Origin of the sequence: Pseudomonas lini (assembly GCF_964063345.1) — a bacterium.
Lineage (GTDB): Bacteria > Pseudomonadota > Gammaproteobacteria > Pseudomonadales > Pseudomonadaceae > Aquipseudomonas > Aquipseudomonas lini_B.
This window is the reverse complement of sequence record NZ_OZ061318.1, coordinates 1888625-1945855: the sequence shown is the minus strand read 5'-3', so window position 1 is coordinate 1945855 and position 57231 is coordinate 1888625. Positions and strand designations below refer to the sequence as shown.

Annotated in this window: 50 protein-coding genes and 1 pseudogene (1 of these 51 running past the window's edge); 17 read left to right on the top strand and 34 right to left on the bottom strand. The window is 58.5% G+C overall.

Features of this window, described 5'->3' with window-relative positions; all coding sequences use genetic code 11:
- Positions 1-928: the 3' portion of a glycosyltransferase family 39 protein gene (locus AB3226_RS08725; RefSeq protein WP_367375772.1), read on the top strand. The gene continues 644 nt to the left of window position 1, outside the view; only the last 928 of its 1572 coding nucleotides appear in the window; its start codon lies beyond the left edge, outside the window; its stop codon occupies positions 926-928.
- Here the strand turns inward: AB3226_RS08725 and AB3226_RS08720 are convergent.
- The 6 genes from AB3226_RS08720 to AB3226_RS08695 form a co-directional block, all read right to left on the bottom strand.
- A complete protein-coding gene (locus AB3226_RS08720; protein ID WP_367372784.1) occupies positions 876-1160 on the bottom strand; it encodes a putative quinol monooxygenase in 285 nt (94 codons plus the stop codon). The two genes, AB3226_RS08725 and AB3226_RS08720, sit on opposite strands and share 53 nt — an antisense overlap.
- Positions 1161-1292: 132 nt before the next feature.
- Positions 1293-2699, bottom strand: coding sequence for an ATP-binding protein (locus AB3226_RS08715; protein WP_367372783.1), 1407 nt, complete (start codon positions 2697-2699; stop codon positions 1293-1295).
- The gene (locus AB3226_RS08710) at positions 2696-4504 is read right to left on the bottom strand and encodes a DAHL domain-containing protein (protein ID WP_367372782.1); all 1809 of its coding nucleotides are present in this window, start codon (positions 4502-4504) and stop codon (positions 2696-2698) included. Before AB3226_RS08710 ends, AB3226_RS08715 begins: the two co-directional genes overlap by 4 nt.
- Entirely contained in the window at positions 4501-5460 is a 960-nt protein-coding gene (locus tag AB3226_RS08705) for a cytochrome-c peroxidase (RefSeq protein WP_367372781.1), read from the bottom strand. The genes AB3226_RS08710 and AB3226_RS08705 overlap by 4 nt, the downstream gene beginning before the upstream one ends.
- 45 nt (positions 5461-5505) lie before the next feature.
- Positions 5506-7380 carry a putative bifunctional diguanylate cyclase/phosphodiesterase gene (locus AB3226_RS08700; RefSeq protein ID WP_367372780.1) on the bottom strand — a complete coding sequence of 625 codons (1875 nt, stop codon included), beginning with the start codon at positions 7378-7380 and terminating at the stop codon, positions 5506-5508.
- Positions 7377-9683 (bottom strand): EAL domain-containing protein, encoded by a 2307-nt coding sequence (locus AB3226_RS08695; RefSeq protein ID WP_367372779.1) that lies wholly within the window; start codon positions 9681-9683, stop codon positions 7377-7379. Before AB3226_RS08695 ends, AB3226_RS08700 begins: the two co-directional genes overlap by 4 nt.
- A gap of 259 nt (positions 9684-9942) precedes the next feature.
- On the opposite strand from AB3226_RS08695, the gene AB3226_RS08690 reads away from it, so the two are divergent.
- The 4 genes from AB3226_RS08690 to AB3226_RS08675 all read left to right on the top strand — a co-directional run bounded on the left by AB3226_RS08690 (position 9943) and on the right by AB3226_RS08675 (position 13123).
- Positions 9943-11301 carry an HD domain-containing phosphohydrolase gene (locus AB3226_RS08690; RefSeq protein ID WP_367372778.1) on the top strand — a complete coding sequence of 453 codons (1359 nt, stop codon included), beginning with the start codon at positions 9943-9945 and terminating at the stop codon, positions 11299-11301.
- Positions 11302-11508: 207 nt separating this feature from the next.
- Positions 11509-11943, top strand: coding sequence for an NUDIX domain-containing protein (locus AB3226_RS08685; protein WP_367372777.1), 435 nt, complete (start codon positions 11509-11511; stop codon positions 11941-11943).
- A 23-nt stretch (positions 11944-11966) separates the two neighbouring features.
- A complete protein-coding gene (locus AB3226_RS08680) occupies positions 11967-12605 on the top strand; it encodes a LysE family translocator (protein ID WP_008012224.1) in 639 nt (212 codons plus the stop codon).
- A 2-nt stretch (positions 12606-12607) separates the two neighbouring features.
- Positions 12608-13123: an N-acetyltransferase family protein gene (locus AB3226_RS08675; RefSeq protein WP_367372776.1), complete on the top strand. Its 516-nt coding sequence runs from the start codon at positions 12608-12610 to the stop codon at positions 13121-13123.
- Between the two features lie 333 nt (positions 13124-13456).
- Here the strand turns inward: AB3226_RS08675 and metR are convergent, their stop codons facing one another.
- Positions 13457-14374, bottom strand: coding sequence for a transcriptional regulator MetR (gene metR / locus AB3226_RS08670; RefSeq protein WP_007898547.1), 918 nt, complete (start codon positions 14372-14374; stop codon positions 13457-13459).
- Between the two features lie 108 nt (positions 14375-14482).
- On the opposite strand from metR, the gene metE reads away from it, so the two are divergent.
- On the top strand, positions 14483-16795 hold the full coding sequence (gene metE, locus AB3226_RS08665; RefSeq protein WP_367372775.1) for a 5-methyltetrahydropteroyltriglutamate--homocysteine S-methyltransferase: 2313 nt from the start codon (positions 14483-14485) through the stop codon (positions 16793-16795).
- 42 nt (positions 16796-16837) lie between these two features.
- Here metE and AB3226_RS08660 read toward each other — a convergent pair whose 3' ends face one another.
- Complete coding sequence (locus AB3226_RS08660; RefSeq protein WP_367372774.1) at positions 16838-22027, bottom strand: dermonecrotic toxin domain-containing protein; 5190 nt, start codon at positions 22025-22027, stop codon at positions 16838-16840.
- A gap of 205 nt (positions 22028-22232) precedes the next feature.
- Here AB3226_RS08660 and AB3226_RS08655 point away from each other — a divergent pair, with 205 nt between their 5' ends.
- Entirely contained in the window at positions 22233-23267 is a 1035-nt protein-coding gene (locus AB3226_RS08655; RefSeq protein ID WP_367372773.1) for an alpha/beta fold hydrolase, read from the top strand.
- A gap of 196 nt (positions 23268-23463) precedes the next feature.
- On the opposite strand, the gene AB3226_RS08650 is transcribed toward AB3226_RS08655, so the two are convergent.
- Complete coding sequence (locus AB3226_RS08650; RefSeq protein ID WP_367372772.1) at positions 23464-23820, bottom strand: DUF6124 family protein; 357 nt, start codon at positions 23818-23820, stop codon at positions 23464-23466.
- Positions 23821-24382: 562 nt separating this feature from the next.
- Between AB3226_RS08650 and AB3226_RS08645 the strand changes: the two genes are divergently transcribed.
- On the top strand, positions 24383-25048 hold the full coding sequence (locus tag AB3226_RS08645; RefSeq protein WP_367372771.1) for a DsbA family oxidoreductase: 666 nt from the start codon (positions 24383-24385) through the stop codon (positions 25046-25048).
- A gap of 188 nt (positions 25049-25236) precedes the next feature.
- Here AB3226_RS08645 and AB3226_RS08640 read toward each other — a convergent pair whose 3' ends face one another.
- The 11 genes from AB3226_RS08640 to AB3226_RS08590 all read right to left on the bottom strand — a co-directional run bounded on the left by AB3226_RS08640 (position 25237) and on the right by AB3226_RS08590 (position 37710).
- Entirely contained in the window at positions 25237-25566 is a 330-nt protein-coding gene (locus tag AB3226_RS08640; RefSeq protein WP_185047110.1) for a GlpM family protein, read from the bottom strand.
- Positions 25567-25574: 8 nt separating this feature from the next.
- Complete coding sequence (locus tag AB3226_RS08635; protein WP_367372770.1) at positions 25575-26903, bottom strand: sigma-54-dependent transcriptional regulator; 1329 nt, start codon at positions 26901-26903, stop codon at positions 25575-25577.
- The gene (locus AB3226_RS08630; protein WP_367372769.1) at positions 26900-28801 is read right to left on the bottom strand and encodes an ATP-binding protein; all 1902 of its coding nucleotides are present in this window, start codon (positions 28799-28801) and stop codon (positions 26900-26902) included. The genes AB3226_RS08635 and AB3226_RS08630 overlap by 4 nt, the downstream gene beginning before the upstream one ends.
- A 163-nt stretch (positions 28802-28964) precedes the next feature.
- Complete coding sequence (locus AB3226_RS08625) at positions 28965-29699, bottom strand: amino acid ABC transporter ATP-binding protein (RefSeq protein ID WP_038981857.1); 735 nt, start codon at positions 29697-29699, stop codon at positions 28965-28967.
- Complete coding sequence (locus AB3226_RS08620; RefSeq protein ID WP_367372768.1) at positions 29696-30367, bottom strand: amino acid ABC transporter permease; 672 nt, start codon at positions 30365-30367, stop codon at positions 29696-29698. Before AB3226_RS08620 ends, AB3226_RS08625 begins: the two co-directional genes overlap by 4 nt.
- Positions 30367-31113, bottom strand: a complete 747-nt coding sequence (locus tag AB3226_RS08615) for an amino acid ABC transporter permease (protein WP_030128211.1) — start codon at positions 31111-31113, stop codon at positions 30367-30369. Before AB3226_RS08615 ends, AB3226_RS08620 begins: the two co-directional genes overlap by 1 nt.
- Before the next feature lie 193 nt (positions 31114-31306).
- Complete coding sequence (locus AB3226_RS08610; protein ID WP_367372767.1) at positions 31307-32221, bottom strand: glutamate/aspartate ABC transporter substrate-binding protein; 915 nt, start codon at positions 32219-32221, stop codon at positions 31307-31309.
- 444 nt (positions 32222-32665) lie between these two features.
- Positions 32666-34204: a glycerol-3-phosphate dehydrogenase gene (gene glpD / locus AB3226_RS08605; protein ID WP_367372766.1), complete on the bottom strand. Its 1539-nt coding sequence runs from the start codon at positions 34202-34204 to the stop codon at positions 32666-32668.
- A 234-nt stretch (positions 34205-34438) separates the two neighbouring features.
- Positions 34439-35194 (bottom strand): DeoR/GlpR family transcriptional regulator, encoded by a 756-nt coding sequence (locus AB3226_RS08600; RefSeq protein WP_007898523.1) that lies wholly within the window; start codon positions 35192-35194, stop codon positions 34439-34441.
- A gap of 83 nt (positions 35195-35277) precedes the next feature.
- Entirely contained in the window at positions 35278-36783 is a 1506-nt protein-coding gene (gene glpK, locus AB3226_RS08595) for a glycerol kinase GlpK (RefSeq protein WP_367372765.1), read from the bottom strand.
- Between the two features lie 75 nt (positions 36784-36858).
- Positions 36859-37710: an MIP/aquaporin family protein gene (locus AB3226_RS08590; protein WP_367372764.1), complete on the bottom strand. Its 852-nt coding sequence runs from the start codon at positions 37708-37710 to the stop codon at positions 36859-36861.
- Positions 37711-38081: 371 nt separating this feature from the next.
- Here AB3226_RS08590 and ybaK point away from each other — a divergent pair, with 371 nt between their 5' ends.
- Positions 38082-38552 (top strand): Cys-tRNA(Pro) deacylase, encoded by a 471-nt coding sequence (ybaK, locus tag AB3226_RS08585; RefSeq protein ID WP_367372763.1) that lies wholly within the window; start codon positions 38082-38084, stop codon positions 38550-38552.
- A gap of 27 nt (positions 38553-38579) precedes the next feature.
- Positions 38580-38681 (top strand): annotated as a pseudogene (locus AB3226_RS08580) (isomerase); the annotation flags it as partial.
- 113 nt (positions 38682-38794) lie between these two features.
- Here the strand turns inward: AB3226_RS08580 and AB3226_RS08575 are convergent.
- Positions 38795-39904, bottom strand: coding sequence for an ABC transporter ATP-binding protein (locus tag AB3226_RS08575; RefSeq protein WP_367372762.1), 1110 nt, complete (start codon positions 39902-39904; stop codon positions 38795-38797).
- Positions 39901-40821: an ornithine carbamoyltransferase gene (gene argF / locus AB3226_RS08570; RefSeq protein ID WP_258622800.1), complete on the bottom strand. Its 921-nt coding sequence runs from the start codon at positions 40819-40821 to the stop codon at positions 39901-39903. The genes AB3226_RS08575 and argF overlap by 4 nt, the downstream gene beginning before the upstream one ends.
- 406 nt (positions 40822-41227) lie before the next feature.
- Between argF and AB3226_RS08565 the strand changes: the two genes are divergently transcribed.
- From AB3226_RS08565 to grxD, 3 genes are all read left to right on the top strand, one after another.
- Positions 41228-41518 carry a hypothetical protein gene (locus AB3226_RS08565; protein ID WP_367372761.1) on the top strand — a complete coding sequence of 97 codons (291 nt, stop codon included), beginning with the start codon at positions 41228-41230 and terminating at the stop codon, positions 41516-41518.
- Between the two features lie 134 nt (positions 41519-41652).
- Entirely contained in the window at positions 41653-43761 is a 2109-nt protein-coding gene (locus tag AB3226_RS08560; protein WP_367372760.1) for a molybdopterin oxidoreductase family protein, read from the top strand.
- A 97-nt stretch (positions 43762-43858) separates the two neighbouring features.
- Complete coding sequence (gene grxD / locus AB3226_RS08555; RefSeq protein WP_258699311.1) at positions 43859-44200, top strand: Grx4 family monothiol glutaredoxin; 342 nt, start codon at positions 43859-43861, stop codon at positions 44198-44200.
- Between the two features lie 210 nt (positions 44201-44410).
- Here grxD and bfr read toward each other — a convergent pair whose 3' ends face one another.
- Together bfr and AB3226_RS08545 are read right to left on the bottom strand one after the other, a co-directional pair.
- The gene (gene bfr, locus AB3226_RS08550) at positions 44411-44884 is read right to left on the bottom strand and encodes a bacterioferritin (protein ID WP_019651359.1); all 474 of its coding nucleotides are present in this window, start codon (positions 44882-44884) and stop codon (positions 44411-44413) included.
- 200 nt (positions 44885-45084) lie between these two features.
- On the bottom strand, positions 45085-45303 hold the full coding sequence (locus AB3226_RS08545; protein WP_367372759.1) for a bacterioferritin-associated ferredoxin: 219 nt from the start codon (positions 45301-45303) through the stop codon (positions 45085-45087).
- A gap of 314 nt (positions 45304-45617) precedes the next feature.
- On the opposite strand from AB3226_RS08545, the gene AB3226_RS08540 reads away from it, so the two are divergent.
- Entirely contained in the window at positions 45618-46220 is a 603-nt protein-coding gene (locus tag AB3226_RS08540; protein WP_007898510.1) for a peroxiredoxin, read from the top strand.
- Positions 46221-46294: 74 nt separating this feature from the next.
- On the opposite strand, the gene rnt is transcribed toward AB3226_RS08540, so the two are convergent.
- Both rnt and pyrC read right to left on the bottom strand, forming a co-directional pair.
- Positions 46295-46972, bottom strand: a complete 678-nt coding sequence (gene rnt / locus AB3226_RS08535) for a ribonuclease T (protein ID WP_007898509.1) — start codon at positions 46970-46972, stop codon at positions 46295-46297.
- A complete protein-coding gene (pyrC, locus tag AB3226_RS08530) occupies positions 46969-48015 on the bottom strand; it encodes a dihydroorotase (protein WP_367372758.1) in 1047 nt (348 codons plus the stop codon). The genes rnt and pyrC overlap by 4 nt, the downstream gene beginning before the upstream one ends.
- A 157-nt stretch (positions 48016-48172) precedes the next feature.
- Between pyrC and AB3226_RS08525 the strand changes: the two genes are divergently transcribed.
- Together AB3226_RS08525 and AB3226_RS08520 are read left to right on the top strand one after the other, a co-directional pair.
- Complete coding sequence (locus AB3226_RS08525; protein ID WP_367372757.1) at positions 48173-49081, top strand: OmpA family protein; 909 nt, start codon at positions 48173-48175, stop codon at positions 49079-49081.
- A 129-nt stretch (positions 49082-49210) separates the two neighbouring features.
- Positions 49211-50428 carry an argininosuccinate synthase gene (locus tag AB3226_RS08520; protein WP_008032151.1) on the top strand — a complete coding sequence of 406 codons (1218 nt, stop codon included), beginning with the start codon at positions 49211-49213 and terminating at the stop codon, positions 50426-50428.
- 175 nt (positions 50429-50603) lie between these two features.
- Here AB3226_RS08520 and AB3226_RS08515 read toward each other — a convergent pair whose 3' ends face one another.
- Complete coding sequence (locus AB3226_RS08515; RefSeq protein ID WP_367372756.1) at positions 50604-51185, bottom strand: hypothetical protein; 582 nt, start codon at positions 51183-51185, stop codon at positions 50604-50606.
- 563 nt (positions 51186-51748) lie between these two features.
- On the opposite strand from AB3226_RS08515, the gene AB3226_RS08510 reads away from it, so the two are divergent.
- Positions 51749-52375 carry a response regulator transcription factor gene (locus tag AB3226_RS08510; protein WP_008069501.1) on the top strand — a complete coding sequence of 209 codons (627 nt, stop codon included), beginning with the start codon at positions 51749-51751 and terminating at the stop codon, positions 52373-52375.
- 91 nt (positions 52376-52466) lie between these two features.
- On the opposite strand, the gene AB3226_RS08505 is transcribed toward AB3226_RS08510, so the two are convergent.
- The 7 genes from AB3226_RS08505 to AB3226_RS08475 all read right to left on the bottom strand — a co-directional run bounded on the left by AB3226_RS08505 (position 52467) and on the right by AB3226_RS08475 (position 57162).
- Positions 52467-52646: a PA3496 family putative envelope integrity protein gene (locus tag AB3226_RS08505; protein WP_007898493.1), complete on the bottom strand. Its 180-nt coding sequence runs from the start codon at positions 52644-52646 to the stop codon at positions 52467-52469.
- 108 nt (positions 52647-52754) lie between these two features.
- Positions 52755-53393 (bottom strand): endonuclease III, encoded by a 639-nt coding sequence (nth, locus tag AB3226_RS08500; protein ID WP_367372755.1) that lies wholly within the window; start codon positions 53391-53393, stop codon positions 52755-52757.
- A gap of 25 nt (positions 53394-53418) precedes the next feature.
- Positions 53419-54009, bottom strand: a complete 591-nt coding sequence (locus tag AB3226_RS08495; protein WP_367372754.1) for an Rnf-Nqr domain containing protein — start codon at positions 54007-54009, stop codon at positions 53419-53421.
- Positions 54002-54613, bottom strand: coding sequence for an RnfABCDGE type electron transport complex subunit G (locus AB3226_RS08490; protein WP_367372753.1), 612 nt, complete (start codon positions 54611-54613; stop codon positions 54002-54004). The genes AB3226_RS08495 and AB3226_RS08490 overlap by 8 nt, the downstream gene beginning before the upstream one ends.
- Entirely contained in the window at positions 54610-55602 is a 993-nt protein-coding gene (locus AB3226_RS08485; protein ID WP_367372752.1) for an RnfABCDGE type electron transport complex subunit D, read from the bottom strand. The genes AB3226_RS08490 and AB3226_RS08485 overlap by 4 nt, the downstream gene beginning before the upstream one ends.
- Positions 55589-56596, bottom strand: a complete 1008-nt coding sequence (gene rsxB, locus AB3226_RS08480; protein ID WP_367372751.1) for an electron transport complex subunit RsxB — start codon at positions 56594-56596, stop codon at positions 55589-55591. The genes AB3226_RS08485 and rsxB overlap by 14 nt, the downstream gene beginning before the upstream one ends.
- Complete coding sequence (locus tag AB3226_RS08475) at positions 56593-57162, bottom strand: Rnf-Nqr domain containing protein (protein ID WP_367372750.1); 570 nt, start codon at positions 57160-57162, stop codon at positions 56593-56595. Before AB3226_RS08475 ends, rsxB begins: the two co-directional genes overlap by 4 nt.
- Positions 57163-57231: the final 69 nt, after the last annotated feature.

Here is a 57231-nt window from a genome sequence, read left to right as displayed (position 1 = left end):
TTATTTCATCGATCAATTTCTGCGAATGGACGGGCTCGAGTGGATACCGCCGCTCACCTGGCAAACAGCGATGACCTTCGTTTGGCAACTGGTGATGATGGAGGGAGCGGTCAGTTATTCATCCTTATGGCGTGTGTTGCCCTCGGGGTTTATCGTTGTTTGCGCCGCTGCGGTGCTGCTCAAGGCACGCCATGAGCGACCTTTTAGCGTCTTGCTGGTGAGCTATTTTTTCGTGCCGGTGCTGACCGTTTTTCTGGTGTCGCTGATCGTGCCGGTATTCAACGCCAGGTACCTGGTGTTTGCTGCCGCTGCGTTGCCTCTTATCGTTGCGCTCGCGCTGGACGCATGGAGCCAACGCCACGCCGCTCTTGCCGCTGTCGCCATGGCTTTGGTTCTGTTGGCAGAAATACATGGGCTTTTGGCGGTCTACGCGCAAACGGATGAGATGAACGGGACAAGCATTCGCAAGGACGCAAGGCTGGACGCCGTGGTCGCAGGTCTTGGTCGCGAAGTCCGTCCGGGGGACGAAATCATCGTGGATAACCTGTATTGGTACTTGCCATTCACGTACTACAACTCGACAGGCGTTCAGCCAAAGTTATACGTCTTTAAACCACCGACAGGCACCCTTTGGGGAACCGCCGAATACGGTGGTTGGGCACTCATTCCCCGTCATTTGCGTTCGATTCTCTTCGACGATTTTTCAACCTTGAAACTGAATGCCAAGCGGATCTGGTGGGTAACGGGCTACGCCCGTCCTGAACATGACGCATTGTTTCCCAAACACTGGAAACAGGTGCAGATGCTAAAGGAAGGGGATAGTGAAGCCCGTTTATTCATCCGGGGGGAAGCACCTCCCCCCCTTGAGGTTGACCTCAGAACGCATCCATCAGCACAACAATACAATCCCTCGCCTGGTAACCGTTGATCTGCGGCACCAAACGCCGAAAATGCTCAGACTGGCAATGAGCATCCAGCGCGGCCTTATTCGGCCATTGTTCGACGAAGATAAAGTGCCCGGGGTCTTTCTGATCGATGAACAGGTCGTAAGCAATGCAATCAGGTTCCAGTCGAGTCTTCTCGACCAGTTCGGCGTACCACGGGCGAACGGTTTCAATGTATTCGGGTTTGATGAAATCTTCAGCGATTACTTTAAGCAAGGTGTCCTTCCTTGGTGTTAAGCCCGCCTCCCGATGAGGTTGGCGTTCAAACAATGGTTATGCGGCAGGCATTCTGCGCCTGGAGAAAAATCGAAAACAACTCGCATTGAGATTAATCCCCTGCTCGGCTGGTCAGACAGCCATTTTCGATTGCCGTACCGGCAACTCGACCCGAAACGTGCTGCCCACCCCGACTTCGCTACGCACCGAAATATCGCCCTGGTGTTTTTTCACGATGCCATAGGACAGGGACAACCCGAGCCCCGTCCCCTGGCCTACCGGTTTGGTGGTGTAGAACGGGTCGAATATTTTTTGCAGGTTGTCCGGCTCGATGCCTATTCCCGTGTCCGCGACCTCGATCGACACCGTTTCACCTTCAAGCCCGGTACGTAACGTGATGGTGCCCCGTTCCGGCCCCATCGCCTGAGATGCGTTGACGATCAGGTTCATGATCACCTGATTGATTTGCGACGGCAGGCATTCAATGTCGGGCAGCTTTTGAAATTCCTTCACCACATCGGCCTTGTACTTGAGTTCATTGGCGACGATGTTCAGGGTCGACTCGATGCCTTGTTGCAGATTGGTCCACTGCCATTCCTGATTGGAGTCGACGCGGGAGAAGTCCTTCAGGTCTTTGACGATCTGCCCGACGCGGCCAATGCCTTCCTTGGACTCCTTGATCAGCAGCGGAATATCTTCGCGCAGAAAGTCCAGTTCCACCCGTTCACGTAATTGACCGAGACGGTCGATGACCTCGCTTGAGCCAATGGATTTTTCCGCCTCCCGATAGGCATCGAGCATGTCCTGCAGTTGCTTGAAGTAGCCATCGAGGGCGCCGAGGTTGGAGGAAATGAAGCCGATGGGGTTATTGATTTCATGGGCAACGCCCGCCGCCAGTTGCCCCAGCGAAGCGAGCTTTTCCGATTGCACCAGTTGGCTTTCCAGTTGTTTGCGCTCGTCGATTTCTCGCTGCAAGGCCTCGCTGGCCTGCTTGAACTGGGTCGTGCGTTGATCCACCAGATGCTCCAGATGGCTCATCTGAATGGACGCACGTTCGGTCATTTCCCATTTGGTGAGCAGGGTGTTGGCCATCTGCTGGACTTCAATGTTGTCGAACGGTTTTTTCAGAATCAGCAGGCGGTCGTGGGCGTGCAAGCGCTCCAGCAGTTCATCCCAGGAATAGTCGGAATAGGCGGTACACACCACCACTTGCAGCTGCGGGTCTTGCTGCCACAGGTGTTCGATAGTTTGCGCGCCGTCCCAGCCTTCAGGCATGCGCATGTCGACGAAGGCCAGCGCGTAGGGGCGGTTTTCCTGTAATGCCTGGATGAGTTTGCCCAGACCCTCCTGACCGCCATAGGCAGAGTCCAGTTCGAACAAGGCGCTGGCGGACTTCACTTCGCTGCCGAACAGCGCGGCCTCCATTTCGTCCAGCTCTGCATGCTGCGCCGATGTCGGGGTGAGGATTTTGCGAAAGTCTTCATGGATGGACGGCGTGTCGTCAATCAGCAGAATGCGTCGGTTCGAAAGTTCGCTCATGCTTCCTCCATGACCGGTTTCAACGGGATCTGCAAAGTGAACAGCGCACCTTTGCCTGGCCCATCGCTGTGGGCGGTGAGGTGGCCGTTCATCTCGATCGCGGCCAGGGCACAGCTGTGCAGGCCGAAGCCGTGACCTTCCTTGCGGGTGGTAAAACCGTGGGCAAAGATCCGCGTCATGTTCTCCGGCTCGATGCCTTCGCCGTCATCCTTGACGCTGATTTGCAGGATCGTGTCCTCGACGACTTTCACCCCAAGGATCATTTGCCGCGGGCGGTTGCTGAGGTCGGTCATGGCGTATTTGGCGTTGCTGATCAGGTTGATCAGGATCAGCAACAATCGGTGTTTGTCGCCCATGACTTGCGGTACGTCGCCGTACTCCTTGACCACCGTGACGTGATGCCGGGTCAGGGCGCCAGCGTTCATTCGCAAGGCGTCTTCCAGCAATTCGCTGATGTGCAGTGGTTCCACCAGGCTGTTGGCGCCTGCGTAGGACTGCTGGGTGGCGACGATGTCCTTTATGTGGTCGACGCTTTTGCTCAGTTGCGCGAGTTCGTCGGTCATGCCTTGTTGTTCCAGGGCAATGGCCTCCACCAGTTGATTCAGGTAGCCGGGCAGCATTTTTCCTTTCTCGTCCTGGGTGAGAAAGATGCCCAGATCGTCCTGATGCGCGTTGATCAGTTGCATCGCCTTGCCCAATCCCTGGGCCTTGCTGCTACGCAGCTTGCGGGTGACCACGTCGGCCGAGATGTTCACGCTGTTGAGCACGTTGCCAACGTTGTGCAGCACGTTAGTGGCGATTTCAGCCATGCCAGCCTGACGCGCGGTGTCGAGCAGTTCGCTCTGGGTATCCTTGAGTTCGCGGGTGCGCTCTTCGACGCGTTGTTCGAGGACGTCGTTGGCGGTTTGCAGTTCCTTGTTGACCCGGTTGATCTCCCCGAAGCTGCGCATCAGGCGGATTGCCAGGTACACCAGCACCAGTACCAGCAGCGTTGAAAAGACCAGCATGTAAAAGTGATAGCGTCGATCCACCGCGTCGGCGCGTTGCTGATCCTGATTCAGCAGATTGGTGATGTCGTCCAGCCGTGCGGCCACAGGAACGGCTTCGATGTTTTCCAGCAGCCGATTGACCACGGGTTGTTCGCGCAGGATCAGCGCGATGTGATTGCTCAGAACATCGATCGGGCTATGAAACTGCTCCGGTAATCGCTCCTTGTTCACCCCCAGTTTGTTCAGCCCGACCAGGATGTCGGCCGCTCTGTCGTCGGAAGTGACCTGGGCGAACTCCAGACTGCTGAGCAGCAAGTCGTAGGTGTCGGTGGCAATGTTCTGGAGTTGCAGTTTGTCTTCGTCGATCAACCGGGTAAGCGGCTCCTGGATGTCGTCTTCGGCGGTGGGCAAAAACGCCAGTGAGTTGCGCAGCACCGCGTTGTGGGATTTGAACTGCTCCACCAGCCGGGTTTTTTCCTGAACAGCGGTGCGGTATGCGTCATGGCCGGAATGCCAGATGGGGTCGTTGCGGCCGTGATTGGACTCCATGGTCTCGAATTGCTCCCACAACTGGGTCATCTCGTTCAGCGGTGCAACCAGCGGATCGTAATTGTGGCTGATGGCAATTCTGGCCTTGAGAATCTCGGTTTCCCACTGCGCATTGAGCTGTTTGATCTGGCCGATCAGGCCCCGGGACTCGGCGTACGTCGAGGTCTGATCGGAGCTTGATTTGAGGTACAGAAACAGCAGTGTCGAGGCCAGCAACAATGCCACGCCACTGAGCAATATCAGGTTGCGACGGTGGTACGTTTTCATAAAGGTTTACCTCCCCACTCACCGGTCAGGGTCTTGAGGAATTTGATGATCAAGGTCTTGTCCTTGTCAGAGGGCACGCGACCGAGCTGGAACTTGAACATCACGTCTACCGCTTCCTCGAGGGTTTTCGCCGAGCCATCGTGAAAGTACGGCGCGGTCACGGCGACGTTGCGCAGGCTCGGAACCTTGAACACGTTGCGGTCCTCTTCAGCCTTGGTGACCAGATAGCGGCCCAGATCGGCTTCGGTGGGGTTGCCCCGTACCTGGAAGTAATCGCCCATGACTCCGAATTTCTGGAACATGTTGCCGCCGATGTTTACCCCTTGATGGCAAGCGATGCAGCCGTAGTCCTTGAAGCGTTGGTAACCGTACTTCTCATCGATCGTCAGAATCTCGGTATTGCCCAGCAGGTATTGGTCGAAACGCGAGTTGGCGCTGATCAGCGTGCGCTCATAGGTGGCCAGGGCATTTTGCACATTGCTCATCGTCACGCCGTCCGGGTAGGCCTTGGCGAAAGCACTTTTGTAAGCCGGGTCGGCGGTCAGTGTCTGAACGACATGCTCCCAATGACTGCCCATTTCGCTGGGGCTCTGCACCACTTCGTGGGCCTGTGTTTCCAGGGTGTCGGCGCGGCCGTTCCAGAATTGTCGGAAATTCAGACTTGAGTTGAAGACGCTGGGAGTGTTGATCGTCAGGGGATCGCCTTTGAAGCCGATAGACAATGCTTTGTCGTCGGCGCCTCCGATTTCCAGGCGATGGCAACTGGCGCAGGACAGGCTGTTGTTGACCGACAGGCGTGGCTCGTTGAACAACCGGCGACCGAGTTCAACTTGCAAGGGATTCTGTTGGGGCACTGCGGGCAAGGGTTTGAGTGGCTCGTCCAGAGGTGCGCCGTTGGCTATCAGGCAACATCCGAGTAGAGGCGCAAGAAGCAGGTAGTAGAAGGAGCGCGACATCTTATTACTCCTTGGCGCAGGGCCCTGGGTGTCGTTGCAAATCATTCATTTGGTGCTGGATAGAGCGGACTGTACAGACGTCAGGTATTGCACGAAGGCATCCGGCTCCACGGCTTTGCTGAAGTAATAACCCTGGCCTTCCTCGCACTGGAGGGCCTTGAGAAAATTCAGTTGCTCAAGGGTTTCCACCCCTTCGGCAATGACGGTCAGTTTGAGGCTCTTGCCCAGGCTGATGATGGCGCTGACCAGGGCTGCGTCGTTGCTGTCACGGCTCAGGCCACGAATGAATGACTGGTCGATTTTCAACACATCGATGGGAAACCGTTGCAGGTAACTCAGGCTGGAATAGCCGGTGCCAAAGTCATCGATGGCCAGCCGTACGCCCAATGCCTTGAGCCGATTCAGCGCGACCATCGTGGCATCGATATTCTGCATCAATACGCCTTCGGTAATTTCCAGCTCCAGCAAAGTGGGGTCCATACCGGTTTGCTTGAGTATCTGCTCTATACCTTCGACAAAGTCCCGCTGGCGGAAATCGATGGCCGACACGTTCACCGACATACAGAGTTTCGGCAGGCCTTTCGTCTGCCAGGCGCGGGCTTGTTGACAGGCCTGGGCGAGCACCCATTTGCTCAGCGGTACGATCAAGCCGCTGTCCTCGGCTACACCGATGAAATCTGTCGGGTAAACCCAGCCTTGCCCCGGCTTTTGCCAGCGGATCAATGCCTCGGCGCCGACCACTTTGCCGCTGCCCAGGTCAAGTTTTGGCTGGTAGTGCAGGACAAATTCGTTGCGTTCCAGCGCCAGGCGAATACCCGACTCGATACTCTGCTGTTCCCGGGCGCGCTGGTTCATCTCATCGATGAAAAAGCTGAAATCGTTCGGGCCGCTGTCCTTGACGTTGCGCATGGCGGTTTCGGCTTTTTTGATCAGTGCGATGGCATCGAAACCGTCCTCGGGATAGATGCTGATGCCCAGGCTGGCCGTCACGCTCAGGTCATGGCCGCCGATGTGTTGAGGCGTGCTTATGGCGTTCAGGAGCTTTTCGGCGATGCCCTTGGTCTGTTGGGGGTGGTGGATGTCAGCCAGGATCACCACAAACTCATCGGAGCCGTAACGAAACACCGAGTCGGACTCGCGCACGCAGGCCACCAGGTTGTGCCCGACACGTTTGAGCATCTCGTCACCGGTCGGGTGACCCAAGGCATTGTTGATACGTTTGAAACGATCGAGCCCCAGAAACATCACGGCCAGTTGTTTGTCATGGCGTCGTGACAGGGCCAGTGACTGGTTCAGTCGGTCGCCCAGCAAGGTGCTGTTGGGCAATTCGGTCAATACGTCGTACTGCAACAAGTGCGATACCTTGAGCAGCTCGTGGACCCGGGCCTCGATGGTTTGCTCCAGGGTCAGCACTTTCATGGCCGCGTCCTGCGCCATCTGCCACTTCCAGGTCAGGGCGCTGGCCATCTGGCGGATTTCCAGGCTGTCGAAAGGTTTTTTCAGCACCAGCAACTGATCGCCGAACTCCAGTCGTTCGGCCATGGCTTCCCAGGTGTAATCGGAGAAGGCCGTGCACAGCGCGATTTGCAGGTGAGGATCAGCCTTCCAGAGCTGTTCGATGGTTTCCAGACCGTCCCAGCCGGGGGGCATGCGCATGTCGGTGAATGCCATGGCGTAAGGGCGACCTTGAGCCTGGGCGCGCTTGACCAGTTCGAGCGCTTCCTCACCCTGATAGGCCGAGTCGAGCTGGAACACCAGCCGTGCGGCCTGCGGGCTGCCGAACAGCGCTGCTTCTGTGCCGGCAAGGGTTTGTTCGTCGTCGGTATCCGGGCCGAGGATCTTGCGAAAGTCCTGATGGATCGAAGGCGTGTCATCGATGATCAGAATGCGTCGGTTAGCCTGGGCGGACGGAGTTTTCATTCCTTGTCCTCCATGGCGCGCCGCGGGTCGTCGGGCATCGCTCCGGTGTCGTGGCTGGCATGCACGATGCTCCCGGCCTTCAGCAACTCGGCGGCCTGTTGGCTGCTGACCGCTTGGCTGAAGTAGTGACCCTGGGCGTTCATCGGTGAGCCGGTGGCCATCAGCGAACTGCGTTGCTCCTGGGTTTCGACGCCCTCGGCGATAATGCCGATCCCTACCTCACGGGCGAAGTTGATGATGGCCCGCAAGGTGGTTGCACTGGCCGGGTCGCGTGCGGCCATGTCGATGAAGGTCTGGGCGAGTTTCAGGTGATTGACCTGATAGGTCTTGAGGTAATCGAACGAGGAGTATTCGGTGCCGAAGTCGTCGATGGCGATTTTCACTCCCAGCTCACGCAGGCGCGGCAGTACGTCGTTGTGCGTCCACTTGGTCTGGGCCAGGGTCGCTTCGGTGACATCGAAGCGCAGGTCCCACGGGCACAGTTCCCAACGTGCGGTGGTGCGCAACACGTCATAGATCAGCTCGGGACCGCTCTTGAGCTGAGCCAGGGACAGTTTTATTGCCACCACCGGCGGTGCCATGCCTTCGTCACGCCACTGGCGCATTTGCCGACAGGCACGCTCCAGCACCCAGTGACCGAGGGCGATGATGGTGCCGGTCTTTTCCGCCGCGGGCAGAAACGCCTGGGCTTCCAGCAACCCGCGCTGAGGGTGGTTCCAGCTGACCTGCGCTTCCATGCCGAGGATCTTGCCAGTGCTCAGGTCTACTTCCGGCCAATAACGCAGTTCGAGTTCGTCGTGTTCGATGGCGGTTTTCAAGTCGTTGGCGATGGTCATGCGCTCAACCACTTCCTGATTGATCTCATCGGAGTGGAAGTGGTACTGGTTGCGGCCCTTTTCCTTGGAGCGATACAGCGCCATGTCGGCTTGGGTCAACAGGCTGTCGGCGCTGAAGCTGATCGGCGCGTAGCTGCTGATGCCGATGCTGACCGAGACCCGCACATCATTGCCGGCCAGGGAGTAGGGCAGCACCAGAGCATCGCGGACCTTGGCGGCGAGGGCCGCTGATTGGGTCGGATCGCCGACATCCAGTTGCAGTATCGCGAACTCGTCGCCACCCAGGCGGGCAACCACATCGTTTTCGCGCACGCAGTTTTTGATGCGCCTGGCGACCTCCTGCAACAATAGATCGCCCACCGGGTGGCCCAGGGTGTCGTTGATGCGTTTGAAGTGATCCAGGTCCAGGTAAAACATGGCGAAGGGTGTGGCCCCGCGTCGGGCGGCGGCGAATGCCTGGTGCAGCCGTTCGATCAGCGTCGCGCGGTTGGCCAACCCGGTCAGCCCGTCGGTGCGGGCCAACAGGGCGATTTTTTCCTCGGCCAGTTTGCGTTCGGTGACGTCGATGATGATGCCTTCGACTTCCAGCAAGCGGCCTTCATCGTCACGCACCGGGATATAGCGGTTTTCGACCCAGCGCCAGTCGCCGTCGCCGGTGCGCATCCGGAATTCGATGGACGCACCTGCCGCATGGCGGTCCAGCACCCGGGCCATGGCCGTATCGACTTTTGATTGATCGTCGGGATGGATCAGCTCCTGCGCCCAGTTGGAGGACGCTACCAGGGCTGCCGCGATGTGGCCGTATTTGGTGATGTTGTGGGAGATGTACATCAACGGAAACGACGGTTCGCCTCGCAGCCGATACAGAATAGTCGGGCTGTTCTGCACGATGATGTTGGCGTCGGACAGCTCCCGGGTGCGCTCTTCGACCGCGAGCTCCAGCAAGGACATTTTCAGTGCTGCGTCTTCGGTCATTTGCCATTTGGCAGTCAATGCGCTGGCCATCTGGCGGATCTCGATGGCATCGAAAGGCTTTTTCAGGATAAGCAGGCGATCGCCCAGCTCCAGACGCTCGGCGATGTCTTCCCAGGAATAGTCGGAATACGCAGTGCAGAGCGCCACCTGCAGCTTGGGATCGACTTGCCACAAGCGTTCGATGGTTTCCAGACCGTCCCAGCCCGGTGGCATGCGCATATCGATGAAGGCCATCGCGTAGGGCGAGTCATTCGCCAACGCGGTCTCGACCTTGTCCAGCGCTTCGCGGCCCTGAAATGCGGAATCAATGACGAAACTTTGCAACGATACCGACGCCGGGGTACCGAACAGGGCGTTTTCGGCGCTGATCAGGTTGTCGTCTTCGATCGATGGCGGGCTGAGAATCTTGGCGAAATCCTCATGGATCGACGCCGTGTCATCGACGATGAGAATCCGCCGATTAATGCGCGCAAGCAGCGTATTCACTGACATGCGCCTGTACCGACAGCAGGTTGGTGCAATGGGCTCATAAAGGGTATCCCTTCCCTGATCGCTGGATGGCGCGAGTATCGTTCTGGATCCGAGTGATCTGAGCATAGTCGCCCGGCCGGAACTTCGCCCGGTTGACTGAAACGAATCATTTCCTGGGTAGGGCTGAAAATCATCTAGCCTGTAGGTCAGGCGAGGGGAACGTCAGGATGTTGGCCCCCACACGCGCGGCAAAGACACCCGTTTGACTTGAGGTAATGCCATGGAAGAGCAACTCCCCACGACTGTGACCGATAAACCCAAGTTATTGCTGGTCGACGATGAGGAGTCGATTCTCAACAGTCTGCGCCGCCTGCTGCGCGGTCAGCCTTACGAGGTACTGCTGGCCACCAGCGGTGCCCAGGCCCTGGAGATCATGGCCCAGCAGCCGATCGATCTGGTGATGACTGATGCGCGCATGCCTAATATGGACGGCGCCACGCTGCTGGCTCACGTCCACCAGCGCTATCCCGACACCACCCGGATCATGTTGACCGGTTATGCCGATCCGTCGGCCATTATCAAAGCCATCAATGAAGGGCAGATTCATCGTTACATCAGCAAACCCTGGCACGATGAAGAAATGCTGCTGACCTTGCGACAATCACTTGCCTATCAGCATTCCGAGCGTGAGCGCTTGCGTCTGGTGCAAGAGACGTGGGATCAGAACGAGAAACTGAAGCAGCTCAACGCCACCCTGGAAAAACACGTCGCGGCCCGCACCAGCGAGCTGCAACAGACCGCCGACATGCTGGACCTGGCCTACGAAGAGCTCAAGCGCAGCTATGTCACCGGCACCGAAGTGTTTTCGTTGCTGGCCAACCTGCGCCTGCCGCCCACCAAACAGACCAACCGGCAGATCATTGAACTGGTGCGGGTGTACTGCAAACTCCATGGCCTGGACGAAGGCACCAGTCGTGACCTGACCATGGCAGCGGCGCTCTACAACATCGGCAAGTTGAGCTGGACCGACAGCATGATGAACACGCCCTCGGACCTGCTGCATCACAATGACCGCGAGCGCTATCGGGGTTATCCGAAGCAGAGTGAGTCGCTGCTGATGACGCTCGACCCAATGAAGGATGCCGCTCGGCTGATCCTGCATCATCAGGAGCGTTGGGACGGCAGCGGTTTTCCTGATCGGCTCAAGGGCGAAGCGATTCCGTTCGGTTCACGGTTGCTGAAACTGGCGGTGGATTTCATCGAGTTGCAGCGCGGGCTGATCCTCGAACGGCAGATGAACAGCGATGAAGCCCTGGTCTATATCCGCCAATACGCCGGTCGCCTCTACGACCCGGAACTGGTGGAGGATTTCATTCAGGTCTGCGCCACTTATCTGAGCGACGTGACGCTGGCCGATCCGACGGTCAAGGTGCTGGCCACCCGGGATCTGGTGGCGGGCATGATCCTGGCGCGCAATCTCAATGCCGACAACGGCATGCTGCTGCTCAATGCCGGCAAGGTGTTGAATGGGCCACTGGTGGAGAAGTTGATCGCTTTCGAGGCGATGGAAAGTGCCAAGTACAGCATTTTTGTGAAAGTGCCGGAGGAAGTGGAGGGCGCGCTTCTGGAGACGAGTTGAGCTTCTCAGACTCAGCACTGATCCCCTGTGGGAGCGGGCTTGCCCGCGATGAGGTCATCACATCCAACATTGATGTTGCTGACAGTCCGCTATCGCGGGCAAGCCCGCTCCCACAATATTTGACGCTCGGCAGATAAGTTTTCGGCGTGACGTAGAACCGGCATGCATGTGATCCTTGCTGCTTTTACCCAAGGCCAATCCTGATCCATGACGCTTTCATCCGCCGCTTCGCTCCGCCTCATCCGCATTGCCGCTGCCCTGCTGATCGGCCCCGACGGTCGCACCCTGCTGGTGCGCAAGCGCGGGACCCAGGCGTTCATGCAGCCGGGGGGCAAGATCGAGGCCCATGAGCAACCGGTCCATGCCCTCGCCCGTGAGCTGGAAGAGGAACTGGGGCTGGTCATCGATCCGGCGCATGCCGCCTACCTGGGGCAATTCTCGGCACCGGCCGCCAATGAGCCGGGTTATGTCGTACAGGCCGAACTCTTTCAGCTGACCATCGATTCGCACGTTTGCCCGGCGGCGGAGATCGAAGAGGTGCGCTGGATCGATCCGGCCACCGACGGCGATGTCACGCTGGCGCCATTGACACGGGACCTGATCTTGCCGTTTTATCGAGCCTCACTGATCGAAACTGCCTGATCGTCCAAGGACGGAGGATGCCCATGATCCCGCTTCAAGATTTGCTGATTTTTGCCGCCGCGGCGTTGCTGATGGTACTCACGCCCGGGCCGAACATGATCTACCTGATCTCTCGTTCTATCTGCCAGGGGCGCAAGGCCGGAGTGACTTCGTTGCTGGGCGTGGTCGCGGGGTTTTTAGTGCACCTGTTTGCTGCTGCCGCGGGTTTGACCGCGGTGTTCGTGGCAGTGCCGATGGCTTATGAAGTGTTGAAGTGGGCTGGCGCGCTGTACTTGTTGTGGCTGGCCTGGCAGGCGGTCAAGCCCGGTGCGCGTTCGCCGTTCGAGGCGCAGCAGCTGCCGGCGGATTCGTCGCGCAAGTTGATCACCATGGGCTTTCTTACCAGCGCCCTGAACCCGAAAATTGCGGTGTTTTATCTGTCGGTGTTTCCGCAGTTCATTACCCCTGAGCACGGTTCGGTGTTCACCCAGAGCATCATCCTCGGCCTGACCCAGATCAGCGTGAGCTTCAGCGTCAACTTGCTGATCGCTCTGTTCGCCGCGGGCATCGCGTCCTGGTTCGTCAACAATCCGAACTGGTTGGCGATGCAGCGTTACTTCATGGGCTTCGTGCTATCCGGGCTGGCGGTGCGCTTGATGCTTGAGCAGCGGCGAGCGGCCTGAAGATGTGGATTCAACGGCTTGATGCCAGCCATGCCCTGGATTACCGGGCGTTGATGCTTGAGGCCTATGACTTGCATCCTCAGGCGTTCACCTCCAGCGTGCGCGAGCGCGCGGTGATGCCGCTGAGTTGGTGGGAATCGCGCCTGACCAGCAAGCTGGACCGGGTACTTGGGGCGTTCGAGGAGGGCAAGTTGGCGGGCATCGTCGGCCTGGCGTTCGAACCTCGGGAAAAGGCCCGGCACAAGGTGACGTTGTTTGGCATGTACGTTTCAGGGGCGGTTCGCCAGCGCGGGCTCGGCTATCAACTGGTTCAGGCCGCGTTGGCTGAAGCGCAGACCCATCAGGGGCTGCGGCTGATCCAGTTGACCGTCACCGCCGGCAATGAAGCTGCATTCAAGCTGTATCAGCGTTGCGGCTTTGTGCAGTTCGGCCTGGAACCGTTGGCGGTGCGGGTCGGCGAAGACTACTTCGACAAGATCCATATGTGGCGTGAGCTCACCCCTGAGCCTTTGGCATAAGAGCTGTTGTGGCGAGGGAGCTTGCTCCCGCTGGGCTGCGAAGCGGCCCCAAAACCTGCAATCGCATGTTTTCAGACACTCTGCATACACCGGTTTTACGACTGCTTCGCAGCCGAACGGGAGCAAGCTCCCTCGCCACAATTTCGAGTACTACTGAACACCAAGACCTGTCGCTGCTCGTTCCCACACCATATGTGGCGTGAGGGCTGAACCACCCCGATCCCTTGTAGGAGCGAGGCTTGCCCGCGAAGGCGGTTTCAAATCGAGCATTGATGTCGGCTGATGACACACCGCTTTCGCGGGCAAGCCTCGCTCCTACAGGAGATGGTCGCTCTATCGGACGGCACTAACCCCATCCAGCGTCGAAAACGACGTGTCCTTGGCCGTCAGCAAGAAGTCGCGCATGTACGGCGCATCCAGCATGTCGGCGCGAATCCCGGCGTAGAGCGTTGCGAACAAGCCTTTTTCCCCCAGTCGCTTGGCCTTCACATAACCCCGTGAACTGTATTCATGCAGCGCCCAATGGGGCATGCCGCACACGCCGCGGCCGCTGGCCACCAGTTGCATCATCATCACCGTCAGTTCCGACGTGCGCACCTGCGCCGGTTCGATGTCGGCCGGTTCCAGGAAACGGGTGAAGATGTCCAGCCGATCGCGCTCCACCGGGTAGGTGATCAAGGTTTCCGTGAGCAAGTCTTCGGGCACGATGTACGGCTTGCTCGCCAAACGGTGCTGGTTAGCCACGGCAAGCATGGCTTCGTAGGTGAACAACGGCACGTAAGTGATCCCTACCAGTTCCAGCGGGTCGGAAGTCACCACCAGGTCCAGGTCGCCTCGGGCCAGCGCGGGCAGCGGGGCGAAGGAGAACCCCGAGGCCAGGTCCAGCTCGACTTCCGGCCAGGCATCGCGGAACTGGTCGATGGTCGGCATCAGCCACTGAAAGCAACTGTGGCATTCGATCGCCATGTGCAACCGCCCCGCAGTGCCGCCGGCCAACCGCGCAATGTCACGCTCGGCGCCGCGCAGCAATGGCAGGGTGGCGTCGGCCAGTTGCAGCAGGCGCAAGCCGGCACTGGTGAAGCGCACCGGTTTGGTCTTGCGCACGAACAGCGGCATGCCCATGCGCTCTTCCAGCTCCTTGAACTGGTGGGACAGCGCCGACTGGGTCAGGTGCAAGCGGTCGGCCGCATCCACCAGGCTGTCGGCTTCGCGCAAGGCGTGCAGGGTTTTCAGGTGACGGATTTCAAGCACCGGGGGGCTCCATGAGGAAAACTTGTGATCAACACGAAAAAGTTGAGTTTGTCTCATGTTGGGTGGGCTGTCGACAATAGCACCATCTTATCAGGGAGGAATCTCACCATGGCCTTGGCCCACACGCTTGGTTTTCCGCGCATTGGCGCAGACCGCGAACTGAAAAAAGCCCTCGAATCCTACTGGAAGGGCGACCTCGATCAGGACGCATTGAAAAGCGTCGGCCGCCAATTGCGCGCCACCCATTGGCAACTGCAGAAAGATGCAGGCATCGACCTGCTGCCGGTGGGCGACTTCGCCTGGTACGACCAGGTACTGACTCACTCCCTGACCTTCGGTGTCATCCCCGAGCGTTTCGACAGTGCCAAGGATTCCCGTGGCCTGCCGACACTCGACACCCTGTTCGCCATGGCTCGTGGTGCTACCGCAACCTGCTGCGGCGGTGAACACACCAAAGCGCAATACGCTCAGGAGCTGACCAAGTGGTTCGACACCAACTACCACTACCTGGTCCCGGAATTCAGCGCTGATCAACAGTTCAAACTGAGCTGGGAACAGCTGTTCGATGAAGTCGAAGAAGCCAAGGCTTTGGGCCACAACGTCAAACCGGTGATCATCGGCCCGCTGACTTACCTGTGGCTGGGCAAGGCGAAGGGGGATGGCTTCGATAAACTCGACCTGCTGGAGCGCCTGCTGCCGATCTACGGCGAAATCCTTGGTCGCCTCGCGGCCCAAGGCGTGGAGTGGGTGCAGATCGACGAACCGATCCTCACCCTCGACCTGCCGCAGGCCTGGAAAAACGCATTCGAACGCGCCTATCACATCCTTCAATATTCGCCGCTGAAAAAACTCGTGGCGACTTACTTCAGTGGCCTGGAAGACAACCTCGGCCTGGCGGTCGGCCTGCCGGTGCAAGGCTTGCACATTGACGCGGTGCGCGCACCGGATCAGCTTGGCCAGATCTTGGATCGTCTGCCGACCTACAAGATTCTTTCGGTGGGCCTGGTTAACGGCCGCAATGTCTGGCGCTGCGAACTGGAGCAAGCGCTCGCGCAACTGCAGCCGGCCCAGGAGCGTTTTGGCGATAACTTGTGGGTCAGCAGCTCTTGCTCGCTGCTGCACAGCCCGGTGGACCTGGACCGTGAAGACAAACTCGACCCGGAACTGAAAAGCTGGCTGGCGTTCGCCGTGCAGAAGTGTGGTGAAATCGCCGTGCTGCGTGATGCGCTGAACGATCCGCAATCGCCCAAGGTGCAAACCGCACTGGCTGAAAGCCGTGCGATTCAGGCCGGTCGTGCCCAATCGCCGCGTATCCACAAAGCCGAGGTGCAAGCGCGGATAGAAGCGATCAGTGCTAAAGACAGTCAGCGTCATTCGCCGTTTGCCAAACGCATCGAACAACAACAGGCCCGGCTGAAACTGCCGGCGTTCCCGACCACTACCATCGGCTCGTTCCCGCAGACCGGAGCAATCCGTCTGGCGCGCCAGGCCTTCAAGCAAGGCAAGCTGTCGGCCAACGATTACACCGATGCCATGCACAGCGAAATCCGCCACGCCGTGCAAATCCAGGAACGCCTGGGCCTGGATGTATTGGTGCACGGTGAAGCCGAACGCAACGACATGGTCGAGTACTTCGCCGAGCAACTGGACGGCTACTTGTTCACCCGGTTCGGCTGGGTCCAGAGTTACGGTTCGCGCTGCGTCAAACCGGCGATCATTTATGGCGACCTGAGCCGTCCGAAACCGATGACGGTCGAGTGGATCACCTATGCTCAGAGCCTGACCGACAAGGTTATGAAAGGCATGCTCACCGGTCCCGTGACCATGCTGATGTGGTCGTTCCCGCGCGAGGACGTCTCGCGCAAAATTCAGGCGCAGCAACTGGCCCTGGCCTTGCGCGATGAAGTGGTGGATCTGGAAAACGCCGGCATCAAAATCGTCCAGATCGACGAAGCCGCCTTCCGCGAAGGGCTGCCGCTACGCCGGGCGCAATGGCAGGAATACCTCGATTGGGCGGTGCAAGCCTTCCGCTTGAGTGCATCGGGCGTGCGTGACGAAACCCAGATCCACACCCATATGTGCTACAGCGAATTCAACGACGTGATCCAGTCCATCGCCGCTATGGACGCCGACGTGATCACCATCGAAACCTCGCGTTCGGACATGGAACTGCTGGAAGCCTTCGAAGCGTTTGACTACCCGAACGATATCGGGCCGGGCGTTTATGACATCCACTCACCGCGGGTGCCGGACACGGCCGAGATGGTGAAGTTGATGAGCAAAGCGGTGAAGCGGATTCCGGCCGAGCGGTTGTGGATCAATCCCGATTGCGGGTTGAAGACTCGCGCCTGGCCGGAGACTGAGGCGGCGTTGGTCAACATGGTGGCGGCGGCTCGGCAGCTGCGGAGTGAGTTGGCATAGGTGCCTGAATCGGGAGCGGAAAAACCGCTCCCGATTTGCGTTCTAAGCCTGGTCGAAATGTTCGAGTGCTGCTGATTTCTTGCCGATGTCGGCGTAAGGCAGGTTGGCGTTATTTGCGTGGGTCAGAAACCGGTACTCCGGCAGTTTCAGATGAGCCTTTTCGAATTCACCGAATGCAGGTGCAGCCTTGCTGTAGTGAAAATGGGCATACCACATCACCTTGGGTGGTGTTTGCGTCAAGTCTCTTACCTCGTACTCCTGCAGGTAGTCAGTGCGTCCGTCTGCACGTTTACCCAACATTTCCATTGGTTTGCGCTTATGGATATCGACGATTTTCTTCTGTGCTGAATTTTGCTTCATGAGGTAATCCAGCATGCCATCGGTCGGGTTTCGACTGTTCATCGAGTACTCGATACGCAGCACCTGTGCAGTAGTGCTCAGTTCCGTGGCCTTGTCACGCAGTTGCTGGACGAGCGCGTGACCGGGTTGAAGCTCTTCGATCGTCAGGGCACGCCGGCCGAGTTCGGCGGCCTCGCTGAGCATCATGTGTTCCAGATCAACGGGCAGCATGTCCTGCCGGGCGTAGGCCTCGACGCGGGTCTTGTATGCCGCTTGAGCCGCGAGTCGGCTGCGGGCATCGGCTGTTAACGCTCCAAGGTCCCGGTGTGCAGGGTGAGCAGCCTGTTCCTGAGGATTGAGCAGGCGAAACTTGCCGTTTGTTCCTTGCTCCCAAACCTCCTCGAAACCGCGCTGTCCTGTCAGGGTGTATTGGCGCTTTTGCGTCGTCGGTTCCCAGCGCTCCTCGCCGATCAGCAATTGATCATCTTCGGTGGTGAACACTTTTTTACGGTGTTGCCCGGCAGGGGACGCGGGCGCGGGCTGATCGATGGCCTTGCGTGCCCGTTCGGCCATTTTCTCGATACCCTCCAGCAGCGGCCCCACAGCCTCCAGATGGAAGTGCTGTGGATAGCTGGCGGTCCAGGCATTCATATTGCGGCGAAACTCCCCGTAAAGATCGAGGCACTCCTGCAATATCCGATTGCGCTGGGCTCGGGTGGCGCTCACCTCCGGGAGGCTGTGTTGAGTGAACAGGGCGCGATCGACTTTGGTTCGCAACGTCTGTGCCCGTACTTGCAGGTAGAACCAGGAAACATCGCGGGCGCTGTCGTAGCGTTTGACGATTTCCAGCAAGTGGCTCGTTTTCAAGTACAGCTGATTGGCCTCAGTGAGCTTCGCGTTCAAGTCCACGAAGGCGCGGCTCAAGACTGTTTTGGTCGGTTTGTCGGTAATGCGCGGGTACCACAGGTTGAGGTCGCGCATGTGGGCATCGATCGCGTCGAACTCGAGCATATTCTCCAGGCGCAGCTTCCTGACGTCCTCCAGAATACGCAAGCGCTCGCCCAGTGCCTCGGCCGGCAGCAAGTCCAGTTGGTCCAGTAGATCGTCGATCCTGTCCGTCAGGGACAGTGCCCGTTGACTGGCGAGGACCACCCGTTGTTTGGCCCGATCGGCCAGTAACAAGGCGTCATTACTTTGTATTTCCTTGAGCACGCGCATTTTGTTGCCGCGCGTCATGGGAATCAGATCAGCCAGGGTCTGGTAATGCTTGATGCCCAGTTCCATGTCCTTGATGCACGCTGCTTCAAGTGCCTGGATCAGCGCCGGGCGAAGGTGTTCGGGGCTGGTGTTGTACGTTTCCATCAGGGCGGTGGTGCGCGTGATCTGGGCATCAATGAGCGGGGCCATGGCATCGGCGGCTTCGGTCAGCGCTTGATGGCGGCGCAAGGTCTGGTCGGTCCACCAACGCGGTAGACGTTCGCGAATGACGGCGGGCCAGAGCGGGTCAAGGCCATCCGCCAAGTGTCCGAGCACGCCGCCGCCACCCAGCCCTCCGCCCTCGAACGTCACCCCATAGACACCGAACCAAGTATCCCAGTTACCGGCCTCATCGAGGCCGACTGGTTGCTTGTAGGTTTTTTGTGAAGTGCCGCAAAGACGCCAGTTGCGTGAGTCGCTGCTGCCTTCAATCTGGAAAATACGGCCCTGGCGGACGATAAAGTCACCGTCGGCATGCCGGTAGACATTGCGATAAACCCCATAGGTCGCCGGCTCCAGGCCGGTCAGGGAGATCGGCTTTTCGTACTCGTACCCGGCGAAACGCTGGACAGCGTGCCGGGCCCGGCGTTTCGACGGCGCGTGCAACGTCCCGGCGTTTTTACCCAATGCGCTGAGTTGACGAATACGCGTCAGAGAGCGAGCGCCCTTCGCTGTCCTGGCACCGACGGAAGCGCCCGGAAGAATGTCCATGGCAGCATCGATCAGTGACAACAGCACTGATTCAATCTCCGTCAGGCCATCGCCGACGTCACCGCGCAACAGGGCCGCGACCGCATGGTTGGCACTGTTCCAGGCATCGTAGAGGGCGATGCCCGCGCCGACAAAGGGCACCATGCCCAAGGCCATTTTTATGTAATTGAACGCCCTCGGCCCGCTGAGCGCGTAGCGTTCCAGGTACAAGGCATCGTTGGAACGCGAGGTGCCGCGATGCGCTTCGATCAGGCGTCCCATGTGCGCATCGAGCAGATGGGCCGACAGCGATGTTGTTTTCGGCCAGGGCAAGCCGACCCCGATCATCGCGTCGAAATGCTTGAGCACGGCCTGGTTGATGCGACTTGCATGGGCTCGCACGTTGCCTTGCAAGGCACGTCCTGCCAGGTAGCTGACCATCTCGCTGCGCAGGCACAGATTGAACAAGGCCCTGCGAGCCGTCTCAAGACTGTCGTAGCGGCGCAGGAACTGACCGTCGGGGCTGTCGGGCAAATAAAGCAGGGTCATCCCGCTGACTTGCTCTTCAATGAAGGTCACCCCTGACAACGTGGTGGGCCCTTCGTTTGGCGTGTCCTTGCCACCGGCGCTCAAGTACGCCGGCAAGATCACGATGCGCTTGCCCGCAACGTTCCAGGCTTGCGCGGTATCGGCCGTAATGGCGAGGTTCAATACCTGCCATTCGTTTTGATTGATCTGTTTTTGCAGGCGCGCACAGGTCCCCTGCAACTGGAGCATCAGGCGCCAGGGCTCGATCAGGCATTCACGCCGGTGTTCTTTGATGAACGCGGTCTCGCTGGCCGAGCCCATGAAGGCGTCGCGAATCAGGTTTTCGTAGGCTTGGGGCAGATCCAGTTCAGGCAGCACTTTGCGCAGCCAGGGCAGGGTGATGCCACTGGCCAACGCCCGTCGTTCGGTTTCATCCGCCGCCGTGACCTCAAGCCGCATAAAACCCAGTCGCAGAGAAAGGGGTTCCAGCTGCATCGAGGGCGTGTTGTCGATATTGAGTTGGGCGAGTGTTTCGAGTGACATTTTGCTGCGGCTTGTACTGGGCACTGCGACGAGTTTCTGCGGGGTTCCCGGGGAGGCGCCATCGGACAGTTGTTTTTGCAGCGTCACCGAATCGGGTAGATCAAGCTGCACGGCAAAATGCCCGTTGAGCGAGAAGTCTTTGCGCAGACGGGCCTGTAAATGCTGGCGGGTGAAATCATCACGCGGTGGCAGGGCGATTGCCAGCTGTGCATGGCTGCGGTGCATGGCCAGGAGGTAAGCCTCAACCAAACCCTTGAGCTCGGCACGGTCAGACGCCGATAAGGTGGCCAGCCAATTGGGCAACAGGGAGAAGAGCTTCGCGCTACGGCTTTGTTCCAGCAGGTGTGAGAAGGCCAGGCTTCTGGCGGCTGGCACCGGGACTTGCAGGGTCGCCAGCGTTTGTTTGCGCAGCTTTTCCAGTTCGTCTGCACTCTGTGGCGCCTGGCGTAGATGCGCTGCTTGTTCTTCGAAGTGGGTGGTCTGTTTATCGAGGCTGTAGCTCAGCGGGTCGGTGACAATTTTGTTCAGATCCAAGGCCAGAATCGGGTCTTGCTCCTGGATCTTGAACAGCTGTTGTTCCAGTTCCGTGCGGTTGGCGAACCGTTGCAAACCGCCGCCTAAACCTGGCCAGTACAGCAAAAGGCTGTGCGGCGATGGCGTATCTCGGGTGATGACGAAGGGACCGTTGAGCGCCTGGCTGGTAACGCCGCCGTTGGGCTCAGTCATCGACAGCGTCAGGCTGGCGGCGGTGATGGCCGCATCGCGATCAGCCGCGAGCGGTGTATCCAGCACAGCCTTGAGCAGGCTGAACTCATCACTGTCCAGATGTTTGAGCGTCAACTGAAGCTGGGCCTCGGCGAGCAGGCCATCCTTGTGCGCCTGATAGAGCGCGCTGAATTCGCGGTTGATGGTTGAAAAGTCGAGGGTGCGCGACCTGTAAAGCAGGGCGGAGGCGGCCGTATCGGCGGCTTGTTCAGCCGTCTCCAGCGCCTTGAGTGCATCCTTGAATGGTTGTTGACGGTCGCTGTCGAGCTCATCGCCCAATAGCGCTTCGAGCGCATCGCGCTGCCGGTTCAGTGAGGCCTGACGCTGGGGCCAGGGAATGTCGGCGAACAGGCTGTCGAACAGCGGTTGTTCATCTTCAAGCAGAGGGTCTGGCAGGGGGATTTCAAGGTCTGGAGGCGAGGCAAAAACGACGGCGTTCGCGTACTGCGGGTGTAAAAGCAGCTCTGTGAGACCGACCGTGAGCGGCTGAGCTTTCGCAGTGTATTCAAAGCGTAAGTCATCGTCGGGCAGGCCCTGCGGGACGAGGGATTGTCGGGACAACCAGTCTTCCATGTCACTGCGTTGATTGAAGATCTGAATGGGAACAGGCCGGCCAGGCAGGTACAGCCACTGCGCGGTGGGTGGCTGATCGCCCACGCTGATGACCCAGGCGGCGGGCAGTTTCAGGGTGCCGCTGTCGCTCAACACCAGGGTCAACTGCTCGGTCTGGACGGGCTGATCGTTCAGGCGCAGGCCCGAGGCGGGAGGGGCCAGGATCAATAACAGCGGCTGCAACTGTTCAGCCGTCAGGGTGCGGCGAGCGAATGCCACCTGAGCGCAGGCCTCGAAATGACTGCGGTACAACTGACCCGCCCGCTCGCGCCGCGACACTTGCGTACCGGGCGCCCGGGCGTCCCAATAGGCGTTCCAGCGTTCGTTGAGCGAAGGTTCAGGGCGGTGAATTCTCAATGGGGCGGCGGCAAACAATGCCTGCAAACCCTGGCTGCTGTCGCGCCAGCGTGCTGATGCGCTCAACAACAGGCTTTCATCCGGGTTGTTTTTCAGGAGCGCAGTGGAAACGGGCAGGGTGCTTAACACACTTTCATTCATGGCAACGTGGCTCTGTGCAGGGGAGCGGCGTATCCGCTCTTGAAGCGCACCATTAAAAAGAACCTGCCACCGTCCATGGCACTACATAGTTATCGCATTGACCATTGGGCGACATTCACGAAATTGTCACGTAACTGTGGCAGCGCGCTTGAACAAACTTCATCAGACTCGCGCTCTACTGGAGTTCTGCGTTTCGGTGTTTTTCATGCGTGCACGATTTTTATCCACAGCGGTCTTTCTGGCCGCTGTGTTGTTCAATTTCCCGTCTCTTGCGGCGTCTCGTTGCGATGTCAATGTTCCGACCGAACGGGTCGATCTGGATCAGGTGAGCCTGGCCTACCAGAGCATCGGCCGTGCGTCCGATCCGGCGTTGTTGCTGGTGATGGGCCTGGGCGGGCAGTTAATTCACTGGCCGGACGAGGTGGTGGTCGCGTTGTGTCAGCAGGGTTTTCGGGTGATTCGCTATGACAATCGCGATGTGGGCCTCTCGACTTGGCGGCAGACGCCTGTCGACGCCAACCTGACCTTCGAAGTGCTGCGTTACAAACTCGGTTTGCCGGTATCGGCGCCGTACACCCTGACCGACATGGCGGACGATGCCTTTGGGCTGATGGATGCCTTGCACGTCGAGCAATTCCACGTGCTGGGCGCCAGCATGGGCGGGATGATCGCCCAGCATATGGCGGCCATGGCACCGCAGCGGGTCGAGAGCCTGACGTTGCTGATGACCAGCTCGGGTGCCGAAGGTTTGCCGGCGCCGAGTGCGGCGCTGGTGCAGTTACTCGCGCGACGCGGCGCGCCGAATCGCGAAGTGGCGCTGGAGCAACAGGCTGATTTGCTGGCGGCATTGGGTAGCCCGGCGGTGAGCGATGACCGGCAGGCGTTGTTGCAGCAGGCGGCGCAATCCTATGACCGGGCATTCAACCCGGAGGGCGTGAAGCGTCAGATCATGGCGATCCTGGCTGAACGGAGCCGCGTGGCGCTGCTTAATCAATTGCGGGTGCCGACGCTGGTGGTTCACGGCACTGCCGATCCGTTGCTGCCGGTGATGCATGGCGTGCACTTGGCGGCGCACATTCGCGGCAGTCAGTTGAAGCTGATCCCGGGGCTGGCGCATCGTTTTCAAGAGGCGTTCAAGGCGCCGTTGTTGGCGGCGGTGTTGCCGTATTTGCAGGCCCACCGCGAAGACACCTCGCACTGGGCACAAATCGATCCAGTGACCGCCCCAAATCTCTTGTAACACCCAAATCCAAACTGTGGGGGCGGGTTCTTGTGGCGAGGGAGCTTGCTCCCGCTGGGCTGCGAAGCAGTCCCAATCCTGCACAGGCTGCTGAGTCTCAGGTAATCCGCATTGACCTGTTTACGACTGCTGCTGCGCAGCCGAGCGGGAGCAAGCCCCTCGCCACAAAAGCGCCTCAATTACAGGGGAGGCTGTTTTACGTTGGAACGAAGTTATCCAGCATCCGGTTCACCGCCAGTTCACCCAACATGACGGAGTTCTGGATGCCGAGCACGGTGTTGCGCTGCGGGCCGTTCAGCATCCCCGCGAAATCACTCAACATCACGCTCGCCGCCGCCAGCGATTCGCAGGCGTTGATCAGCAGGGTTTCGTTGTCGGCGTCGGGGGCGACGGAGTAAAGGGTGCTGGGTTTGCGTGGGGTGTCTTTGGGAATGACCGGTTTGAGGTAGTAATCGAGGGCGCGGTCGGCGGCTTCGTTGAGCTTTTTGGAGCCTGGGGTTTCGTACGGGGAAACGTCGTCGGTTTCCGGTGGGTTTGGTGTAATTTTGAACATTGGATTGGAACTCCTGTTAGTAGAGCTGCAACCTGTCTCGCTACTAAACGGAAGGGTGGCAGCTGTGCGCAAGTTAGTAGACCGGCCCCAATCCAAAACCGGCGCGCCCGAGGGCACCATGCGCACAGCTACCATCAAGTGCAGGTGAATACCTGACTGGATGACACTTGTGCGTCCGGATGGGGAAAAAAGCCGGGCTACTAAACCCGATCACTGGGAATCAGTGACACGAACCAAGTTACCGACGGGCCTCCAGGCGCACAAGCCGGCGGATTCTGACGTGGTTGTAGGCGACGGCGCAAGGCGCTGTAGCTTTCAGGAAGTAACGCTAAACAGAACTAAACACGCCCTCTCAAACACCCCAAAACCTGTGGGAGCGGCGGTGCGACGATTCGACTTGCCCGCGATGGCGGCGTGTCAGTCACCGCAGATGTCGTTTTGAAAACCGTCATCGCGGGCAAGCCCGGCTCCCACAGGGAGAGTGGAACGGCTGCCACACGGGCTCAGCCTTCGGGTGTATCGTTCAAACTTTCCGGCGCGACCCAAGCCTGCGAGGTGTGTGATGAGTACCCCCCTGAAAATCGATTTCGTCAGCGACGTGTCTTGCCCCTGGTGCGTCGTCGGTCTGTATAGCCTGACCCGTGCCCTGGATTTGCTCGGCGACGAAGTCCAGGCCGAGATCCGTTTCCAGCCGTTCGAACTGAACCCGAAGATGGGCCCCGAAGGCCAGAACATCACCGAACACATCAGCGAAAAGTACGGCTCGACGCCTGAGCAATCGCAGAAGAATCGCGAAATGATCCGCGCACGTGGTGCCGAGGTGGGTTTTGCTTTTCGCACGGACGGCAATAGCCGTATCTACAACACTTTTGATGCTCACCGCTTGCTGCATTGGGCCGGGCTGGAGGGGTTGCAGTTCAACCTGAAAGACGCACTGTTCAAAGCGTATTTCACCGAGGGCGGCAATCCGTCGGATCACGGGCAATTGGCGCAGATCGCCGAAAGCGTGGGGTTGAACCGGCAGCGGGCCGAGGCGATTCTGGCGTCCGATGAATTCGCCAAAGAGGTTCGCGAAGAAGAACAGTTGTGGTTAACGCGCGGCGTGAGTTCAGTGCCGACGGTGGTGTTCAACGGGCAGTACGCCGTCAGTGGCGGGCAGCCGGTGGAGACGTTTGTCGGTGCGATTCGCCAGATCATGAGTGAAGCCAGGGGCGGTACCGTGAGCTGATTTGTGGCGAGGGAGCTTGCTCCCGCTGGGGTGCGCAGCAGCCCCAATAACAACGAACTGTTTCTGTCAGGCACACCGAGCACACCTGTTTTGCGGCTGCTGCGCAGCCGAGCGGGAGCAAGCTCCCTCGCCACAGTTCACAGTTCACAGTTCACAAGTCACAAGTCACAGAACACAAGGGTGGATGGTCAGGCGTGCAGGCGAACCCACACGCTGACGAGCACCGTCGCCGCCATCAACCACGCCACCGCTGCCACCGCCAGCGAAGCCTCCAGCCGCATCCGGTCGACCATCACGTACAAGGTCGCCAGGTAGACGAAGTACGGAATGATCGACCACATGCCAAACACGATGGTGGTTTTCAGATCATCCAGCGAACGCCCCTTGCCGACGATGTAATGAGCGATCAGCGCAAAGGTCGGAAACAGCGGCACCAGGCCGGCGATGTAATAGTTTTTGGTCTTGGCCAGCATGGCCAGAATCACCACCACTGCCGCGCCCAGGGTTGCTTTGAACATCAGGTCCATCAGTGGCTCAACCCGTATTTCTTCACTTTGTCGAACAGCGTGGTCTTGGCCATCCCCAGTTCCTGGCTGGCCTGGGTCAGGTTGCCGCCGCTGCGCTGCAAGGCGTCGATGAGCAGGTTGCGTTCGAAGGCTTCCACCGCTTCGGCGAAGGCCAGGCCCTGATTGCTGCCGCTGGTACCGGACTTCTTGAAGGCCGGCAGGCCAAGGGCGAAACGCTCGGCGACGTTGCGCAATTCGCGCACGTTGCCCGGCCAGTCGTGGCTCATCAGGGTCGACAGGGTCTGATTGTCCAGCTCCGGCACCGCGCGGTCGAAGCGCAGGGATGACTGCTGCAAGAAGTGTTCGAACAATTGCAGGATGTCTTCGCGGCGTTCGCGCAGCGGCGGCAGTTCCAGGGTCACCACGTTCAGGCGGTAATACAGGTCGCTGCGAAACTCGCCGGCCTTGCTCGATTGATCCAGATCGGACTTGGTCGCAGCGATTACCCGGCAATCCACGGCCACGCTCTGGTTCGAGCCGAGGCGTTCGAGGGTGCGTTCCTGCAACACCCGCAGCAATTTGATCTGCAGCGGCAGCGGCATGCTTTCCACTTCATCGAGGAACAGCGTGCCGCCGTCGGCGTGTTCGATCTTGCCGATCCGCCGCTTGCCCGCACCGGTGAAGGCATTGGCCTCGTGGCCGAAGATTTCGCTTTCGAACAGGTTCTCCGGCAGGCCACCGCAGTTCAGCGCGACGAACTGTTTAGTGTGCCGACGGCTGAAGTCGTGCAGGCAGCGTGCAACCAACTCTTTACCGGTTCCGGTCTCGCCTTCGATCAGCACGTTGGCCGAGGTATCGGCGACGTTGGCGATCAGTTCCCGCAGGTTCTGCATCGCCGGCGAGCGTCCGATGATCCGGCCTTCGAGGGAATCGCGCTCGAACAGTTGTCGACGTAACGACGACACTTCCCGCGCCAGGCTGCGTTGCTCCAGGGCGCGGCGGGCGACGTCCACCAGGCGTTCGGGGGAGAAGGGTTTCTCCATGAAGTCATAGGCGCCTTTCTGCATCGCGCCGACAGCCATGGAAATGTCGCCGTGGCCGGTAATCAGCACCACCGGCAGGCTGCGATCGCGGGCCTTGAGCCGGGTCAGCAGTTCCAGGCCATCGATGCCCGGCAGGCGGATGTCGCTGATGACGATGCCGGCGAAGTTATCGCCGACTCGCTCCAGCGCTTCTTCAGCGCTACCCACACCCATGCAGGGAATATCTTCCAGGGTCAGCGCCTGTTGGCAACCGAGCAGGACATGGGGGTCGTCTTCGACGATCAGCACACTAAGGTCGTTGTTCATATCGGCTCGGCGGGAGTGGGGCTTACCAACGGTAAACTGAGGACGAAGGTGGTACCACCGCTGGCCGGGTGTTCGACACCCAGATGCCCGCCGGTGGCAGCGGCCAGGCTCGCGGAAAGGGTCAGGCCGAGGCCCAGGCCTTGTTCGCCGGGTTTGGTGGTGAAGAACGGTTCGAACAGATGCTTGCGCGTTTCGGCATCGATGCCGTGGCCGTTGTCGCGTACCCGCAGGCGGTATTTGCCATCACACTGTTCGCCTTCCAGCCAAAGCTCTGGCAGCGGCTGTGCCTGCATGGCGTCGAGGGCATTGCCGATCAGGTTGACCAGGATCTGCTCCAGACGGGTCTGGTCGATCTGCACCTGCACATCGACGAAGTCACGGTGCAGTTGCAGATGCGCGCTTTCCATCCGGCTGCCCAGCAATTGCAGGGCGGCGTCTACGGCTTTGCCAAAACTGGCCTGGCCCTTGTCATCACCGCGCCGGGCGAAGGAACGCAGGCTGGCGGTGATCCGGCCCATGCGGTCGATCAGTTCGTTAATCGTCTTGAGATTGGTGCTGGCCACATCCAGCTGACCGCGTTCCAGAAAGCGCACGGTATTGCCGGACAAGGTCCGCAAGGCTGCCAGCGGCTGGTTCAATTCGTGGGCGATGCTGGTGGACATCTGGCCGATAGCGGCCAGTTTGCCGGCCTGGACCAGTTCATCCTGGGCCCGGCGCAAGGTCTCTTCGGCCTGTCGGCGTTCACGGATCTGGCCCTTGAGCCGTTCGTTACTGGCGCGCAGGTCGGTGGTGCGTTCGGTAATCCGACGCTCCAGTTGATTGTTGGCTTCCTGCAAGGCCTCCCGCGCCGCGAGGCGGGTGGCGATGACCTTGCGCCGCTCATTCCAGGCGATCAGCAGAAAGGCCACCAGGGCAAACGCGACTGCCACCAGAATCCCCTGATTGATCGCTTCACGCCGCAGGTCTTGCAGGGGCGTGAGCAGGGTGAAATTCCAGGGTGTATCGCTTAAAGGACGGGTTTGCGAGAGGTAGCTGATGTTCTCTTCATCGGACACCAGTTCGCTGTTGGCGGGGAAGGTCAGTTTCTCCTCACCTTCAGCCAAAGGCTCGCGCGCCAGCGGTTGCAGTTCGTTCAGCGGATACCAGTAATACTGGAGGCTGCGGGCCAGGCGTTCCTTCGTTTCATCGCTCAACGGCACCACTGATTTGAGCCGCCGCGCCGGATCGCTGGAGAGAATGATGATGCCGTTCTCGTCGCTGACGAAGGCTTCCAGGCGCGCACGCTGCCAGCGTTCTTCCATGGCTTCGAGGCGAACCTTGACCACCGCGACGCCGGTAATCTTGCCATGCTCTTCCAGGCCGTGCGCCAGGTAATAGCCAGGTTCGCCGCTGGTGCTGCCGATGCCGTAGAAACGCCCCGGCTGACCGCGCACGGCGTTCTTGAAATAGGCACGGAAGGACAGGTCTTCACCCAGATAACTGTCGACATCGCGCCAGTTGCTGGTGGCCAGTACGCGACCGGTGGTGTCCATCACATAAATGGCCCGACTGCGGCTACGCCGGTTCAGGCCTTCAAGGTATTCGTTGACCGTCTGCCGTAGTTCCGGAGACGGGTCGGCCAGCAGCCTGGAAACACTGGATTCGAGTTCCAGCAGGCTGGGCAGGTAGGTGTACTTGCTGATTTCGCTCTCGACGGCGCGGGCGTGCAGTTCCAGCTGACGCTGGCCGTTCTCGCTGAGGCCGCGAATTCCGTAGTGTTCACTGACCCAGAAGCCGATACAACCCAATCCAATCATCAGGGCGATGACCAGCGGCGGCAGGAACAGATGGCGAATCAAACGGGGTTTCACGGCGAGTGATGGCGGCGCGGCGCGATAGAGAGTGGAGTCGCATTTCATCACAGATGCCTTGGGTCAACCACAACACAAATCTACAGGTCACCACAGATCCTTGTGGGAGCTGGCTTGCCTGCGATAGCGGTCGGTCTGTCAATGATGATGTCGACTGACACTCCGCTATCGCAGGCAAGCCAGCTCCCACAGGGGGAGCGGCGTCCGATGCTTAGTGCTGCAAAATTTTCGCGAGGAAGTGCTGTGTACGCTCGGCACGGGCGTTGATGTCGCCGAAGAACTCTTCTTTCTTGCAGTCTTCGATGATCTTGCCCTGGTCCATGAAGATCACCCGGTCCGCCACTTTACGGGCGAAGCCCATTTCGTGGGTCACGCACATCATGGTCATGCCTTCGTGGGCCAGTTGCACCATCACGTCGAGTACTTCGTTGACCATTTCCGGGTCCAGCGCCGAGGTCGGTTCGTCGAACAGCATGACGATCGGGTCCATCGCCAGCGCACGGGCAATCGCCACACGCTGTTGCTGACCACCAGAAAGCTGGCCCGGGTGCTTTTTGGCGTGGGCAGACAGGCCGACGCGCTCAAGCAGTTGCAGGGCTTTTTTGCTGGCTTCTTCCTTGCTGCGGCCCAGCACCTTGATTTGCGCGATGGTCAGGTTATCCATGATGCTCAGGTGCGGGAACAGTTCGAAATGCTGGAACACCATACCGACGCGCGAACGCAGTTTCGGCAGGTTGGTCTTCGGGTCGGCGATGGACGTGCCATCGACGATCACGTCGCCTTTCTGGAACGGTTCCAGCGCGTTGACGCATTTGATCAGGGTGGATTTGCCGGAACCGGATGGCCCGCACACCACGATCACTTCGCCTTTTTTGACCTCGGTGCTGCAGTCAGTCAGTACCTGGAAGTCGCCATACCACTTGTTGACATTCTTGATAGAGATCATACGGCAAACCTTTTTTGCAGACGCTTGACCAGCTGCGAGGCGGCAAAGCTGATGATGAAGTATGTGAAACCAGCGAAGATCAGGAACTCATTGGAGCGGCCGATGATGTCGCCACTGGCGCGCGAGGCATTGAGGAAGTCCACCAGACCCACCGCGTAAACCAGCGAGGTGTCCTGAAACAGGATGATGCTCTGTTGCAGCAGCAGCGGGGTCATTTTGCGGAACGCTTGCGGCAGGATGATCAATCGCATCATCTGGCCGTAGCCCATGCCCAATGCCTGGGCGGCGCCCATCTGGCCCTTGGGGATCGACTGCACGCCGGCCCGGACGATTTCGCAGAAGTACGCCGCTTCGAACATCATGAACGCCACGATGCACGAGGCGAACGCGCCGATCGGGGTGTCTTCACCGGTGATCCAGCGCAGTACGAATGGCACCGCCAGGTAGAACCAGGTGATGACCAACAGCAGCGGGATCGAGCGGAAGTAGTTAACGTAGGCGCCGGCAAGGTTCGACAGCAGTTTGTTGTGGGACAGGCGCATCAGTGCCAGCAGGGTACCGAGGATGATCCCGCCGCTCACGCCCAGAGCCATCAGTTTGAGGGTCATGACCATGCCGTTCCACAAACCCGGCAGAGACGGAATGATGCCCGTGAAGTCGAATTCCATCATTTACCTCCTACGGAAATCAGGCCCGGTACGGCGACTTTCTTCTCGACCCCACGCATCAGCAGCATCAGGCCCATGTTGAGCGTGAAGTAGATCAGCGTTGCCAGGGTGAAGGCTTCGAACAGGTTGGCGGAGAACTCGGCGGTCTGTTTGGTCTGCGCAAGCAGCTCCATCAGGCCGATCAGCGAGGCCACGGACGAGTTCTTGAACACGTTCAAAAATTCCGAGGTAAGCGGCGGAATGATGATGCGATAAGCTTGGGGCAGCAGCACGTTCCAGTAGATCTGCGGCAGCTTGAAACCCATGGCACGGGCAGCAGATTCCTGACCGCGAGGCAGCGCCTGGATACCAGTACGTACTTGTTCGCAAACCCGGGCAGTAGTGAACAGACCCAGGCACACGACGACGCTGAGGAAAGCCGAAGTGGTCGGGTTGAGATCCTGCTTGTACCACTCTTGGATGTCCGCAGGCAGCAGGTCGGGCACCAGGAAGTACCAGATGAACAGCTGAACCAGCAGCGGCACGTTACGGAAGAGTTCGACGTAGCAGGTCGCAATGCCCGATACGATGCGATTCGGTACCGTGCGCATGACGCCCAGAATCGAGCCCAGCAGCAGCGCGATGATCCAGGCGGCGACGGCGATGGCGATGGTCCAGCCCAAACCGGAGAGGTACCAGTCGAAATAAATCTCGCTGCCCACGCCGGTGGACTTGAAGAACACGCCCCAGTCCCAGTTGTAATTCATTAGGGTCTCCCCTCGGATTCGTTCGATTTACAAATGCCCGCCTGGGGAAGCTCCGTTCCCGCCCGAACCTTGAAGTTCAGGCACACACGAACGGCTCGACAGCCACCGGTTCGAGTGTTTCCAGAAATGCCAGCAGGGGTGACAAATCCCTGAAAGGGCGCAGGCCCTCTCAGGGGATAAGGTTAGTCAGAAATCAGGATTTCTTTTCGTCAGCCGCTTTGTCGGTCGGATTGGCGATCAGGGCCTTGAGCTCTTCGCTCATCGGGAACATCAGGTTCAGGCCTTTTGGCGGGATTGGCTGCATGAACCATTTTTCGTAGATCTTGTTGATCTCGCCAGACTTGTAGGTCGCCACGATGGCGTCGTCGACAGCTTTCTTGAACGGCGCGTCGCCTTTGCGAACCATGCAACCGTAAATTTCATTGGACTGCGCAGTCCCGGTCACGGCCCAGTCGGTCGGCTTCTTGGCCTTGGCCATTTCACCGGCCAGCAAGGCGTCGTCCATCATGAAAGCCACGGCACGGCCGGTTTCCAGCATCTGGAAGGATTCGCCATGGTCTTTGGCGGAGATCACGTTCATGCCCATCTGCTTGTCGGCGTTCATCGACTTGAGGATGCGCTCGGACGTGGTACCGGCGGTGGTCACGACGTTCTTGCCTTTAAGGTCGGCGAAGTCTTTGTACGGCGAATCTTTCTTGGCCAGCAGCTTGGTGCCGATTTCGAAGATGCCGACGGAGAAGTCAACTTGTTGCTGACGCTCGACGTTGTTGGTGGTGGAGCCGCACTCGACGTCCACGGTGCCGTTCTGCACCAGCGGAATACGGGTTTGCGAGGTCACCAGGTTGTATTTGACCTGGAGGTTGGGCATGTCCAGGTCTTTCTTGATGGCTTCGACGATTTTCAGTTGGATATCGTGGGAATAGCCGACCGGTTTGCCGGAAGCGTCCGCGATGTAGGAAAACGGAATGGAAGCGTCACGATGCCCGAGGGTGATGGTGCCGGACTCTTTGATCTTCTTCAGTGTGCCGGTGAGTTCGGCAGCGAAAACTGGAGTGCTAATCAGAGCGGCAGCAATGGCTGCGCCCAGGATATGGGGAACGATGCGCATCAAATTTTCCTCGACATTGTTTTTTTTATGGAGCCAGTTCATCGGCCTTTTGGTGCTTCGAATGCCTGACGGCTCCTGAAGCGTTGGCGCAACAGGCATTCGTCCAAGAGTGTAGAGCATGACTCGTGCCAGGCCAGGCGATATAGATCAAGTTATTGATTTATAAGGTTATTAAATATTTATGGCGTTGAATATTTTATTGGGCGATCCGGTTTACCGAATCGACTGGCAAGTCGCGTTCGGAAAACCGAATGAAATTTTGGGTTTTCCTCAAACCGGGAGCGGGCTTGCCCGCGATAGCGGTGTATCAGTCGACATTATTACTGACTGTGCTGGCGTCATCGCGGGCAAGCCCGGCTCCCACAGGGGATCGCGATGCATTCGGAATACAAAAAAGCCCCTGAACCTTTCGATTCAGGGGCTTGGGTTCAACCGGATTCCCGATCAGGCCGCTTCGATCTTGCTGCGGTTCTGCTCAACCTTGTTCAGATAGTCAGCCAGCTTCTGCTGCTCGTCCGGTGTGGTGAACAGCCCAAGCTTGCTGCGGCGCCACAGAATGTCGTGGGCGGTGGTCGCCCATTCTTCGCTGCACAGGTAATCGACTTCGCGGGTGTAGAGACCGCCGCCGATGTGTTCGCCCAGATCACTGAGGCTTTCCACACCTTCGAGCATGCGCCAGGTGCGGCTACCGTAAGTGGTGGCCCAGCGTCGAGCGATCTCGGTGGGCAGCCAGTCGAATTGGTCGCGAATCCGCGAGCTCAAGGCCTGCGGGGTGGTCATGTCTTCACCGCCGGGCAGGGTAGCGCTGGCGGTCCAGCTTGGCTTGATGTGGGTGAAGTACGGGGCCAGTTGCGCCAGTGCCGACTCGGCCAGTTTGCGGTAAGTCGTCAGTTTGCCGCCGAACACCGACAGCAGCGGTGCTTCTTCGCCACTGCCCGACAACGCCAGGGTGTAATCGCGGGTGACGGCCGACGGGTTGTCGGACTCGTCGTTGCACAGCGGACGAACGCCGGAGTAGCTGTGCAGGATGTCGTCGCGGCTGACTTGCTTCTTGAAGTGGGCGTTGACCACTTTGAGCAGGTAATCGGTTTCGCCTTCAGTGATCGCAACTTTCGCCGGGTCGCCGGTGTACTCGCGGTCGGTGGTGCCGATCAGGGTGAAGTGGTTCAGGTACGGAATGGTGAACACGATGCGCTGATCTTCGTTCTGCAGAATGTGCGCGTGTTCGCCTTCATACAGCTTCGGCACGATCAGGTGGCTGCCCTGGATCAAACGGATGCCGTACGGCGACTCCATCTTCAGGTCGTCACGGATGAACTTGGCGACCCACGGGCCGGCCGCATTCACCAGCGCTTTGGCGCGGATCGAAAACAGGCTGCCATCGGCGCGTTCCAGATTCAGGTGCCACAGGCCCTTGGTGCGACGGGCACTGACGCAACGGGTTTGGGTATGGACGTGAGCGCCTTTCTCGCGGGCGGCCATGGCGTTCAGTACAACGAGACGTGCGTCATCGACCCAGCAATCGGAATATTCGAAGCCTTTGGTGATTTCGCTTTTCAGTGCGCTGTCCGGGCCGAACTTCAGGCTTTTCGAGCCTTCGAGCTTTTCCCGTTTGCCAAGGTGATCATAAAGGAACAGGCCGGCGCGGATCATCCAGGCCGGACGCAGGTGCGGGCGGTGCGGCAGCACGAAGCGCATCTGTTTGACGATGTGCGGCGCCTTGGCCAGCAGCACTTCACGCTCGGCGAGGGCTTCGCGCACCAGGCGGAATTCGTAATGTTCGAGGTAGCGCAGGCCGCCGTGGATCAGCTTGCTGCTGGCAGACGAGGTGTGGCTGGCCAGGTCATCCTTTTCACAAAGGAACACCGAAAGACCGCGACCGGCGGCATCCGCTGCGATCCCCACGCCATTGATCCCACCACCGATGACGGCGATATCGTAAACCTCGGCGAGAGGGGGCGTAGGCAAGGTAGAAGTGGGCATCGGCTGGCCTCGGGCTTTTGATTTTCTATATTGGAATTCGAACATTAATGTTCATTTACGAAAATATTAGCCCATAAAGACGCCCACAGCCAGTCAACTTCGATTGAAAATACTGATCGAAGGGCGGTTAAAGGAAAATTTACGAACATTTAGATGTGCGATTGGGCGCAAGAGGATTGTTGTGTGGCCTGTACCGACGCCATCGCGGTACAGGCGACGAAGATGTGAGGGGGGTTAAACCACTTCCAGCCGAATCTTGTGCTGGCTCAACAACTGCGCCAGGGCCGGCGAGGGTTGCTGGTCAGTAACCAGGCAATCGATCAGGCTGATCGGTCCCAGGCGAATCATGGCATTGCGCCCGAATTTGCTGGAGTCAGCCGCCAGAATCACCTGCCGGGCATTGGCGATGATCGCCTGGGATACCCGTACTTCCTGATAGTCGAAGTCCAGCAAACTGCCGTCTTCATCGATACCGCTGATGCCGACCAGGGCGAAGTCGACCTTGAACTGGTTGATGAAATCGACGCTGGCCTGACCGACTACACCACCGTCGCGCCGTACGTTGCCACCGGTCAGCAGAACGTCGAAATCGTCCTTGGCGCTGAGCATCGAAGCGACGTGCAGGTTGTTAGTGATGATTTTTAGATGGTTGTGGTTGAGCAGCGCCCGAGCGATGGATTCGGTAGTGGTACCGATATTGATGAACAGCGAGGCGTGATCGGGAATCTGAGCGGCAATGGCTTCGCCGATGCGCTGCTTTTCATCGCGCATCTGATCGGCGCGCATGGCGTAGGCGGTGTTTTCGACGCTGGAATCATAGGCTGCGCCACCGTGGTAGCGACGCAGTAAATTGACTTCCGCCAGTTGATTGATATCGCGGCGGATGGTTTGCGGTGTAACGACGAACAGCTGAGCCATTTCCTCGATGCTGACATAGCCGCGTTCGCGGACCAGTTCGAGGATTTGCTGCTGACGGGGAGGCAGATTCATGGGGCTTCCTTTGGGCTGCCGTGCAAAATTTGCCCATGATGCCGGAGGAATCTGCTCCCTGCCAGTTAGAACCCGTCCTCGATTTATTCAGCGCCCTCGTGCGGTTCCCAATCGCGAGTACGGCTGACAGCTTTTTTCCAGCCAGCGTAGAGTTTTTCCTTCGCTGTTTCGTCCAGCGTCGGTTCGAACTCGCGCTCGATCACCGCCTTGCCGCGCAACTCGTCCAGGCTGCCCCAGAAGCCACAAGCCAAGCCAGCCAGGTAAGCCGCGCCCAACGCTGTGGTTTCGCGCATTTGCGGGCGTTCGACCTGAGTGCCGAGGATGTCGGCCTGGAATTGCATCAGGAAGTTGTTCGCAACTGCGCCGCCGTCCACGCGCAGGGACTTGAGGCGTTCGCCGGAGTCCTGCTGCATGGCGTCCAGAACGTCGCGGGTCTGGTAGGCAATCGACTCCAGCGCGGCGCGAATGATGTGATCCACGCGTACGCCACGAGTCAGGCCGAACAGCGCGCCACGGGCATACGGGTCCCAGTACGGAGCGCCCAGACCGGTGAAGGCCGGCACCAGGTACACGCCGTTGCTGTCCTTGACCTTGTTGGCGAAGTATTCGGTGTCGTGGGCGTCGTTGATGATTTTCAACTCATCACGCAGCCACTGCACGGTGGAGCCACCGTTGAATACCGCTCCTTCGAGGGCGTAGGCCACTTCGCCGCGCGGGCCGCAAGCGATGGTGGTGAGCATGCCGTGTTTGGACTTCACGGCTTTGTCGCCGGTGTTCATCAGCAGGAAGCAACCAGTGCCGTAGGTGTTTTTCGCCTGGCCTGGCTCGACGCACATCTGGCCGAAGAGGGCCGCCTGCTGGTCGCCGGCAATACCGCCAATGGCGATGCCACTTTTGGTGTGGCCGTAGATTTCGGACGAGGACTTAACTTCCGGCAGCATCTCGCGCGGGATGTCGAGGACTTCCAGCATCTTCGCGTCCCACTCCAGCGTGTGGATATTGAAGAGCAGGGTGCGCGAGGCGTTGGTGTAGTCGGTGACGTGCACTTTGCCGCCGGTGAATTTCCAGATCAGCCAGCTATCGATGGTGCCGAACAGCAGTTCACCCTTGCGCGCACGCTCACGGCTGCCTTCGACGTTGTCGAGGATCCACTTGAGTTTGGTGCCGGAGAAGTACGGGTCGGTGACCAGGCCAGTGGTGTCGCTGATGTATTGCTCGTGGCCATCGCGCTTGAGCTGCTGGCAGATTTCGGTGCTGCGGCGGCACTGCCAGACGATCGCGTTGTAGATCGGGCGGCCGGTGGTCTTGTCCCAGACCACGGTGGTTTCGCGCTGGTTGGTGATGCCGATGGCCGCGACCTGGTCGTGATGCAGGCCGGCTTGCGCCAGGGCCTCGACCATCACGGCGCTTTGGGTGGCGAAGATTTCCATCGGGTCGTGTTCAACCCAACCGGCTTGCGGGTAATGCTGTGCGAATTCGCGCTGGGCGGTGCAGACCACGTTCGCGTCGCGGTCGAAAATGATCGCGCGGGAGCTGGTCGTACCCTGATCGAGGGCAATGATGTAGTTCTTATTCTGTATGTCGGTCATGTCGATTGCCTTGGACGAAAATTAGGAAGTGAGGTCAGGCGCGGGACCAAATGGCAGGATCACGCGCCAACGGTTTCAAGACGTTCTTGGTTTGCCGTCAATGGCCGGTACTGCATCCTTTGTAGCAGGTATGGCGCTGGGCAGATGACGGGCAATCAGCCCGCGATAAGCAGCAGCACCGAGGCAGGCACCGACAATCGGTGCAAAAATCGGGATCAGGAAGTACGGGATATCGCGCCCGCCAGTGAAGGAAATTTCACCCCAGCCAGCGAAGAAAGTCATTAGTTTAGGACCGAAGTCACGGGCCGGGTTCATTGCGAAACCGGTCAGCGGGCCCATCGAACTACCAATCACAGCAATCAGCAGACCGATCAGCAACGGTGCCATCGGCCCTTTGGGCAGGCCATTGTTATCGTCGGTCAACGACATGATCACGCCCATCAGGATGGCGGTGATGATTACTTCAACCAAGAAGGCCTGGGCTGTGGTCAGGGCAGGGTTCGGGAAAGTGGAGAACACCGAAGCCAATTCAAGGCTGGCCTGGGTGCCACGAACCATTTGGTGAGTTTGTTCGAAATCGAAGAAAAGGTTGCTGTACAGCGTGTAAACCAACAAGGCCCCGCAGAAGGCGCCAGCCACCTGGGAGAAAATATAGAGAGGCAGTTTGCGCTTTTCGAAGTCAGCGAAAATGCTCAGCGCGATACTTACGGCAGGATTGAGGTGCGCGCCGGAAACGCCGGCGGTGAGGTAGATCGCCATGCTGACGCCAACCCCCCAAATGATGCTGATTTCCCACAATCCGAAGCTGGCACCCGCCACCTTGAGCGCGGCAACGCAACCGGTACCGAAAAAGATCAGCAGCGCAGTACCCAGAAACTCGGCCATGCATTGGCTCGAGAGCGACGGTTGTTGTAAAGCAGTTGTCATTGAAAACCTCATTTTTGTTGTTGTCTGGCGCTTCTTTCATCATGGTCAAAGCGCGATTTTCACCGAGGCAGGATCCCCATCCTGTACTCGGCTTACTGCTGGGTGCTGCGGTGAGACATTCGTACAGTATTCAGATTCGAAAAAATATAGACAAGAAACGCTGCTGTCAAAGGTCGAAAGTGAACTGTCGGTCACATTTCAACTATTAGTTACGTGAATGACCGCAGCGTTCATCAGGCAGGCCGGTCGTGGACGAACGGCAGAGGAGCCCGGCAAAGCCTTTGAAATAGAGCCGCAATAGAGCCTTTTATCGATCAATGGCCTAGAATCCTGCGCAGTATTTTTCTTCTGCCGCCAAGTTTGGAGTTGCCATGACCCCCGCATTGGATTTGTTGAAAAAAGTTCGTGCCGAACATCGCGTGCACAGTTACGAACATGATCCGAAGGCAGCGTCCTATGGTCTGGAGGCCGCGGAAAAATTGGGATTGGACCCGGCGCAAGTGTTCAAGACATTGCTGGCGGCCAGTGAGAAGGGGGAATTGTTGGTGGCGGTGGTGCCGGTCGTCGGAAGTCTGGACTTGAAGGCGCTGGCCCATGCCGCCGGTGTTAAAAAAGTAGAAATGGCCGATCCCGCGGCTGCACAGCGATCGACGGGGTATCTGTTAGGCGGCATCAGTCCGCTTGGGCAGAAGAAGCGCCTGCGCACCTTTATCGATCATTCGGCTCAGCCTTTTTCCAGCATCTTCGTCAGCGCCGGACGGCGCGGCCTGGAAGTTGAACTGGCGCCCGCCGTGTTGGCCGAACACACCCAGGCGAAGTTCGCCGATATCGGTCGCGCCTGAGCAGAAGTCTCGGGCGTTCAGCCCGGGTCGAAAAGCTTTGGCAAGTCGAGTCTTGTTTATCAGTGTTCGGCGCGGGGCGGGGAGTTGTTCTGCCGGCTGGAAGGGGGAAAGATAGGCGGGGATGCGACGCAAAATCCCAATGTGTGTGGGCTTGCTCGCGAAGGGATCATAACATTCAACATCATTGTTGACTGTTACACCCCTTTCGCGAGCAAGCCCGCTCCCACATGTGTCCGCGTTGTTCAACTAGCGGTGCTGTACCGCCGGACACCGGATTCGATCACCGGAATCTGCGCCGCCGTGCTGCCGGAGGCCTGGAACAGCACCAGGTGTTCAGCCGCCACCCGAATGCCGACTTCAACACCGACCAGATGATCGGCATGGCTCGGGAAGATCGACTCCAGTTGTGCGCCTGTAGGCAACTGCAAGCGATACAAGGTTGATGCCCCCTGGAAGCTCTTGCCGACAATCTGTGCCCTTAGTGGGCTGTCCGGCGCATAGACGATATCGTCCGGGCGCAACAACACGTCCACGGCGCAACCGATTGGCCAGGTGTAGGCACGGTTGCCGCGCAATTCACCCAGCTCGGTCTGCACCGATTCCGGGCTGCTCAACTGACCGCGAATGAAGTAACCCTGGCCAATGAAACTGGCCACGAATGGCGTCAGGGGTTCGTGATAGAGGTTGTAGGGCGTGTCCCACTGCTCCAGGCGACCTTCCTTGAAAACGCCCACGTGGTCGCTGACCGCGAAGGCTTCTTCCTGATCGTGGGTCACCAGAATTGCACTGGTGCCGCGAGCCTTGAGAATGGCGCGTACTTCATGGCTGAGCTTGCGTCGCAATTCGCCGTCAAGGTTGGAGAACGGTTCGTCGAGCAGCAGCAACTGTGGTTCCGGCGCCAGGGCGCGGGCGAGGGCGACACGTTGCTGCTGGCCACCAGACAGCTCATGAGGGAAGCGCTTGCCGAGGTTTTTCAGGTTGACCAGTTCGAGCAGTTCTTCGGTGATGCGATCCTTTTGCGGGTGCTTGCGGATCCCGAAAGCGATGTTCTCAGCCACACTCAAATGCGGAAACAGTGCGTAATCCTGGAACACCATGCCGATCCGACGCTTCTCCGGGGCGAGGGTGAAACCGGCGCTGGAGATGGTCTCGCCCGCCAACTGGATTTCACCTTCGTGCACCGGTTCAAAACCGGCAATCGCCCGCAGGGTGGTGGTTTTGCCGCAGCCCGAAGACCCCAGCAGGCAACCGATATCGCCGGCATTCAAATGCAGGTTGAGGTTCTGCACAACCCGCTGGTTTTGGTAACCGCAGGCCAGGTTGCGCAGATTCAACAGTAATGGCTGGCTCATGCGTGGTGGTACGAAGGCGGGACGAGGAATTCGAGCAAGGCCTTCTGTGCATGAAGACGGTTTTCGGCTTGATCCCAGGCCACCGAGCGCGAGTCGTCGAGCAGGTCGAGGCTGATTTCCTCGCCACGGTGGGCCGGCAGGCAATGCATGAACAGCACGTCCGGCGCGGCCAGGTCGAGCAGGGCACGGTTAACCTGGAACGGTGCGAACAACTTAAGACGCTTGGCGGTTTCCTCCTCCTGGCCCATGGAGGTCCAGACGTCGGTGCTCACCAGATGCGCGCCGCGCACGGCTTCCTGCGGATCGCGGACGATGGTCACCCGATCGCCGGCTTTAGCCACGAACTCGGGGTTGGGTTCGTAACCTTCCGGGCAGGCGATACGCAACTGGAAGTCGAACTGGATCGCCGCTTCTATATAGCTGTTGCACATATTGTTGCCATCGCCGATCCAGGCCACGGTCTTGCCTTGAATCGAACCGCGGTGTTCGAGGAAGGTTTGCATGTCGGCCAGCAACTGGCACGGGTGCAGGTCATCGGATAGGCCGTTGATTACGGGCACGCGGGAGTTGGCGGCGAATTCGGTCAGGGTGCTGTGGGCAAAGGTACGGATCATCACCGCATCGAGCATGCTCGACATGACGATGGCGCCGTCGCCGATCGGCTCGCCGCGACCCAATTGGGTATCGCGTGGCGACAGGAAGATCGCCTGGCCACCGAGCTGGATCATGCCGGCTTCAAACGAGATACGGGTGCGGGTCGAGGACTTCTCGAAAATCATTCCCAGGACGCGGTTCTTCAAAGGCTCGAACAGTACGCCGCGGTTACGCAGGTCCTTGAGCTCAACGCCTCGACGGATCACGCTGACCAGCTCTTCGGGCGTGCAATCCATCAGGGAGAGAAAGTGCCTTGCGCTCATCATTGACTACCTTTTTGCAACAGACCGCAGATACTCAAAGCCTTGTTTAACTGAAAAACGGGCGAGACCTGCGGCGTAAGCCGCACGGGGCGACGAAATAGGGGTGGGCGCGATATTGACATTAAATGTCGCGTTACGCCAATAGGCTACGGTGTTTAGGGGATTTCAGAGGGGCTACGGGGAGACCGCAGTAGCGCTTTTGAAGCCTGTTTCCTGACAGCAGCTAACTATTTGTACACCGGGCTCGCCAGGCTTGGCAATCAAACAGGGCGCGGGCGACACGCTGGCGGTCGGTTTTTGACCTGCCATTCAGGCCTTTGACGGGCAATGTGTCTTGTCCGAAACATTTGCTAAAGCAAAGTGCTGGGTTATAACTAGAGCACGAGCGACGCAGGAAGCCTTTGGAATGGAATCGAAAGAACAGCTGTTGATGGAGCTACTCGGCCTTACGGCACGCTCCCTGACCCACCTCACTGCTTCCATGACCTCGATGTCTTTCGAATTGATGCGTAGTGAAGACGAAGTCACGAAGGTGGCCGGCCGGCGCATGATCGACCGCATGGCCACCATCAGCGCCGGGCTCGACGAGCATTGGCGACTGATCGGCGAACTCACCGGCGTGCATCTTGCCCACGAGCAGATCGAAACCATCGAGGAGATCCAGTTGCAGGCTCCGCCGAGTCTGCCGTCGAACTGATTCCTTGCTGTCATCGGCTGGCCTGATGGTCGCCGATTCACAAGACGAACGTCGCTGGCAAAGGGACGAGTCGCGCGCCATAGTTTTGTTCCCGCGGCCGATATTGCCCGCCCAGAACAAAACAGAGACTGGCCATGACCAAGACTCTCCACCACCGTGCGTGCCACTTGTGTGAAGCCATCTGCGGCCTGACCATCGAAACCACTGAGGTCGAAGGTAGCGGCGTACAGATCACCTCGATCAAGGGTGACCCCCAAGACACCTTCAGCCGCGGGCATATCTGTCCCAAAGCGGTTGCCCTGCAAGACATCCAGAACGATCCGGACCGCCTGCATCAGCCGATGCTGCGAGTAGGCAGCGAATGGCAGCCTATCGAGTGGGAAGATGCCTTCAGTCTTGTGGCCGAACGCCTGGCGGCGATTCAGGAGCGTCACGGGCAGAACGCGGTGGCGGTCTATCAGGGCAACCCCAGCGTGCACAACTACGGGTTGATGACCCACAGCAATTATTTTCTCGGCTTGTTGAAAACCCGTAACCGGTTTTCCGCGACGTCGGTCGATCAGTTGCCCCATCACCTGACCAGTCACTTGATGTACGGCCACGGCTTGCTGTTGCCGATTCCGGACATTGATCACACTGATTTCATGTTGATCCTGGGCGGCAATCCGCTGGCCTCCAATGGCAGCATCATGACCGTGCCGGATGTAGAGAAGCGCCTCAAGGCGATTCAGGCCCGGGGCGGCAAAGTGGTGGTGGTCGATCCGCGTCGCAGTGAAACGGCGGCGATTGCCGATCAGCATCTGTTCGTGCGCCCCGGTGGCGATGCGGCGCTGTTGTTCGGGCTGCTCAATACCCTGTTCGCCGAAGGCTTGACCTGTGACAGTCATTTGCCGGTCGACGGCCTGGATGAAGTGCGTGAGGCGATCGCCGGTTTCACCGCCGAGGCCATGAGCCCGCTGTGCGCAGTGCCTGCCGAGCAGATCCGTCAACTGGCGCGGGACTTCGCGGTCGCGCCGACAGCGGTCTGCTACGGCCGCATGGGTGTTTCGACTCAGGCTTTCGGCACTCTGTGCCATTGGCTGATGCAATTGATCAATCTGGTCACCGGCAACCTCGACCGGGTGGGCGGTGCGTTGTGCACCGAGCCTGCGGTGGATCTGGTGGCATCGACCTCGGGCGGGCATTTCAACCGGTGGCAGAGTCGCGTGTCCGGGCGTCCGGAATACGCTGGAGAACTGCCGGTATCGGCGCTGGCCGAAGAGATGCTCACCGAAGGGGAAGGGCAGGTCCGCGCGCTAATTACCGTGGCGGGTAATCCGGTGCTGTCCACGCCCAATGGCCGACAACTGGAGCAGGCGCTGGACGGACTGGAGTTCATGGTCAGTGTCGACCTGTACATCAATGAAACCACACGTTATGCCGACCTGATCCTGCCGTCGACTTCGGCGCTGGAAAACGATCATTACGACACCACGTTCAACATGTTCGCGGTGCGCAACGTCACCCGCTTCAACCGGGCGATCCTCGCCAAGCCTGAAGGCGCGCTGCATGACTGGGAAATCTTCGTGGAGCTGGCCAAAGCCTTTGCGACCAGGACTGGCAAGGAACTGAAACCGACTATCGCACCGGCGCAGATGATCGACCGAGGGTTGCGGATGGGCCTGTATGGCGACGCTTCGGAACACAAGTTGTCGCTGGCGACCTTGTTCGATCATCCTCACGGTATCGATCTGGGCGCGCTTAAACCCAACTTGGCGCCACGCCTGAAAACCGCCAATCAGCGAGTCCAGGCAGCGCCTGTCGAGATCCTCGCCGACCTGGCGCGCTTCGCGGCGCTACAAGCACCGGCCGCCGATGAGTTGCTGATGATCGGCCGCCGCCATGTGCGTAGTAACAACTCATGGATGCATAACTATCACCGTCTGGTGAAGGGCAAACCGCGTCATCAACTGCTGATGAACCCGGACGATTTGGCCAGCCGGGGGCTCCGCGATGGGCAGCGGGTGCGCGTCAGTTCGCGGGTCGGCGTGATCGAGGTTGAAGTGGTCGCCAGCCTGGATATGATGAAAGGTGTGGTCAGCCTTCCTCACGGTTGGGGTCATGCACGACCGGGTGTGCAGATGACGATTGCCAGTGGTCAACCCGGCTCCAGCGCCAATGACCTGACTGATGAATGTCAGCTCGATGAGTTGTCGGGCAATGCGGCGTTGAATGGCGTACCGGTGACCGTGGCGGCGGCGTGAACATGACTGTCGGGGAGGCCGAGCATGGCGCTCGGGTTTCCGTTACAATGCGCCACCGTGCCGACCACTGAGTCGGAAAGTTCAGCCGAGGTGCTCCATGGATATCATCGAAACGATTAAAGAGCAGATTGCCAACAACACCATTCTGCTTTACATGAAAGGCTCGCCGAATGCCCCACAGTGTGGGTTCTCCGCGAAAGCCGCTCAGGCTGTTATGGCTTGTGGCGAAAAGTTTGCCTATGTGGACATCCTGCAGAACCCGGAAATCCGCGCCAACCTGCCAAAGTACGCCAACTGGCCAACCTTCCCGCAATTGTGGGTCGGTGGTGAGCTGGTCGGCGGTAGCGACATCATGACTGAAATGTCTGCTGACGGTTCGTTGCAAGCGACGATCAAGGCTGCTGTTGAAGCTGCTGCTGCCAACAAGACCGACGCCTGATCGCTGTGTGTGGGAGCGGGCTTGCTCGCGAAGACGGTACAACATTCAACAGATAAGTTGACTGACCTACCGCTTTCGTCGGAACGCCGCCCGGAGCAAGCCCGCTCCCACATTTGCTCTAGGGTGAGCCTGAAATTCGGTCATTAAAAAGCCCCGCCTCTTCAAAAGAGAGCGGGGCTTTTTATTGCATCGCGATTAGCGGCGTAGCATTTACTCTTCGCCCATCTGCGATTGCAGATAGTTCTCAAGACCGACTTTATCGATCAGGCCCAGTTGGGTTTCCAGCCAATCGATGTGTTCTTCTTCGGATTCAAGAATGTCTTCAAGCAGTTCACGGCTACCGAAGTCGCCGACGGTTTCGCAGTGAGCGATAGCGACTTTCAGATCGGCATGGCCGTCGCGTTCGATCTTCAGGTCGCACTCAAGCATTTCCTTGGTGTGTTCGCCGATGTGCAGCTTGCCCAGGTCCTGGACGTTCGGCAGACCTTCAAGGAACAGGATGCGCTTGATCAGCTTGTCCGCGTGCTTCATCTCGTCGATGGATTCGTGGTACTCGTGCTTGCCGAGCTTGTTCAGGCCCCAATCTTCATACATGCGTGCATGCAAAAAGTATTGATTGATCGCGACCAGCTCATTGGCAAGGATCTTGTTGAGATGCTGGATGACTGTAATGTCGCCTTTCATGATGGGGTCCTGCCCTGTATTAGCTGTCTATAAAGGCAGAGTTTGAGCCGCGTAATTAAGGGTGTCAAACCTAAGTTATTGAAACTTAAATGAAAATTAATCGGAATAAGAATGTTTTTGTTCCGCGTCTGGCATCTAAGCGATTGATTTGCAGACATAAAAAAACCGGACATCAAGTCCGGTTCTTTGAAATACAGTAATTATGCGGCGGTAAATTCTGCGGGGAAGGGGATCGCCGCCTGGGCCGATTGCAGTTTGCCCAGGGTTTCGCGGACCACTTCCTTGGCAAGGCAGGCGCATTTACCGCATTGGCTGGCAACGCCGGTGGCCTGACGTACTTCCCGATAGCTGCAGCAACCTTCATAGATTGCATCGCGGATTTGACCGTCGGTGACGCCAGTGCAGAGGCAGACATACATAAGTGAGAACCGTCGCTGGTTGTGACTCAATTGCGATGGATCTTAATGTTAACGAGAATGATTGTCAAAGTGGTTTCTGAAGGTTTTCGTCATATGGGCGTGTGACTGACGAACGGCTTCTTCTCACACCTTCCATGAGGAAAATATAGCGGCGGCCTTTCATCTGGCAGAAAAAACCGTTGAGGACAGGCCAAAAACGCGGTGTATGATGGTCGGCCTTTTGCGAAGGGGGATCGTGTCACAGGGCTGTCGCCTGAGGGTGGCAGGCTGATACGAACCCTGTACTTCACCGTTATTACACCAGGAGATATCCAATGAGCGTACTCGTAGGCAAACAAGCCCCTGACTTCACCGTACCGGCCGTACTCGGCAATGGCGAAATCGTAGACAGCTTCACCCTGTCCTCGGCCATCAAAGGCAAATACGGCCTGGTGTTCTTCTACCCACTGGACTTCACCTTCGTTTGCCCGTCCGAGCTGATCGCTCTGGACAACCGCATGTCTGACTTCAAGGCACGCAACGTGGAAGTGGTAGCCGTTTCGATCGACTCGCACTTCACCCACAACGCCTGGCGCAACACCCCGGTCAACAATGGTGGCATCGGCGAAGTTCGCTACACCATGGCGGCCGACCTGAAACACGAAATCGCCAAGGCCTACGACGTTGAGTCCGAAGGCGGCGTGGCCTTCCGTGGCGCGTTCCTGATCGACGATAAAGGCGTTGTCCGCTCGCAGATCATCAACGACCTGCCGCTGGGCCGTAACATCGAAGAGCTGATCCGTCTGGTCGACGCTCTGCAATTCCACGAAGAGCACGGCGAAGTTTGCCCTGCCAACTGGAAAAAAGGCGACAAAGGCATGACCGCTTCCACCGAAGGTGTTGCGGCTTACCTGACCGAGAACGCTGCTGCGCTGTAAGGCACGTTCGAGGCATAAAAAAACCGGCTGATGAGGCCGGTTTTTTTATGGGCGGGATAAACCGGCGACTGGCATCAGTCGTTGTAGTCTTCCCAGCCGCCCATTTGTTTCCAGCGATTGACGATGCCGCAGAACAGGTCAGCCGTCTTCTCGGTGTCGTAGCGGGCCGAGTGAGCCTCGCGACCGTCGAAGTCGATATCCGCTGCCTGGCAGGCCTTGGCCAATACGGTTTGACCGTAGGCCAGACCGGCGAGGGTTGCGGTGTCGAAGCTGGAGAACGGGTGAAACGGGTTGCGTTTCATGTCCAGGCGCGCGACAGCGGCGTTGAGGAAGCCCAGGTCGAAGCTGCTGTTGTGCCCGACCAGAATTGCCCGTTTGCAACCGTTGGCCTTCAGAGCCTTGCGCACGCCGCGGAAGATATCGGTCAGGGCCGCTTCTTCACTCACGGCCATGCGCAATGGATGATCGAGCTTGATCCCGGTGAACTCCAGGGCTGCCGCTTCGATGTTCGCGCCTTCGAACGGTTCGACCCGGAAGAAATAGGTGTGCTCAGGGTACACAAAGCCTTTTTCATCCATGCCGATCACGGTGGCGGCGATTTCCAGCAGGGCATCGGTGGCCGAGTTGAAGCCACCGGTTTCTACGTCGACAACGACCGGCAGGTAACCACGGAACCTGGCTGCCATTGGATGGCGGGAACCGCCTCCGCCGCCATTACCGTCCTGTTCGTCGTCGAAATGGTCTTCACTCACGCGTGTTCCTCCAGCAGGCGCCAGCGCAGTTTTTCACCGGCGCGCAGCGGGATTACGGTCAGCTCGCCAAACGGCAGGCTGGTTGGGGCGGTCCACTCATCGCGGACCAGGGTGATGCGATCGGTGTTCGCCGGCAGGCCGTAGAAACGCGGGCCGTTGAGGCTGGCGAAGGCTTCGAGCTTGTCCAGCGCGTTGCGCTGTTCAAAGGCTTCGGCATACATCTCGATCGCGGCATAAGCGGTGTAGCAACCGGCACAGCCGCAAGCCGCTTCCTTGGCGTGCTGGGCATGGGGCGCCGAGTCGGTGCCCAGGAAGAACTTGTCGCTGCCACTGGTGGCGGCATCAAGCAGGGCTTCCTGGTGGGTATTGCGCTTGAGGATCGGCAGGCAGTAGAAATGCGGCCGAATCCCGCCCACCAGCATGTGGTTGCGGTTGTACAGCAGGTGGTGCGCAGTGATGGTTGCGCCAACGTTGGCCGAAGCCTCGTTGACGAACTGCACAGCGTCAGCGGTGGTGATGTGTTCGAACACTACTTTGAGGGTCGGGAAACGCTCGACCACCCGGCGCATGTGCTCATCGATGAAGATTTTTTCGCGATCGAAAACGTCGACATCGCCACGGGTGACTTCACCGTGAACCAACAAGGGCATCCCGACTTCGGCCATGGCCTCGAGTGCGGGGAAAATCTTGTCGATGCTGGTGACGCCAGAATCCGAGTTGGTGGTTGCACCGGCCGGGTACAGCTTGGCGGCGTGAACGAAACCGCAGGCCTTGGCTTCACGAATTTCTTCGGGCTGGGTGCGGTCGGTCAGGTACAGAACCATCAGTGGTTCGAAACGGCTGCCGGCCGGGCGTGCAGCGAGAATTCGCTGGCGATAGCCATTGGCTTCAGCCGCGTTGCGCACCGGCGGTACCAGGTTGGGCATGATGATGGCGCGACCAAAGGTGCGCGCGACATCCGCGACGGTATTGGGCAACACAGCACCATCGCGAAGATGAATATGCCAGTCGTCGGGACGCAGCAGGGTCAGGCGGTCGGACATGAGGGGATTCCAGGCGGGTCAAACTCAGGGGAATGCTACCGGAAAAGACTCTTCCAGGCACTCGCTATCAAGTTTTGCAGCAAGCTTCCGATATCCAACAGGTACGCCGTAAATATGTGTGTTGGTCTTTTTGTTGCAGAAGCCAGTGGAGCCTCCCGTGCGCCAGCGTTATTTAGCCTTGCTCAGTGTGTTTGCCAGCCTTCCTGCGATGGCGCTCACTTTCCAGACCCGTCTGGAGAGCATCGAGTGGACGGTCGAAGGTGACAAGTTCGAATGCCGCCTGGCTCAACCGATCACTGATTTCGGCTCGGGTGAGTTCGTACGTCGCGCCGGCGAACAGGCGACATTTCGCTTGAAGGCCTACAACTCGATGATCGGTGGCGGTTCGGCAACCCTGCTTGCGGCCGCTGCGCCCTGGCAACCGGGACGTGGTGACATCAACCTGGGCCCGGTACGAATCGGTAGTGGCAACGTACTGTTCAACAGCTCGCAAGTTCAGGCCGGGCGCCTGATAAGCGGTTTGATGGATGGTCGCAGCCCGGTCGTTCGACACTCCTCGGGCGACGGGCGGGTATCTGAAGTCCGTCTGCTGCCGGTCAAGTTCAGCAAGGCCTACAGTGACTATCAGGGTTGCGTGGCCAAGTTGCTGCCGCAGAATTTCGAGCAGGTGAAGCAGTCCGAAGTCGGCTTTCCAGGGGAGGGCATCGATCTCGACGCTCAAGCCAAGGCTCATTTGCAGGTCATGTTGGAATTCATGAAAGCCGATCCGACGGTCAACCACATTGAACTCGACGGCCATTCCGACAACAGTGGCAACCGCCTGACCAACCGCGAACTGTCACGACGCAGGGCGTTGGCCGTGATGGATTTCTTCAAGGCCAATGGTATTGAGGAATCGCAGATCACCCTGCGTTTTCACGGTGAGCGCTATCCTTTGGCACCGAACAACAATGCCGCCAACCGGGCGAAGAACCGCCGGGTAGCCGTACGCCTTGAACGGGTAGCTCCGACCGAGAAGCCGGCGCCTCCAGCCACTGCTTCCGTGGGCAGCCCGAAGACTTCCTGAACCTGCTGAAATCGTCGCGCGCTCGACATAATCTGTCGCTTCGTCGTCATAAGCTGTCGCGCCTCTGTAAATTGTCCTGCATGAGCGGTAGACTTGACGGCTTTCCGTAGAACCCCGTGGAGTGATGGCATGGCGGACGTAAACAAGGTCGTTCTGGCGTATTCCGGCGGCCTGGACACTTCGGTGATCCTCAAGTGGCTGCAGGATACTTATAACTGTGAAGTAGTGACCTTCACCGCTGACCTGGGTCAGGGCGAAGAGGTCGAACCGGCCCGCGCCAAGGCACAGGCCATGGGCGTAAAAGAAATCTACATCGACGATCTGCGCGAAGAATTCGTGCGCGATTTCGTGTTCCCGATGTTCCGCGCCAACACCGTTTACGAAGGCGAGTACCTGCTGGGTACTTCCATCGCTCGTCCGTTGATCGCCAAGCGCTTGATCGAAATCGCCAATGAAACCGGCGCTGACGCCATTTCCCACGGCGCGACCGGCAAGGGCAACGACCAGGTTCGTTTCGAACTGGGCGCCTACGCCTTGAAGCCAGGCGTAAAAGTGATCGCTCCGTGGCGCGAATGGGACCTGTTGTCCCGCGAGAAGCTGATGGACTACGCCGAGAAGCACGCGATCCCGATCGAGCGTCACGGCAAGAAAAAATCCCCGTACTCGATGGATGCCAACCTGCTGCACATCTCCTATGAAGGCGGCGTGCTGGAAGACACCTGGACCGAGCACGAAGAAGACATGTGGAAATGGACCGTCTCCCCGGAGAAGGCTCCAGATAAAGCGCAATACCTGGAACTGACCTACCGCAACGGCGACATCGTTGCACTGGACGGCGTCGAAATGACCCCGGCCACCGTGCTGGCGACCTTGAACCGTATCGGTGGCGAACACGGTATCGGCCGTCTCGACATCGTCGAGAACCGTTACGTGGGCATGAAGTCCCGTGGCTGCTACGAAACCCCTGGTGGCACCATCATGCTGCGCGCTCACCGTGCGATCGAATCGATCACCCTGGATCGCGAAGTGGCTCACCTCAAAGACGAGCTGATGCCTAAATACGCCAGCCTGATCTACACCGGTTACTGGTGGAGCCCAGAGCGTCTGATGCTGCAACAGATGATCGACGCTTCCCAGGCCCACGTGAACGGCGTAGTGCGCCTGAAGCTGTACAAGGGCAATGTAATCGTCACTGGTCGCAAGTCCGATGAGTCGTTGTTCGACGCCAACATCGCGACCTTCGAGGAAGATGGCGGCGCCTACAACCAGGCCGATGCGGCGGGCTTCATCAAGCTCAACGCCTTGCGTATGCGCATTGCGGCGAACAAAGGCCGGAAGCTTTTCTGAGACCTTTGAGTCGGTAATGGATGTGTGGCCTTGTCGATGACAAGGCCACACATCTGAAAGGGGGCTGCTGCATATTGCGTATTCGCTTTCTTCTTGTTTCTGCTAACCGTTCCTTCTGCTTCCTGTCCTTGATCTAGCTTCAAGGACTGTCTTCTGGTGTGCGGCCATTCAATACCTAGCCCACAACCGTCATGCCCTGTGAGCTCAAGTTGTAGGAAATACAGAATGTTGAGCTGTTCTGTTTCTTTATTTGTTTCCAATGTTTGAGTGTATTGTCCTTCAGTAATTTATCCGAGTCGGTACACGTGAGAAATACGATCACTTGTGCAGGATTATCCGGAGGATGCTGAATACTTTCCACCAGAGCGCTGAACGCCATTTTTTTGTGTATCCTCCGCGCATCAACGATGTGCAGATCCTTTAGGGGAACGGGCAGGCGCATATGGTGTGGCGCCGAGCTTTCGTGCGTTACCCTGGATGGGTTGTTTTCCGAGTGATCAGCGTTGTCCATGACTTTTATGAAGTGTTCTTCCTTCTCGAAATCGGAGGGCGCGTAAAGCGACCGATAGTTGAAGTTGAGTGTGGCAAAGAAAAGAAAAAGTAAATAGAAGGGGAAGCTAATCAGAAACCAGACATAGAGCGCTCTCTCCTCGTTATCAAGAAAGGGGAGAGATACAGCGGCCGAAGTTTCAGATAATGCTGCAAAGATTGCGATGATTGTCATCGGGTTGGTAATTTTTTTTCTGAGTTTTATCATATTTTCTACTCATGAAGTATGTGTTTTCTCGATGGGTTTGTGGGAATGGTAATAACTAATATATTAGGTTTTTCTGCTGTTACGGTGAACTCTTTTTTTTGCTCCAATAAGAGAGGCTATTATAGTGGCTGTGTTGTTGTGAAGGGGCGGGTGTAGCTACTTGTTTTTTTTAGATTTGTAGAGGGCTGTTGTTAGTGAAGTGTTGCGGTGTGTGAATTTCTTCTAGGTTGTTTGAGTCAGGTCGCGAAGAGTATTGGAAAATGCCCGTTACTTTTAAGGGTAGCTCAATAGTCGATGTGTGTTGGATTATCGGCATCAAACCCTGTTTTTGTGTTTTTTTTGTTGTAAGGCGATACAAAAAAATGTCGAAGCGCTGAGCGACATTGGGCCAGTAAAGATCTCTGGATCTTCGTGTGGCAATGAATTTTTGTAGGAATAATCCGCGTTGTTTGTAGGCTATGTCTCTCGCTGCGAGTGGTCGGGGGTGACGGCATGCCATGGGTGAAACGACTAGGCTATGGTGCGGGCTCTAAAAATTCGAACAGCGAAAATTGGACTTGCCCATGAATAAAGTGCTGATCGTGGATGATCACCCCGTCATTCGTCTTGCGGTACGTATGCTAATGGAACGTCATGGCTACGAAGTCATTGCAGAAACAGATAATGGTGTGGACGCATTGCAACTTGCCCGTGATCTTATGCCGGATATTGTCATATTGGATATTGGGATACCGAAGCTGGATGGGTTGGAAGTCATCGCGCGCCTGACATCAACGGCGATGCCTCTAAAAGTACTGATATTGACCTCTCAGGCGCCAGGGCACTTTTCCATGCGTTGCATGCAATCGGGTGCCGCCGGATATGTTTGCAAACAACAAGATCTCACTGAGTTGCTCAGTGCAATAAAAGCGGTGCTATCAGGTTACAGCTACTTTCCCAATCAGGCTCTGCATACCGTGCGTTCCAGTCTTGGGAACGCCAGTGAAGCCGATATGGTGGATCGTTTGTCCGGGCGGGAAATGATGGTCTTGCAACAGTTGGCCCGAGGCAAGACAAACAAGGAGATCGCCGATGGAATGTTCCTCAGCAATAAAACCGTTAGTACTTACAAGACACGTCTTCTATTAAAGCTCAATGCTCGCTCACTGGTCGACCTGATCGAATTGGCTCAACGCAATGGCCTGGTATGACGCTGCCAGTGTTTGACGAGGCGCGATGAACGGGCATTTATCAGGGGTCGGCACTTAGTAAAAAGCCTCCGTTTCGGGAGGCTTTTAAGTGTCACAGGTCAAAATCGTAATCGGCCAATTGCTTCTGCAGTCGGCGCTCCTCCAGCAGATTGTCGATGGTGCGGCGTTTGCTCAGGTTGGTCTTTGCCACTTCCACTACCGGCTCTGCGTCATCGGCCTCAACGGGGGTGAAGTCGTCTTCTACGTCCAATTGCTCTTTGCCAGTGCTCATAAGGTTAACTCCAGGCTAAGGCTGCCCTTTGGCGCTCCTTATATCGACAATTTCCCGGCGGGTAAAAAAGATTTTTTCAATCGATCTATCAAAAAAACTAATAGAGCCTCAATCATCCGAGGTCTTTTGCTTGTATTCGCACAAATCCTCGATCCGGCAGCTGCCACACCGTGGCTTGCGGGCCAGGCAAACGTAGCGCCCATGAAGAATCAGCCAGTGATGAGCGTCGAGCAGATAATCCTTCGGCACGAATTTCATCAGTTTTTGCTCCACCTCAACCACGTTCTTGCCCGGAGCAATGCCGGTACGGTTACTGACCCGGAAAATGTGAGTGTCCACGGCCATGGTCAGCTGACGAAAGGCGGTATTGAGCACCACGTTGGCGGTCTTGCGACCGACGCCGGGTAATGCCTCCAGTGCCTCGCGGGTCTGCGGCACTTCGCCTCCATGGCGCTCCACCAGCAGGCGACACGTCTCGATCACGTTTTTCGCTTTGCTGTTGAACAGGCCGATGGTCTTGATGTACTCCGACAGCCCTTCGACGCCCAAGGCATGGATCGCCGCTGGCGTATTGGCCACCGGGAACAGTTTGGCGGTGGCCTTGTTCACGCCGACATCGGTCGACTGCGCGGAGAGAATCACGGCGATCAGCAATTCGAACGCCGAGGAATAGGCCAGTTCGGTCTTCGGTTCAGGGTTGTCTTCGTGAAACCTGCGGAAAATTTCAAGACGTTTTGCGGCATTCATGGGCGGTGCGTTTCCTCGAAGGCGGTCAATGTGGGGCAGCCGGGCGGCGGGTCCAGGCTTGATGTGCGGCGATCAGCAGTCCCAGCAGAATAAACCCGCCAGGGGCCAGTGTGGCCAGATGCAGGCCACCGTCGGCGATCAGCGTCCAGCCTTGCCAGTCCGGTTGCGTGGCACCGGCCATCCAGGACAGATGGCTACCGAGAGTCCCGTTGCCGATGAACTCGCGCAGCAGCCCCAGGCCCACCATCAAGGCGCCGAACAGGCCACACAGACGCAGTCGATCACGCCGTGGGCTCTGGAAAAAACCGTTGTGTTCCAGCACGACGCATTGCAAGGCGATCAATCCTGCGTAGAAACCCAGATGCTGGTGCCATTGAAGCGACCAGGCTTGCGTGGCGAGTTCCGCACAACTGGTCAGCGTGGCAGCCAGCAGCAGGCATGCCAGCAAATGTGTTGCCGGAATCAGTCGCGAGCGCAAGACGCTCATGCTCACACCGTAAGCACTCAGCACCAGGGCGAACATCAGCCACAGGCCCAGGGCTGTTACCAATGAATCAGTGACGCCGATCAACGGCGTAAGTATCAGCGAGTTCTGCAGGGTTGGTGACTTATTCATGAGCGCTGCTCCCGATCAGCTGTTGCCGGTGTTCATCGAAGTAGCGCAGCGCGTCATGGGTGGCATTGATCACCGCTCTTGAGGTGATGGTCGCGCCCGCGATCTGATCGAATTGCCCTTGGTCCTTTTTCAAGGCCCAGCCATTGTCATCGGGGTCGGTTAGCGACTTGCCGGTAAACACCTGAAGCCAGGCATTGGGCCAGTCGGCGAGCTTGCCGCCCAGCCCCGGGGTTTCCGATTGCTTGAGGGTTTTGACCCCCACTAACTTGCCCTGGGGGTCGATGGCGATCAGCAAGTCGATGGCGCCGGCGTAGCCCAGAGTCTGGCTGCGCAGCAACACAGCGCTCGGTTGGCCGGCCTTGGATGCCAGGTAGCCACCCGACAGCGTGCTGTTGGCCAGGCGAGTGCTTTCGAGGCTGAGGGGGTGTTCCAGTGGCTGATTGTCGTAGCTGTCGGGCGGTAGCAGATCCAGTAACTGACGGCTGTCGATCAGGCGTTGCTCGGCGGCGATGCGCGCGGCGCTGGTGTGCTGCACGAGGTAAGTCGCGCCCATCCCCAAGCCTGCCAGCACTAGCAGGATCACAACGCTCGTCGCTCGGTTCATCGGGCAACCTGTTCCTGTCTGGACGCAGCAAACCGTTCCAGCGCCGGTACACAGAGGTTCATCAGCAAAACCGCAAAGGCCACGCCATCCGGATACCCGCCCCACGTCCGAATCAGGTAAGTCAGTAACCCCACGCCTGCGCCAAACAGTAATCGGGCAGTGGGGCTTTTCGCACCGGATATCGGTTCCGTCACGATGAAGAAAGCACCGAGCATGCTCGCGCCGGTGAGCAGATGAAACAGTGGCGAGCCATGAGAGTCGGAGCCCGTACCGTTCCAACACAACAGGCTGATGATGAACAGGCTGGCGAGCATGCCGACCGGTGCATGCCAGCTGAATACCCGCCGCTGCAGCAGCAACGCACCGCCCGCCAGAAACGCCAGGTTGACCCATTCCACGCCTCGGCCGCCAAAGCGGCCGAATGCCGGATTGCCGGCGAACAGTTCTTCCATGGTCAGGCTTTTGTTGATTCGCAGACTGTCCAGCGCCGTGGCCTGGGCCCACGCATCGGGTGTCTGGCCGAAGCTGAAGCCGAACACCTGTTGCAACCCACCGAACAAATCCATGCCATGGGACGCCGGCCAATGGGTCATTTGCTGAGGAAACATTACCAGGACCAGCGCAAAACCGAGCATCGCCGGATTGAACGGATTCTTGCCGACGCCGCCATACAAGTGCTTGCCGAAAAACAGTCCGAACGCCGCAGCACTGACTGTCAGCCACCACGGGCAATAAGGCGGCAAGGCCAGTGCCAACAGCGTCGCACTGACCAGCGCACTGCCGTCGCTTAATGTCGGTTTTACCGGTTGCTTGCGCAGCTGCAACACCGCCGCTTCCACGGCCAGTGCAGTAGCCGCCGTCAGAATCAGGTTGATCAATACGCCCCAGCCGTACAGCCAGAACAACATCAGCATCCCCGGCACGGTGGCCAGCAATACCAGCTTCATGGCTTGCTGAAGGCGTTCGTCCACCGATTCAAGGGGTGACATAGGCATCCACCTGACGCTCGGCTTCGCTGAGCGCATGTTGCAATGCTTCGATCTGTTCGGCCGGCGCCTCGTTTGTTTGAGCTTTCTTGAGTTCGGCGCGGCGCATGGCCAACTGGATTTTCGCCCGTTTCAGTTCGGCATCTTTTGCCGGGGCAGGTGGCGCAGAAACCGGCGGTGCGCTGCTCTCCAGTTGCGCCAGCGCCTGTTCGGCGGCTTCGAACTGCTGTTGCAGCACGATCAGTTGCGACTGCTGTTCGAAGGTTGGCGGATGCCCGAAGGCTTTGAGGGATTTGTTCAGCTGCGCCCGACTCATCGCCAGATCGACCTTGGCCTTTTTCAATGCCGCATCGGCATTGGCGGCTTTCTGTGCGCGGACGCGCTCGAGTGCAGCCTGAACCGGGTCGAGCGTCACTTCGCTGGGCTGCACGGCGCGCTGGGCGCGGGCCTGGCGTTCGGCGAGTTTGTGTTGCTCTTCGCGATGCAAACGGGCATTGCGCTGTTCGAAACGGCGTCGCGCATGATTGCGCTTGGCGGCCCGGGCCTGTTGTTCCTCCAGGCTGAACGCCAGCCCGCCGACAATCGGCAGTACCGTGGCCAGCGGTAACGGATGCATCTCGATGCAATCTACCGGGCAGGGCGCCACGCAGAGGTCGCAACCGGTGCATTCGTCGACGATGACCGTGTGCATGAATTTCGCCGCACCGACAATGGCGTCGACCGGGCAGGCCTGAATGCACTTGGTACAACCGATGCATTCGGCTTCGCGGATATAAGCGATCTGCGCCGGTGCCGAACCGCGACTGACGTCCAGTTCCAGCACCGGCACTTTCAGCAGGTCGGCCAGGGCCGCGATGGTTTCGCTGCCGCCCGGCGGGCACTTGTTGATCGGCTCGCCGCTGGCGATGCCTTCGGCGTAGGGTTTGCATCCGGGGTGGCCACACTTGCCGCATTGGGTCTGCGGCAAGAGGGCGTCGATGCGTTGAATCAGACTCATGTTTTGATCAGCCCGCTGAATCCGAGAAAAACCACCGCGATCAATCCGGCGCCGATCAGCTCGATCGGCAGGCCACGAAAGGGCAGGGGGATATCGTTGTCGAGTGTGCGCTGGCGCAAGTCGCTGAACAGACTCAGCACCAGCCAGAAACCCAGCCCTGCGCCAAGGCTCAGGGCTATGGCGTGGAAAATTCCCTTGTCGTCTTGAGCGTTGAGCAATGTCAGCCCAAGCACACCGGCATTCCCCAGCAGCAGGGGCCAGCGGCCATCGAATGAATACTTCGCCAATAAACGTGAAAGCAGCTTAAGCAGCGGGCCGATCAGCAGAACGCTCAATGGCAGGAACACGAACAGACGCAGCGACGTCAGCCCCAGCGGCACCAGTAACCAGTGATAGAGCGCATAGCCAAGTGTGCCGACGATCAGCATCAGACACGTTGTCGCAATGCCCAACGCGTGGACCTGTGACCGCTCGCTGTTCAGCACCGGATCGACGCCCAGCGGCCAGTGCAACACGAGGTTGTTGATCAGGGCAGCGCTGATAAGCGTAAGAAGCAGTTCGGTCATGATCGTGCCGGCAAAAGGAGGCCTGTCTAACAAGGTTAGGCATTATCCGGCAAGGAAGGAGGGTGGGCC

Coding starts and splice junctions, on each gene's coding strand:
- AB3226_RS08715 (WP_367372783.1), bottom strand. CDS start 2,699: ATGAGCGAACTTTCGAACCGACGCATTCTGCTGATTGACGACACGCCG.
- AB3226_RS08710 (WP_367372782.1), bottom strand. CDS start 4,504: ATGAAAACGTACCACCGTCGCAACCTGATATTGCTCAGTGGCGTGGCA.
- AB3226_RS08705 (WP_367372781.1), bottom strand. CDS start 5,460: ATGTCGCGCTCCTTCTACTACCTGCTTCTTGCGCCTCTACTCGGATGT.
- AB3226_RS08700 (WP_367372780.1), bottom strand. CDS start 7,380: ATGAAAACTCCGTCCGCCCAGGCTAACCGACGCATTCTGATCATCGAT.
- AB3226_RS08695 (WP_367372779.1), bottom strand. CDS start 9,683: ATGTCAGTGAATACGCTGCTTGCGCGCATTAATCGGCGGATTCTCATC.
- AB3226_RS08690 (WP_367372778.1), top strand. CDS start 9,943: ATGGAAGAGCAACTCCCCACGACTGTGACCGATAAACCCAAGTTATTG.
- AB3226_RS08685 (WP_367372777.1), top strand. CDS start 11,509: ATGACGCTTTCATCCGCCGCTTCGCTCCGCCTCATCCGCATTGCCGCT.
- AB3226_RS08680 (WP_008012224.1), top strand. CDS start 11,967: ATGATCCCGCTTCAAGATTTGCTGATTTTTGCCGCCGCGGCGTTGCTG.
- AB3226_RS08675 (WP_367372776.1), top strand. CDS start 12,608: ATGTGGATTCAACGGCTTGATGCCAGCCATGCCCTGGATTACCGGGCG.
- metE (WP_367372775.1), top strand. CDS start 14,483: ATGGCCTTGGCCCACACGCTTGGTTTTCCGCGCATTGGCGCAGACCGC.
- AB3226_RS08660 (WP_367372774.1), bottom strand. CDS start 22,027: ATGAATGAAAGTGTGTTAAGCACCCTGCCCGTTTCCACTGCGCTCCTG.
- AB3226_RS08655 (WP_367372773.1), top strand. CDS start 22,233: ATGCGTGCACGATTTTTATCCACAGCGGTCTTTCTGGCCGCTGTGTTG.
- AB3226_RS08650 (WP_367372772.1), bottom strand. CDS start 23,820: ATGTTCAAAATTACACCAAACCCACCGGAAACCGACGACGTTTCCCCG.
- AB3226_RS08645 (WP_367372771.1), top strand. CDS start 24,383: ATGAGTACCCCCCTGAAAATCGATTTCGTCAGCGACGTGTCTTGCCCC.
- AB3226_RS08640 (WP_185047110.1), bottom strand. CDS start 25,566: ATGTTCAAAGCAACCCTGGGCGCGGCAGTGGTGGTGATTCTGGCCATG.
- AB3226_RS08635 (WP_367372770.1), bottom strand. CDS start 26,903: ATGAACAACGACCTTAGTGTGCTGATCGTCGAAGACGACCCCCATGTC.
- AB3226_RS08630 (WP_367372769.1), bottom strand. CDS start 28,801: ATGAAATGCGACTCCACTCTCTATCGCGCCGCGCCGCCATCACTCGCC.
- AB3226_RS08625 (WP_038981857.1), bottom strand. CDS start 29,699: ATGATCTCTATCAAGAATGTCAACAAGTGGTATGGCGACTTCCAGGTA.
- AB3226_RS08620 (WP_367372768.1), bottom strand. CDS start 30,367: ATGGAATTCGACTTCACGGGCATCATTCCGTCTCTGCCGGGTTTGTGG.
- AB3226_RS08615 (WP_030128211.1), bottom strand. CDS start 31,113: ATGAATTACAACTGGGACTGGGGCGTGTTCTTCAAGTCCACCGGCGTG.
- AB3226_RS08610 (WP_367372767.1), bottom strand. CDS start 32,221: ATGCGCATCGTTCCCCATATCCTGGGCGCAGCCATTGCTGCCGCTCTG.
- glpD (WP_367372766.1), bottom strand. CDS start 34,204: ATGCCCACTTCTACCTTGCCTACGCCCCCTCTCGCCGAGGTTTACGAT.
- AB3226_RS08600 (WP_007898523.1), bottom strand. CDS start 35,194: ATGAATCTGCCTCCCCGTCAGCAGCAAATCCTCGAACTGGTCCGCGAA.
- glpK (WP_367372765.1), bottom strand. CDS start 36,783: ATGACCGACATACAGAATAAGAACTACATCATTGCCCTCGATCAGGGT.
- AB3226_RS08590 (WP_367372764.1), bottom strand. CDS start 37,710: ATGACAACTGCTTTACAACAACCGTCGCTCTCGAGCCAATGCATGGCC.
- ybaK (WP_367372763.1), top strand. CDS start 38,082: ATGACCCCCGCATTGGATTTGTTGAAAAAAGTTCGTGCCGAACATCGC.
- AB3226_RS08575 (WP_367372762.1), bottom strand. CDS start 39,904: ATGAGCCAGCCATTACTGTTGAATCTGCGCAACCTGGCCTGCGGTTAC.
- argF (WP_258622800.1), bottom strand. CDS start 40,821: ATGAGCGCAAGGCACTTTCTCTCCCTGATGGATTGCACGCCCGAAGAG.
- AB3226_RS08565 (WP_367372761.1), top strand. CDS start 41,228: ATGGAATCGAAAGAACAGCTGTTGATGGAGCTACTCGGCCTTACGGCA.
- AB3226_RS08560 (WP_367372760.1), top strand. CDS start 41,653: ATGACCAAGACTCTCCACCACCGTGCGTGCCACTTGTGTGAAGCCATC.
- grxD (WP_258699311.1), top strand. CDS start 43,859: ATGGATATCATCGAAACGATTAAAGAGCAGATTGCCAACAACACCATT.
- bfr (WP_019651359.1), bottom strand. CDS start 44,884: ATGAAAGGCGACATTACAGTCATCCAGCATCTCAACAAGATCCTTGCC.
- AB3226_RS08545 (WP_367372759.1), bottom strand. CDS start 45,303: ATGTATGTCTGCCTCTGCACTGGCGTCACCGACGGTCAAATCCGCGAT.
- AB3226_RS08540 (WP_007898510.1), top strand. CDS start 45,618: ATGAGCGTACTCGTAGGCAAACAAGCCCCTGACTTCACCGTACCGGCC.
- pyrC (WP_367372758.1), bottom strand. CDS start 48,015: ATGTCCGACCGCCTGACCCTGCTGCGTCCCGACGACTGGCATATTCAT.
- AB3226_RS08520 (WP_008032151.1), top strand. CDS start 49,211: ATGGCGGACGTAAACAAGGTCGTTCTGGCGTATTCCGGCGGCCTGGAC.
- AB3226_RS08515 (WP_367372756.1), bottom strand. CDS start 51,185: ATGATAAAACTCAGAAAAAAAATTACCAACCCGATGACAATCATCGCA.
- AB3226_RS08510 (WP_008069501.1), top strand. CDS start 51,749: ATGAATAAAGTGCTGATCGTGGATGATCACCCCGTCATTCGTCTTGCG.
- AB3226_RS08505 (WP_007898493.1), bottom strand. CDS start 52,646: ATGAGCACTGGCAAAGAGCAATTGGACGTAGAAGACGACTTCACCCCC.
- nth (WP_367372755.1), bottom strand. CDS start 53,393: ATGAATGCCGCAAAACGTCTTGAAATTTTCCGCAGGTTTCACGAAGAC.
- AB3226_RS08495 (WP_367372754.1), bottom strand. CDS start 54,009: ATGAATAAGTCACCAACCCTGCAGAACTCGCTGATACTTACGCCGTTG.
- AB3226_RS08490 (WP_367372753.1), bottom strand. CDS start 54,613: ATGAACCGAGCGACGAGCGTTGTGATCCTGCTAGTGCTGGCAGGCTTG.
- AB3226_RS08485 (WP_367372752.1), bottom strand. CDS start 55,602: ATGTCACCCCTTGAATCGGTGGACGAACGCCTTCAGCAAGCCATGAAG.
- rsxB (WP_367372751.1), bottom strand. CDS start 56,596: ATGAGTCTGATTCAACGCATCGACGCCCTCTTGCCGCAGACCCAATGC.
- AB3226_RS08475 (WP_367372750.1), bottom strand. CDS start 57,162: ATGACCGAACTGCTTCTTACGCTTATCAGCGCTGCCCTGATCAACAAC.